Origin of the sequence: Planomonospora sp. ID82291 (assembly GCF_015711645.1) — a bacterium.
Lineage (GTDB): Bacteria > Actinomycetota > Actinomycetes > Streptosporangiales > Streptosporangiaceae > Planomonospora.
Window position 1 is genome coordinate 1,707,515 of record NZ_JABTEX010000002.1, and the last position, 56,891, is coordinate 1,764,405.

At 73.1% G+C, this 56,891-nt stretch carries 52 protein-coding genes and 1 pseudogene (2 of these 53 running past the window's edge); 31 read left to right on the top strand and 22 right to left on the bottom strand.

What is annotated here, in order from left to right:
- Nucleotides 1–1,043, top strand: partial view of a serine/threonine-protein kinase gene (locus tag HS045_RS18590; protein WP_307827583.1) — the 3' portion only. It extends 478 nt beyond the left edge of the window; 1,043 of the gene's 1,521 nt are visible here — the last part of the coding sequence; the start codon falls outside the window, past its left edge; the stop codon is at nt 1,041–1,043.
- A 129-nt stretch (nt 1,044–1,172) separates the two neighbouring features.
- Here the strand turns inward: HS045_RS18590 and HS045_RS18595 are convergent, their stop codons facing one another.
- Nucleotides 1,173–1,841 carry a response regulator transcription factor gene (locus HS045_RS18595; protein WP_196452571.1) on the bottom strand — a complete coding sequence of 223 codons (669 nt, stop codon included), beginning with the start codon at nt 1,839–1,841 and terminating at the stop codon, nt 1,173–1,175.
- 517 nt (nt 1,842–2,358) lie between these two features.
- Between HS045_RS18595 and HS045_RS18600 the strand changes: the two genes are divergently transcribed.
- From HS045_RS18600 to gdhA, 3 genes are all read left to right on the top strand, one after another.
- Nucleotides 2,359–2,922, top strand: a complete 564-nt coding sequence (locus tag HS045_RS18600) for a hypothetical protein (protein ID WP_196452572.1) — start codon at nt 2,359–2,361, stop codon at nt 2,920–2,922.
- A complete protein-coding gene (locus HS045_RS18605; protein WP_196452573.1) occupies nt 2,906–3,490 on the top strand; it encodes an OmpA family protein in 585 nt (194 codons plus the stop codon). The genes HS045_RS18600 and HS045_RS18605 overlap by 17 nt, the downstream gene beginning before the upstream one ends.
- 267 nt (nt 3,491–3,757) lie before the next feature.
- Nucleotides 3,758–5,101, top strand: a complete 1,344-nt coding sequence (gdhA, locus tag HS045_RS18610) for an NADP-specific glutamate dehydrogenase (protein ID WP_196452574.1) — start codon at nt 3,758–3,760, stop codon at nt 5,099–5,101.
- 68 nt (nt 5,102–5,169) lie between these two features.
- Here the strand turns inward: gdhA and HS045_RS18615 are convergent, their stop codons facing one another.
- Together HS045_RS18615 and HS045_RS18620 are read right to left on the bottom strand one after the other, a co-directional pair.
- Nucleotides 5,170–6,150 carry a phosphotransferase gene (locus tag HS045_RS18615; RefSeq protein ID WP_196452575.1) on the bottom strand — a complete coding sequence of 327 codons (981 nt, stop codon included), beginning with the start codon at nt 6,148–6,150 and terminating at the stop codon, nt 5,170–5,172.
- A 379-nt stretch (nt 6,151–6,529) separates the two neighbouring features.
- Complete coding sequence (locus HS045_RS18620; RefSeq protein WP_196452576.1) at nt 6,530–6,994, bottom strand: ATP-binding protein; 465 nt, start codon at nt 6,992–6,994, stop codon at nt 6,530–6,532.
- A 126-nt stretch (nt 6,995–7,120) separates the two neighbouring features.
- Here HS045_RS18620 and HS045_RS18625 point away from each other — a divergent pair, with 126 nt between their 5' ends.
- Together HS045_RS18625 and HS045_RS18630 are read left to right on the top strand one after the other, a co-directional pair.
- A complete protein-coding gene (locus HS045_RS18625) occupies nt 7,121–7,954 on the top strand; it encodes a helix-turn-helix transcriptional regulator (protein ID WP_196452577.1) in 834 nt (277 codons plus the stop codon).
- Nucleotides 7,939–8,142, top strand: a complete 204-nt coding sequence (locus HS045_RS18630) for a DUF397 domain-containing protein (RefSeq protein WP_196452578.1) — start codon at nt 7,939–7,941, stop codon at nt 8,140–8,142. Before HS045_RS18625 ends, HS045_RS18630 begins: the two co-directional genes overlap by 16 nt.
- Before the next feature lie 29 nt (nt 8,143–8,171).
- Here HS045_RS18630 and HS045_RS18635 read toward each other — a convergent pair whose 3' ends face one another.
- Both HS045_RS18635 and HS045_RS18640 read right to left on the bottom strand, forming a co-directional pair.
- On the bottom strand, nt 8,172–8,573 hold the full coding sequence (locus HS045_RS18635) for a hypothetical protein (protein ID WP_196452579.1): 402 nt from the start codon (nt 8,571–8,573) through the stop codon (nt 8,172–8,174).
- Nucleotides 8,570–8,992 carry a toll/interleukin-1 receptor domain-containing protein gene (locus HS045_RS18640; RefSeq protein WP_196452580.1) on the bottom strand — a complete coding sequence of 141 codons (423 nt, stop codon included), beginning with the start codon at nt 8,990–8,992 and terminating at the stop codon, nt 8,570–8,572. Before HS045_RS18640 ends, HS045_RS18635 begins: the two co-directional genes overlap by 4 nt.
- 232 nt (nt 8,993–9,224) lie before the next feature.
- Here HS045_RS18640 and HS045_RS18645 point away from each other — a divergent pair, with 232 nt between their 5' ends.
- Nucleotides 9,225–13,349, top strand: a complete 4,125-nt coding sequence (locus tag HS045_RS18645; protein ID WP_255531821.1) for a tetratricopeptide repeat protein — start codon at nt 9,225–9,227, stop codon at nt 13,347–13,349.
- A 96-nt stretch (nt 13,350–13,445) separates the two neighbouring features.
- On the opposite strand, the gene HS045_RS18650 is transcribed toward HS045_RS18645, so the two are convergent.
- Nucleotides 13,446–13,811 (bottom strand): DUF2267 domain-containing protein, encoded by a 366-nt coding sequence (locus HS045_RS18650; RefSeq protein WP_196452582.1) that lies wholly within the window; start codon nt 13,809–13,811, stop codon nt 13,446–13,448.
- A 99-nt stretch (nt 13,812–13,910) separates the two neighbouring features.
- Nucleotides 13,911–15,377: a UvrD-helicase domain-containing protein gene (locus HS045_RS18655; RefSeq protein ID WP_196452583.1), complete on the bottom strand. Its 1,467-nt coding sequence runs from the start codon at nt 15,375–15,377 to the stop codon at nt 13,911–13,913.
- A gap of 173 nt (nt 15,378–15,550) precedes the next feature.
- Between HS045_RS18655 and HS045_RS18660 the strand changes: the two genes are divergently transcribed.
- The 4 genes from HS045_RS18660 to trpS all read left to right on the top strand — a co-directional run bounded on the left by HS045_RS18660 (nt 15,551) and on the right by trpS (nt 20,725).
- Nucleotides 15,551–17,761, top strand: coding sequence for a DUF6421 family protein (locus HS045_RS18660; protein WP_307827584.1), 2,211 nt, complete (start codon nt 15,551–15,553; stop codon nt 17,759–17,761).
- Complete coding sequence (locus tag HS045_RS18665) at nt 17,758–18,396, top strand: SDR family NAD(P)-dependent oxidoreductase (protein WP_196452584.1); 639 nt, start codon at nt 17,758–17,760, stop codon at nt 18,394–18,396. The genes HS045_RS18660 and HS045_RS18665 overlap by 4 nt, the downstream gene beginning before the upstream one ends.
- A gap of 155 nt (nt 18,397–18,551) precedes the next feature.
- Nucleotides 18,552–19,604, top strand: coding sequence for a low specificity L-threonine aldolase (locus HS045_RS18670; RefSeq protein ID WP_196452871.1), 1,053 nt, complete (start codon nt 18,552–18,554; stop codon nt 19,602–19,604).
- Nucleotides 19,605–19,759: 155 nt separating this feature from the next.
- Nucleotides 19,760–20,725, top strand: a complete 966-nt coding sequence (gene trpS / locus HS045_RS18675) for a tryptophan--tRNA ligase (RefSeq protein ID WP_196452585.1) — start codon at nt 19,760–19,762, stop codon at nt 20,723–20,725.
- A 163-nt stretch (nt 20,726–20,888) separates the two neighbouring features.
- On the opposite strand, the gene HS045_RS18680 is transcribed toward trpS, so the two are convergent.
- Nucleotides 20,889–21,188, bottom strand: a complete 300-nt coding sequence (locus tag HS045_RS18680) for a DUF3467 domain-containing protein (protein ID WP_196452586.1) — start codon at nt 21,186–21,188, stop codon at nt 20,889–20,891.
- Between the two features lie 97 nt (nt 21,189–21,285).
- Nucleotides 21,286–21,936: a DUF305 domain-containing protein gene (locus tag HS045_RS18685; protein ID WP_196452587.1), complete on the bottom strand. Its 651-nt coding sequence runs from the start codon at nt 21,934–21,936 to the stop codon at nt 21,286–21,288.
- A 121-nt stretch (nt 21,937–22,057) separates the two neighbouring features.
- Between HS045_RS18685 and HS045_RS18690 the strand changes: the two genes are divergently transcribed.
- The 3 genes from HS045_RS18690 (at nt 22,058) to HS045_RS18700 (ending at nt 25,554) form a co-directional block, all read left to right on the top strand.
- Nucleotides 22,058–22,759: a DUF3105 domain-containing protein gene (locus tag HS045_RS18690; RefSeq protein ID WP_196452588.1), complete on the top strand. Its 702-nt coding sequence runs from the start codon at nt 22,058–22,060 to the stop codon at nt 22,757–22,759.
- 238 nt (nt 22,760–22,997) lie between these two features.
- The gene (locus tag HS045_RS18695) at nt 22,998–24,218 is read left to right on the top strand and encodes an IS110 family transposase (protein WP_196450359.1); all 1,221 of its coding nucleotides are present in this window, start codon (nt 22,998–23,000) and stop codon (nt 24,216–24,218) included.
- Nucleotides 24,219–24,528: 310 nt separating this feature from the next.
- The gene (locus HS045_RS18700; protein WP_196452589.1) at nt 24,529–25,554 is read left to right on the top strand and encodes a TerC/Alx family metal homeostasis membrane protein; all 1,026 of its coding nucleotides are present in this window, start codon (nt 24,529–24,531) and stop codon (nt 25,552–25,554) included.
- A gap of 154 nt (nt 25,555–25,708) precedes the next feature.
- Here the strand turns inward: HS045_RS18700 and ald are convergent, their stop codons facing one another.
- A complete protein-coding gene (gene ald / locus HS045_RS18705) occupies nt 25,709–26,824 on the bottom strand; it encodes an alanine dehydrogenase (RefSeq protein WP_196452590.1) in 1,116 nt (371 codons plus the stop codon).
- Between the two features lie 425 nt (nt 26,825–27,249).
- Between ald and HS045_RS18710 the strand changes: the two genes are divergently transcribed.
- A complete protein-coding gene (locus HS045_RS18710; RefSeq protein ID WP_196452591.1) occupies nt 27,250–28,116 on the top strand; it encodes a hypothetical protein in 867 nt (288 codons plus the stop codon).
- A gap of 6 nt (nt 28,117–28,122) precedes the next feature.
- Here the strand turns inward: HS045_RS18710 and HS045_RS18715 are convergent, their stop codons facing one another.
- The 3 genes and pseudogenes from HS045_RS18715 to HS045_RS18725 form a co-directional block, all read right to left on the bottom strand.
- Nucleotides 28,123–29,499 carry an NCS2 family permease gene (locus HS045_RS18715; RefSeq protein ID WP_196452592.1) on the bottom strand — a complete coding sequence of 459 codons (1,377 nt, stop codon included), beginning with the start codon at nt 29,497–29,499 and terminating at the stop codon, nt 28,123–28,125.
- A 72-nt stretch (nt 29,500–29,571) separates the two neighbouring features.
- Nucleotides 29,572–30,108 (bottom strand): annotated as a pseudogene (locus HS045_RS18720) (molybdopterin cofactor-binding domain-containing protein); the annotation flags it as partial.
- 414 nt (nt 30,109–30,522) lie between these two features.
- Nucleotides 30,523–30,852, bottom strand: coding sequence for a helix-turn-helix domain-containing protein (locus tag HS045_RS18725; protein WP_307827605.1), 330 nt, complete (start codon nt 30,850–30,852; stop codon nt 30,523–30,525).
- Between the two features lie 835 nt (nt 30,853–31,687).
- Here HS045_RS18725 and HS045_RS18730 point away from each other — a divergent pair.
- The 4 genes from HS045_RS18730 to HS045_RS18745 all read left to right on the top strand — a co-directional run bounded on the left by HS045_RS18730 (nt 31,688) and on the right by HS045_RS18745 (nt 36,399).
- Nucleotides 31,688–32,980, top strand: a complete 1,293-nt coding sequence (locus HS045_RS18730; RefSeq protein WP_196452594.1) for a helix-turn-helix transcriptional regulator — start codon at nt 31,688–31,690, stop codon at nt 32,978–32,980.
- Nucleotides 32,981–33,032: 52 nt separating this feature from the next.
- The gene (locus tag HS045_RS18735; RefSeq protein WP_196452595.1) at nt 33,033–33,650 is read left to right on the top strand and encodes a copper resistance CopC family protein; all 618 of its coding nucleotides are present in this window, start codon (nt 33,033–33,035) and stop codon (nt 33,648–33,650) included.
- Between the two features lie 73 nt (nt 33,651–33,723).
- The gene (locus HS045_RS18740; RefSeq protein ID WP_196452596.1) at nt 33,724–35,808 is read left to right on the top strand and encodes a cytochrome c oxidase assembly protein; all 2,085 of its coding nucleotides are present in this window, start codon (nt 33,724–33,726) and stop codon (nt 35,806–35,808) included.
- Between the two features lie 198 nt (nt 35,809–36,006).
- Nucleotides 36,007–36,399, top strand: coding sequence for an ATP-binding protein (locus HS045_RS18745; protein ID WP_196452597.1), 393 nt, complete (start codon nt 36,007–36,009; stop codon nt 36,397–36,399).
- A 15-nt stretch (nt 36,400–36,414) separates the two neighbouring features.
- Here the strand turns inward: HS045_RS18745 and map are convergent, their stop codons facing one another.
- Nucleotides 36,415–37,263 carry a type I methionyl aminopeptidase gene (map, locus tag HS045_RS18750; protein ID WP_196452598.1) on the bottom strand — a complete coding sequence of 283 codons (849 nt, stop codon included), beginning with the start codon at nt 37,261–37,263 and terminating at the stop codon, nt 36,415–36,417.
- A 45-nt stretch (nt 37,264–37,308) separates the two neighbouring features.
- Between map and HS045_RS18755 the strand changes: the two genes are divergently transcribed.
- Complete coding sequence (locus HS045_RS18755; protein ID WP_196452599.1) at nt 37,309–37,488, top strand: hypothetical protein; 180 nt, start codon at nt 37,309–37,311, stop codon at nt 37,486–37,488.
- A 19-nt stretch (nt 37,489–37,507) separates the two neighbouring features.
- Here HS045_RS18755 and HS045_RS18760 read toward each other — a convergent pair whose 3' ends face one another.
- Both HS045_RS18760 and HS045_RS18765 read right to left on the bottom strand, forming a co-directional pair.
- Nucleotides 37,508–38,173 carry a cyclase family protein gene (locus tag HS045_RS18760; RefSeq protein ID WP_196452600.1) on the bottom strand — a complete coding sequence of 222 codons (666 nt, stop codon included), beginning with the start codon at nt 38,171–38,173 and terminating at the stop codon, nt 37,508–37,510.
- A gap of 213 nt (nt 38,174–38,386) precedes the next feature.
- On the bottom strand, nt 38,387–38,977 hold the full coding sequence (locus tag HS045_RS18765) for a hypothetical protein (protein WP_196452601.1): 591 nt from the start codon (nt 38,975–38,977) through the stop codon (nt 38,387–38,389).
- A 175-nt stretch (nt 38,978–39,152) separates the two neighbouring features.
- Here HS045_RS18765 and npdG point away from each other — a divergent pair, with 175 nt between their 5' ends.
- Complete coding sequence (npdG, locus tag HS045_RS18770; RefSeq protein ID WP_196452602.1) at nt 39,153–39,818, top strand: NADPH-dependent F420 reductase; 666 nt, start codon at nt 39,153–39,155, stop codon at nt 39,816–39,818.
- Between the two features lie 56 nt (nt 39,819–39,874).
- On the opposite strand, the gene HS045_RS18775 is transcribed toward npdG, so the two are convergent.
- Complete coding sequence (locus tag HS045_RS18775; protein WP_196452603.1) at nt 39,875–41,308, bottom strand: PLP-dependent aminotransferase family protein; 1,434 nt, start codon at nt 41,306–41,308, stop codon at nt 39,875–39,877.
- 63 nt (nt 41,309–41,371) lie between these two features.
- Between HS045_RS18775 and HS045_RS18780 the strand changes: the two genes are divergently transcribed.
- Nucleotides 41,372–42,550: a PLP-dependent aspartate aminotransferase family protein gene (locus HS045_RS18780; RefSeq protein WP_196452604.1), complete on the top strand. Its 1,179-nt coding sequence runs from the start codon at nt 41,372–41,374 to the stop codon at nt 42,548–42,550.
- 115 nt (nt 42,551–42,665) lie between these two features.
- Here the strand turns inward: HS045_RS18780 and HS045_RS18785 are convergent, their stop codons facing one another.
- Nucleotides 42,666–43,829: a LacI family DNA-binding transcriptional regulator gene (locus HS045_RS18785; protein ID WP_196452605.1), complete on the bottom strand. Its 1,164-nt coding sequence runs from the start codon at nt 43,827–43,829 to the stop codon at nt 42,666–42,668.
- Between the two features lie 64 nt (nt 43,830–43,893).
- On the opposite strand from HS045_RS18785, the gene HS045_RS18790 reads away from it, so the two are divergent.
- The 6 genes from HS045_RS18790 to HS045_RS18810 all read left to right on the top strand — a co-directional run bounded on the left by HS045_RS18790 (nt 43,894) and on the right by HS045_RS18810 (nt 48,971).
- Nucleotides 43,894–44,664 carry an SDR family oxidoreductase gene (locus HS045_RS18790; protein WP_307827585.1) on the top strand — a complete coding sequence of 257 codons (771 nt, stop codon included), beginning with the start codon at nt 43,894–43,896 and terminating at the stop codon, nt 44,662–44,664.
- 372 nt (nt 44,665–45,036) lie between these two features.
- The gene (locus tag HS045_RS34710) at nt 45,037–45,156 is read left to right on the top strand and encodes a YukJ family protein (RefSeq protein ID WP_230884101.1); all 120 of its coding nucleotides are present in this window, start codon (nt 45,037–45,039) and stop codon (nt 45,154–45,156) included.
- 48 nt (nt 45,157–45,204) lie between these two features.
- Nucleotides 45,205–45,777, top strand: coding sequence for an IS607 family transposase (locus tag HS045_RS18795; protein WP_196452466.1), 573 nt, complete (start codon nt 45,205–45,207; stop codon nt 45,775–45,777).
- Complete coding sequence (locus HS045_RS18800; RefSeq protein ID WP_196451590.1) at nt 45,774–46,994, top strand: RNA-guided endonuclease TnpB family protein; 1,221 nt, start codon at nt 45,774–45,776, stop codon at nt 46,992–46,994. The genes HS045_RS18795 and HS045_RS18800 overlap by 4 nt, the downstream gene beginning before the upstream one ends.
- Nucleotides 46,995–47,088: 94 nt before the next feature.
- Entirely contained in the window at nt 47,089–48,015 is a 927-nt protein-coding gene (locus HS045_RS18805; protein ID WP_196452606.1) for a DUF2278 family protein, read from the top strand.
- 35 nt (nt 48,016–48,050) lie between these two features.
- On the top strand, nt 48,051–48,971 hold the full coding sequence (locus HS045_RS18810; RefSeq protein WP_196452607.1) for a threonine/serine dehydratase: 921 nt from the start codon (nt 48,051–48,053) through the stop codon (nt 48,969–48,971).
- Nucleotides 48,972–49,130: 159 nt separating this feature from the next.
- On the opposite strand, the gene panB is transcribed toward HS045_RS18810, so the two are convergent.
- Nucleotides 49,131–49,943, bottom strand: a complete 813-nt coding sequence (panB, locus tag HS045_RS18815; RefSeq protein ID WP_196452873.1) for a 3-methyl-2-oxobutanoate hydroxymethyltransferase — start codon at nt 49,941–49,943, stop codon at nt 49,131–49,133.
- A gap of 239 nt (nt 49,944–50,182) precedes the next feature.
- On the opposite strand from panB, the gene HS045_RS18820 reads away from it, so the two are divergent.
- The 3 genes from HS045_RS18820 to HS045_RS18830 all read left to right on the top strand — a co-directional run bounded on the left by HS045_RS18820 (nt 50,183) and on the right by HS045_RS18830 (nt 53,694).
- On the top strand, nt 50,183–51,385 hold the full coding sequence (locus HS045_RS18820; protein WP_230884102.1) for an MFS transporter: 1,203 nt from the start codon (nt 50,183–50,185) through the stop codon (nt 51,383–51,385).
- A gap of 121 nt (nt 51,386–51,506) precedes the next feature.
- Nucleotides 51,507–53,069, top strand: coding sequence for an MFS transporter (locus HS045_RS18825; protein ID WP_196452609.1), 1,563 nt, complete (start codon nt 51,507–51,509; stop codon nt 53,067–53,069).
- 7 nt (nt 53,070–53,076) lie between these two features.
- Nucleotides 53,077–53,694: a TetR/AcrR family transcriptional regulator gene (locus HS045_RS18830; protein ID WP_196452610.1), complete on the top strand. Its 618-nt coding sequence runs from the start codon at nt 53,077–53,079 to the stop codon at nt 53,692–53,694.
- Between the two features lie 34 nt (nt 53,695–53,728).
- Here the strand turns inward: HS045_RS18830 and HS045_RS18835 are convergent, their stop codons facing one another.
- The 3 genes from HS045_RS18835 to HS045_RS18845 all read right to left on the bottom strand — a co-directional run.
- The gene (locus tag HS045_RS18835) at nt 53,729–54,382 is read right to left on the bottom strand and encodes a Uma2 family endonuclease (protein ID WP_230884103.1); all 654 of its coding nucleotides are present in this window, start codon (nt 54,380–54,382) and stop codon (nt 53,729–53,731) included.
- Nucleotides 54,383–54,578: 196 nt separating this feature from the next.
- Nucleotides 54,579–56,363, bottom strand: a complete 1,785-nt coding sequence (locus HS045_RS18840) for an NAD+ synthase (protein WP_196452612.1) — start codon at nt 56,361–56,363, stop codon at nt 54,579–54,581.
- Between the two features lie 278 nt (nt 56,364–56,641).
- A protein-coding gene (locus tag HS045_RS18845) for a hypothetical protein (RefSeq protein ID WP_068894317.1) crosses the window boundary here: on the bottom strand, nt 56,642–56,891 show its 3' portion. 26 nt of this gene lie beyond the right edge of the window; 250 of the gene's 276 nt are visible here — the last part of the coding sequence; the start codon falls outside the window, past its right edge; its stop codon occupies nt 56,642–56,644.

Below are 56,891 nucleotides of genomic sequence, written 5' to 3' on the forward strand. Positions count from 1 at the left end.
TCGGCATCACCAAGCACCGCACCTCCATCTCCGGGCTGACCCAGACCGACCAGTTCATCGGCACCCCCCGCTACATGTCGCCCGAGCAGATCAACAAGGAGACCATCGACGGGCGGTGCGACCAGTACGGCCTGGCCTGCGTGGTCTACGAGGCGCTGGCGGGGCGGCTGCCGTTCCAGCGCGACAACGAGATCGCGCTGCTCTGGGCGCACCTGGCCGAGCCGCCGACGCCGCTGTCCACGCTCCGGCCCGAGCTGCCGCCGGAGGTCGACGGGGTGATGGCGCGGGCGCTGGCCAAGGCCCCGGAGCAGCGCTACGACAGCTGCACCGCGTTCGTCACCGCGCTGCGCGACGCGATCAGCGGCCAGTCCTACCAGCTGCAGCAGACCCGGCCGGCCGCCAGGCGGCAGGGGAGACCGCGCGCCCGCTCCGGCGGACGGCGCATCCTCCTGGGGGCCGGGGCGGCGATCGCCGTGATCATCGCGCTGGTCGCGGCGCTCGCCGTGCTCCTGCGGGGCGAGGACGCGTGGGCCGCCTACCGGGGCTCGGCCGCGGTGCCGGTCGCGTTCGAGCACCCGGCCGACTGGACGACGATCCAGCACGCGGACGTGTTCGCGGTCTCCGCCCCCCGGGCCGAGGAGTTCCGGACCCTGTTCAGCACCCCGGTCACCGCCGACTGGGCGGCCGTCAACGAGATCATCAAGACCGAGCCGGAAGAGGCCACCGGCGTCTACGCGCAGACGCTGGACACGCTCGACCCGCGCGGCGGCGCCCAGCAGCTCCAGGAGACGCTGCAGTCCTCGCTGCCCGGCACGGTGAGCGTCTTCTCCGAGGTGGTGCAGGTCCGGGTCGGCGGGCGGCCCGCCGTACGGCTGGAGGGATCGATCGCCGACCCGCAGCAGGGCGGCCGGCTCGACTTCGTCGGGTACGCCGTGGAACGGCCGGACGAGCCCGCCCTGATGATCTACTTCTGCGCGGCGGGCCGCTGCGATGACACGCTGGCGGGCCGGCTCGTGCGGAGCGTGACCTTCCCCGAGTCGTGAGGACGGCCGGAGCCGTGCGGCCGGGAGGCGGCGGGGGACCGCGCGGCGGGGGCGGGGGACCGCGCCGGCCGGGAGGCGGAGAGCGGTCCGGGCCGCCGGCCGCATACCCGACATCACGGGACAGAACGGCTAGCCGACCGCCGCGCCCGGCCGCACCACCCCGGACTCGTAGGCGAACACCACCGCCTGGGCGCGGTCGCGCAGGTGCAGCTTCATGAGCACCCGCGCCACGTGCGTCTTGACCGTGGCCTCGCCGACGAAGAGCTCCCGGGCGATCTCGGCGTTGGTCAGGCCGCGGGCCAGGAACCGCAGCACCTCCAGCTCCCGCGGGGTCAGCTCGCCGAGCCGGGGCGGGGGCGCGGGCTCGTGGCGGCCGGCGAAGGAGGCGATGACCCGCGTGGTCACCGCCGGGTCCAGCAGGGCGTCGCCGCCCACCACGACGCGGACGGCCTCCACGAGCTGCTCGGGCGGGGAGACCTTGAGCAGGAAGCCGCTGGTCCCCGCCCGCAGCGCGGCGTAGAGGTTCTCGTCGGTGTCGAAGGTGGTGAGCATGACGACCCGGGGCGGGTCGGGCTGGTCGAGCAGCCGCCGGGTGGCGGTGAGGCCGTCCATGCGGGGCATGGAGATGTCCATCAGGACGACGTCCGGCCGGGTGCGGCGGGCCACCGCGACGGCCTCCAGGCCGTCGGCGGCCTCTCCGACGACCTCCATGCCCGGCTCGCTCTCCACCACGAGCTTCAGGCCCGCGCGGACCATCGCCTGGTCGTCGGCGATCACGATGCGGATGACGTCGCTCATGCGGATACCTCCTCAGGAGAGCGGGAGCGGTGCGCGGACCCGGAGTCCTCCCAGGAGCCGGCCCGGCGCCCTCCGGCTTCCGGCGCCGGAGGGAGGCGTCGGGGAGAAGGGAGGAGGAGTGCCATGCCGGGAGACTAAACCTTCACGTCGCTATTGCATATAGGACAAAACACCCACCCAACTGGCTTGCAAGTGGGCTACAAGTGCCTCCCGGAACCTCAGACGCCCGCGCCCGCCCTACCGCGATCGGTGTAGTACCGGGTCTCCGGAACGCGCGCGGAAATCAATCCGGGGGTGTACGACTTCGCCCGCGTCGTCGCCTACCGTCATACGGACCGACCGCCGGCCCCGGTCCGCCGGACCCCGCAGCGGGCGGCCGAGGCGGGCCCGCGGGGACGACGACCGCTCCCGCGCGGTCGTTCCCGCCGGAGGCCCGCGCGCCGGGGAGACGCGAACCGGTGACGCCCCTCCGCGCTCCGGGCCGTCCGCGGCGGGCTGAGACGACGGGATGAGGACCATGAGAGCGAAGAGCGCGGTCACCGCGGCGGCACTGGCCCTGACGGTCGCGGGGTGCGGGTTCGGACCGGACCCCGCGGACGTCCCGAAGGAGCGGGTGGAACTCGCCTCCTCCGCCGGGAACGCCCCCGCGGAGGAGGCGACCGCGCCGCCGGACAAGGTCCTGGCCGCGCGGGAGAGCAGCCTCGACCAGCACCGCTTCCGGGTGGAGGTCGTGCAGTTCGCCCGCCGCGACCGGTTCGTGAACCTCACCTTCACGGCCACCGTGACGGAAGGCGACTCGGCGCTGGGCTGGCAGGTGAACAACGCCTTCTCGGCGGTGCCCAAGCAGAACGCCGACGTCGACGGCGTGTTCCTGATCGACGTGAAGAACGCCAAGAAGCACCTCGTCGCCCAGGACAGCGCGGGCGGCTGCGTCTGCAGCAGGATCACCGGGTCCCTGTTCCTCAAGAAGGGCGACGGCGCGGTGTTCTCGGCCACCTTCGCCGCCCCGCCGGCCGACGTGACCTCCATGGATGTGCACATCCCCAACGTCGGGACGCTGGCCGATGTACCGCTCGGCTAGCGCGCTGGCCGTGGCCGCGGTCCTGCTCACCCCCGCGCCGGGCCCGCCCACGCCGCTCCCCGTGCAGGCGGGCCCCCCGGTCACCGCGCCCGTCCTCGACCTGGACGCCCCGTCGTCGGACGTCCGGGGCGAGACGCTGGACATCAGCCAGCGCATCGCCACCTCCGACGGGTCCGTCACGGACGAGACCAGCGGCACGGAACGCAAGATCGTCGTCGCGGCCGACGTGCTGTTCGCCTTCGACCGGGCGACCCTGACCGCCAAGGCCGAGAAGCGCCTGGCGCAGGTCGCCGAGCGGCTCGCCGCCGAGGCGGCCGGCGAGCGGGTGCGCATCGACGGCCACACCGACGCCAAGGGCGACGACGCCTACAACCTCGCCCTCTCGCTCCGGCGGGCGCAGGCCGTGCGGCGGGTCCTGGAGCGGCTGCTGCGCGGCCGGGGCGTCACCTTCGCCGTCGAGGGCCACGGCGCCGCCGACCCCGTCGCGCCCAACGTCGCCCCCGACGGCGGGGACAACCCGGAGGGCCGCGCCAGGAACCGCCGGGTGGAGATCGGCTTTCCGAAGTGAGGTCCGCGGCGGGAGGCCCGCCACGCCCCCGCGCGGCTCCCCGCTGCCGCTGAAGATAGAGGTTTCCTTACCCGTTCCGGGTGCTTGACCTGGTGCTCCGTGCTGGACGATGGTCCCGGCCATTCCTTCCGTCCGCCGCCCGGGGTCCGGAACCCCGCCCCGGCGGACGGGTCGCGCATGGCTTCCAGGGCCGGTAAACGGCGTGTTACGGGCTTCTCATAAGGTCTAGACCAAAGCTGTGAGATCCGACGATCGGGAAGACAAGTCATGTTGCACGAGAAACTGGCGTCCATCTACGACAGCGTCCTGCGCCGGAACCCCGGCGAGACCGAGTTCCACCAGGCCGTCCGGGAAGTGCTGGAGAGCATCGGGCCGGTCCTCGGGAAGCATCCCGAGTACGCCGAGTCGAAGATCATCGAACGGATCTGCGAGCCCGAGCGGCAGATCATCTTCCGGGTGCCGTGGGAGGACGACCAGGGCGAGGTGCACATCAACCGGGGCTTCCGGGTCGAGTTCAACAGCGCGCTGGGCCCGTACAAGGGCGGCCTGCGCTTCCACCCCTCGGTCTACCTCGGCATCGTGAAGTTCCTCGGCTTCGAGCAGATCTTCAAGAACAGCCTCACCGGCCTGCCCATCGGCGGCGGCAAGGGCGGCTCGGACTTCGACCCCAAGGGCCGCTCCCAGCGCGAGATCATGCGCTTCTGCCAGAGCTTCATGACCGAGCTCTACCGCCACATCGGCGAGTACACCGACGTGCCCGCCGGCGACATCGGCGTCGGCGGGCGCGAGGTCGGCTACCTGTTCGGCCAGTACAAGCGCATCACCAACCGCTACGAGTCCGGCGTGATCACCGGCAAGGGGCTCAGCTACGGCGGCGCCCAGGTCCGCACCGAGGCCACCGGGTACGGCTGCGCGTTCTTCGTCGAGGAGATGCTCAAGGCCCGCGGCACGTCCTTCGACGGCAAGCGCGTGGTGGTCTCCGGCTCCGGCAACGTCGCGATCTACACCACCGAGAAGGTCCGGCAGCTCGGCGGAACGGTCATCGCCTGCTCCGACTCCTCCGGCTACGTCGTCGACGAGAAGGGCATCGACCTCGACCTGCTCAAGCAGGTCAAGGAGGTCGAGCGGCTGCGCGTGGACGTCTACGCCAAGCGCCGCGGCGGCGACGCCGTCTTCGTGGCGGGGCGGAGCATCTGGGAGGTGCCGTGCGACGTGGCGATGCCGTCCGCCACCCAGAACGAGCTCACCGGCCGCGACGCCGAGACACTGGTGCGGGGCGGCTGCATCGCGGTCGGCGAGGGCGCCAACATGCCCACCATGCCGGAGGGCATCCGGGTCTTCCGGGAGGCCGGCGTGTCCTTCGGGCCGGGCAAGGCCGCCAACGCGGGCGGCGTGGCCACCAGCGCGCTGGAGATGCAGCAGAACGCCAGCCGCGACTCGTGGACCTTCGAGTTCTCCGAGCGCCGCCTCCAGGAGATCATGCGCGACATCCACGGCCGCTGCCTGCAGACCGCCGACGAGTACGGCATGCCGGGCGACTACGTGGCCGGGGCCAACATCGACGGCTTCAAGCGGGTCGCCGACGCCATGCTCTCGCTCGGCCTGATCTGACCCCCTGCGGTCCGGCGGGTGACGGCGCGCCGGACCGGTCCGGTGGGCGACGAGTACGGGCGCCCGGGTCAGCGGGCGACGGCGCGGCGGAGGCCGGCGAGGGAGGCGGCCAGCAGCCGGGCGCGGCCGGTGGACGCGGCGTAGTCGGCGAGCACCGCGCACAGGCACACCGCCAGCACGCGCGCCGCCAGCTCGCGCCCGGGACCGACCGGACGGCCGTAGGCCGTGAGCAGGGCCGTACGGGCGGCCCCGTCGAAACCGGCGTAGGCCAGGGAGAGGTCGACCGCCGGATCGGCCCGGCACAGGTCGCCCCAGTCGATGACGCCGGTCGCCCGCCCGTCCTCGCCCACCAGCAGGTGCCGCAGGTGCAGGTCGCCGTGGGAGACGACGGCGGGGCCGGGCGGCGGGCCCGCCCGCTCGCCCTCGGCGAGGAGCCGGTCCACGGCCGGGTCCGGGCTCCACACGCCGCGCCGTACCAGCCGGTCCAGCCGCTCCCGGGACATGGACGCCCGGACCGCCGGATCGGCCCGGCGCATCGGGTCGACGGGCAGGCCGCCGCCCACCTCGGCGGCCAGCTCCGGATCGTGCAGGGCGCGCAGGAACGCGCCGAGGCCGGCGGCGGCCCGCACCCGCCCGTCCGCGGAGAGGTCGACCTCGGCCAGCTCCCGGCCGGGGATCAGCTCCGCGCCCCAGAACGGCCACGGGTAGGCGCCGGACGGCCGCCCGACCCGGACCGGCACCGGCAGGGCCAGCGGCAGCCGCGCCGCCAGGGCGGGCAGCGTCGCGATCTCCCGCTGGACGCCGGGCAGCGCGACGGCCCGGCGGGGGAACCGGAACGCCCAGCGCTCGCCGACGAGGTGGACGGTGTTGTCCCAGCCGGTGGCCAGCAGCCGGACCGGCGCCCCGCGCAGGTCGGGGAACTGCCGTCCCACCAGCGCCGCCGCGTCGGCCTCCTGGACGTCCTGCTCGGCCGCCCACTCCGGCGCCGCCGTCCTCCCCGCCGGGCCGTCACTCGTCTCGGGCGCGTTCGCCGGATCACCGTCGGTCACGGCCGCCACGTTACCGCCGCCGGCCCGGCTCGTCGCCTCCGTTCATCGCATTCTCCTATCGCGGTACGGGTGCACGGGGCACCGCGATAGGGGCGAAGGCGGTGACGGCCCTTCCGCTTCCGGAGGCGCGTTCCTTTCCCGGGGCGCGGGACCGGCGTTTCCCGGTTCCCGGTTTCCGGTTCCCGGTTTCCGGTTTCCGGGAGGTCCTCTCCGCGGATCGCCCCGTCGTGGAGGCCTCCGTCCGCCGGTCCGCCGGCGGGCAGGTCGAAAAGGCCTTTCTCGGCGGCGGTGAGAAAGGCCCGCCAGGCGTCGAAGCCGAAGAGGACGCCCTGCTGCTCGGGATCGCGGATCCGGACGCCGCCGGGGACGAAGGACACGATCACCCGCACGGCCGCACCGGAGGGCCGGGGCGGGCGCCGAGGACGCACCACACGGTACGGCCCGCACCCGCGTGGTGGCGGACGCCCCAGCGCCCTCCGGACAGCTCGCGCACGATCACCAGGCCCCGGCCCCGCTCCCGGTCGTCCGGTACGGCCTCGCGCACACGGGGCTCTGAACCCTCGCCGCCCGGATCGGTGACCTCGACGCAGAGCAGGCCGCCCGTCCGGGTGAGGGTCAGCAGGGCCAGGCCGTCCGGCCGGCCGCGACCGGCGTGCAGGGCCGCGTTGGCGACCAGTTCGGAGGCCGCCAGCCGTACGTCCTCGTAGTGCGGGTGGTCCGCGCCGAGCCATTCCCTTATCCGGGACCTGGCCCGTGAGGCGGATTCGAGGTCGAGTTTCAGATAGGTCTCCCCGAGGAATTCCGATTCGAGGTCCCGGGGCGCCGCCGCTGGATTCACATTCACCTGCCGTCGTTTTCCGGATCGCTCCGCCGAGCGTCGCATCCGGTGGCTACAGTCGGTGCCGGAACGACCGCGCCACCTGTTCATCGGTTCTTGTGAAATCCCCGTTGAAAATCCCGGGAGGCTCCCGTGCCGAGACCCCGCCCGCTCGACCCGAGCACGTCGCCGACCGCCCTGTTCGGCTACGAGCTGCGCAGGCACCGGCAGGAGGCGGGGCTCTCGCAGGCGAAGCTGGCCGGCCGGGCGGGGTACGCCCTGGGCACGATCTCCATGGCGGAGACCGGACGGCGGCCCCCGACGGAGGACTTCGCCCGGCGCTGCGACGAGGTGCTGGGCGCGGACGGCGCGCTGATCCGGATCAAGGAGATGATCGACAACCTGGCCTCCCGGCTCCCGGCCTGGTTCCGGCCGTGGGTGGAGATCGAACAGGCCGCCGAGAGCCTCCGCACATGGGAACCGCTCATCGTTCCGGGTCTGCTCCAGACCGCCGACTACGCCCGGGCGCTCTTCACCGGAGAACCGCGTTCCTCGGCGGAAGGTGTGGAGAAGGACGTGGCCGCCCGGCTGGAGCGCCAGCGCATCCTGGAGCGTGAGGAGCCGCCCATGCTCTGGGCGGTCATCGACGAGGGGGTGATCCACCGCCGTATCGGCGACGAGACGGTCATGGCGGCGCAGCTCGACCACCTGCTGGAGACGGCCCGCCTGCCGCACGTCACCGTCCAAGTGCTGCCCTCCGACGCGGGCAGCACCGTCGGGCTGAGGGGTGCCTTCGTCGTTGCGCAGGTCCGGGGCCTCGCCAATACTGTCTACCTGGAGACGGCCGGTCAGGGGCAGGTCACCGACCGGCCGGACGACGTGGCCGACATCGTGATCACATACGAGGCGATCCGGACCGAGGCGCTTCCGCAGCGGGCGTCGCTGAAGCTGATCGAGGAGATGAGGGACCGGTGGACCAGGAGCTGAACGAGGCCGTCTGGGTGAAGTCGCCGTTCTCCGGCGGCAACGGCGGCAACTGCGTGGAGATCGCCAAGCTCTCCGGCGGCCGGGTCGGCGTCCGCGACAGCAAGGACCCGTCCGGCCCGTCGCTGGTGTTCACCCCGGGGGAGTGGGCCGCCTTCACCCGCTGGCTCCGCACCGACGACACGGTCTGACCCGGGCAGGGCGACCTCTCGCGGGGGACTCACCCGCCGCTCTGGTCAAGCCGGCCGATGACGGTGTCGACGTCCCAGCTCCACGCCCCCAGGTGTGCACCGCTCGCATACCCGGTCCGTCGCCTCAAGCGCCCGGTCCAGGTCACCGCTTCGGCCAGGGCCGCGTCCAGGCCCGCCGTACCGGCCGACCGCAGCCAGGCCTCCGGATCGGGGATGCCGCGCCGGTCCAGCAGGTCCTCCAGGCGGTCGCGGACGTCGTGGAAGCGGGCCTCGCCTCCGCGCAGCAGCGCGTCCAGGTACTCCAGAGTCCGGGGATGGCCGCCGACGTCCGTCCAGGCCCGCTGCCGGTCGGCGAGCCGGCGGGCCCAGCCGGCGTCCTGCGGGGCGTGGGAGACGAACGCGTCGCCCGCCGGCCGCCCCGCGCCGCTCACGACGCCCGCCGTACGGCCTCGGCGATCTCGTCCACCCGCTCGTCGAAGACCTCGTCGGTCGCGTCCCGCAGGTCGCTGTGGAACCGGATCTTCATGAACTCCGGGATTTCTCCGTCGTCGATGTCCGAAATGAGGACGGGGATGAGGAGCCGTCCATCGCTCATGCTCCGCTGGAGCAGGGCGTGGTACTCGTTCAGCACCGGCCCGCTGGCCATCGAGGCCGGGCTCATCACGAGCAGGCCGTGCGCGGAGCCGCGGATGGCCTGGTCGATCTCGTGGAAGATGATCGACCCCGGCCGGACGACCACCTTGTCGTAGGCCACCCGCAGGCCGCGCGCCTCCAGTCGTCCGGCGAGGTTCGCGACCAGCTCGGCATCCGTGTGGGAGTAGGAGACGAAGACGTCGTAGTCCGTGCTCACCGGGAGGTCACCTCCGGAGGGGGTCGGTCCCGGCGGAGGGAGGGGCGGCGTCCCCGGGTCTTGCGGACGACGGCCGGCCGGGCGCAGCGGACGCCCGTAACGGCGACGAGAAGGCCGGCGACGGCGACGGCCGGCTCCGCGAGGTCCATGAAGGTCAGATTACGTCGCCGACCGTTTCCATGGCTTTCCGTACCGGGAAATGGTGAACTTCCCGGTACGGACGGGAGGGCGGATGACCGCAGTGATCAATGACATTTACGATGTATTCGTAGTTCATGCCCGAAATGATTTGGAATGGGCTAAACGGCTGCAGGCGCGGCTGGAGACGGACGGATTCCGGGCGGCACTGGAGGATTACCTGCCCGGCGACATCATGGTGCACAGGATCGAGGAGCTGATCCGCGCCTCCAAGCACTGCCTCTTCGTCCACAGCCGCGCGATCGAGAACGACCCGGCGAGCGCCGACAAGTACGCGGCGCTGCTCACCCGGCGCCGGTTCGTCCCGGTCCTGCTCGACGACGTCGAGCTGGGCCCCTTCGCGGCGTCGCGGCACCCGCTGGACTTCCGGGGCGAGGACCAGGACACGCCGTACGGCGAGCTGCTCCGCCTCCTGAACGGGGGCGGCCCCGGCGCCGAACCGCTCGCCCCCTACCGGACGCACCGGCTCGAAGGCCCCCGGGAGGCGCTGCTCCGCATCGGCAGGGACGCCGTCGTCTTCGAACCGGACGGCCCGTCCCGGCGGCCGGGACCGCACGGCGGGGGCACCGATGCCGGGACGCGCCACCGGCCGCACCCGATCACCCCCACGCTGGAGGAGCGGCTCTGGCGGCTCGACCGCGCCCGGGAACGGCGCGGGGGGACGCTCACCAAGGACGGCGCCGCGACCGGGCGGCGGGGCGCGGCGCTGGAGGCCCGGCTCCATGACGTCGGGACGGCTCTGGGGGAGATCTTCCTCGACGGCGCCGCCGGGCAGGCGCTGACCCGGGCGCTGGCGGAGGCCGAGGCGGAGAACCGCACGCTCCGCCTCGGCCTCCAGGTGGACGACGACCTCGCCGGGCTGCCGTGGGAGACGCTGGTCCCGCCCGGGCGGGAGCCGCTGGCGCTCCACCCGCACGTGGAGCTGTTCCGGCACCTCCCGGCGTCAGGACGGCCGACCGCGATGGACATCCGCGCCCCGCTGCGGATCCTGGCCGTGGTCGCGGCGCCCGGAGCCCCGCCCGGCGCGGAGACGGCGCAGGCGAGCCCGCTGCTCGACCTGGAGGCGGAGCTGCGGGTCATCCTCGACTCGGTGGAGGAGGCCCGGCGGCACGCGGCGGCCCACGTGCGGATCCTCAACGAGGGCACGCTCCAGGCGGTCGAGGACGCCCTGAAGCAGGAGCGCTTCCACGTCCTGCACATCTCCTGCCACGCCGGGCCGGACGCGCTCCTGCTGGAGGACGAGCGGGGCGGGCCCGACCGGGTGACGGCCGCCCGGCTGGCCGCGGCGATCCCCCGGGACCGCGGTGTGCCGCTGGTCGTGCTCTCCGGCTGCTCCACCGCCCTGGACGGGCCGGACGCGGAGGGCGGGGCCCGCGCCGGGCTGGCACGGGGGCTCTCCGCGGCCGGGGTCCCGGCGGTGCTGGCGATGACCGCGCCGGTCACCGACCGGTACGCGACCCTGCTCAGCGGCGCCCTCTACCGGGAGCTGGCCGTACGGTCCCGGCCCGAGGCGCCGACCGCGCTCGCGGAGGCCCGCCGGAAGGTGGAGGAGCGGCGCCGCCGGGCGGACGGCCGGGAGGCGGAGCTGGTGGAGTGGGCCACCCCGGCGCTCTTCCTGCGCGGGCCGTCGATCCCGCTCTACGACGTCACCGCCGGAGTGGACCCGCACGTCAGGCCCGCGAAGGCCGCCTCCCTCGCCCCCGGCGTGGCGGTCAGGGCCGTCGGCGACTTCGTCGGCCGCCGCGCCGAGCTGCGCGTCCTGCGCGCCGGACTCCGGAAGCGGCCCGGCGTGGTGCTGCACGGCATCGGCGGGGTCGGCAAGAGCAGCCTGGCCGCCGAGCTGCTCGGCCGCCTCGGCCCCGAAGCCGGTCTCGTGGTCTCGATCGTCGGCCGGACCGGCCCCGATCAGATCCTGGCCGCCGTGGCCGACCGGATCCTGGCCGTCACGCTCCGGGCGGGCGCGGAGGCCGATGACCTCCGCCAGGTGGCCTTGGGGCTGCGGGAGCCGCGATATCCCTGGTCCCTGCGGCTGGAGGCCCTGGCCGGGGTGCTCGCCGACGCGTCCGCGGCCTTGGCCCGGAAACTCGGGCTCTCCCGGGTGACCTTGTTACTGGACAACTTCGAGGACAACCTCGACCGTGCGGCGGACCTGCCCTTCGTTGACCAGGAGCTGCCGGGCTTCCTCGCCGCCTGGCTCCGGGCAGGACGGCTCCTCGTCACCAGTCGTCACCCCTTCACCCTGCCCGGCGGCGCGGACGACCTGCTCCACGTCCACCACCTCGGCCCCCTCTCCCTGGCCGAGGCCCGGAAGCTGATGTGGCGCCTGCCCGGACTGAACGGGCTCCCGGTGGCGGACCGGCAGCGGGCCTGGACGGACGTCGGCGGCCATCCCCGGACTCTGGAGTACCTGGACGCGCTGCTCCGCGGCGGCCGGGCCCGCTTCCACGACGTCCGCGACCGCCTGGAGGACCTGCTGGACCGGCGCGGCATCCCCGATCCGGAGGCCTGGCTGCGGTCGGCCGGTACGGCGGGCCTGGACGCGGCCCTGGCCGAAGCGGTGACCCTGGCGGTCGACGACACGCTCCTGCTGGAGCTGCTCGGCCTGCTGGACGACTCCGCCCGGCAGGTGCTGGTCGGGGCGTCGGTGTACCGGGTCCCGGTGGACCGGACCGGCCTCGTCTGGCAGTCCGGCACCCCGCTCCCGCCGGACCCGCGGCAGGGGGAGCGGGTGGCCCGGCTGACCGCGCTGGTGGAGCGGGCCGACCGGGCCGACCTCGCCGCGGAGCCGGAGGGCGGGGGACCGCGGCCGGAGGGCGGAGGCCTGCGGCCGGAGGAGTGGCTGCGGATGCTCGCAGACGTGCTGGCTCTGGCGGCTCCGCCGGTGGCCGACCCCCCGGAGCTGGACGGCGCGATCGACGCGTTGACCCGGCTGGGACTGCTGGCCCCCGGCCGGGACGGGGAGGGGGACCGGGTGTTCTCGGTGCACCGGTGGACGGCCGTGGCGCTGGCCCGCCCGCAGATCACCGCCCCGGACCGGCTCGCCGCCGCGCACGCCGCCGCGGCGCGCTGGTGGCTCCGGCCGCGCACCAGGCCGCGAAGCCCGCAGCAGGAGGTGGCGGAGCTGATCGAGGCGCGCTTCCACTACCAGGCCGCCGGCGACCTGGAGCAGGCGCTGGGGGCGACGGACCGGGTGTGCCGGCTGCTGCACACCCGGGGGGCGTGGGGCTGGGAGGAGCAGCTGCACCGGGAGGCGCTGGAGTGGACGGCGGTCGGCGGCCCGGACCGGGCCGCGGTCCTCCAGCGGATCGGCACCGTCGCCCACAAGCGCGGGGAGTACGACCGGGCGCGGGAGTACTACCGGCGGGCGCTGGAGACGTACCGGGAACTGGACGACCGCTCCGGAACGGCCGGCGTCTACCAGCAGTTCGGCGCCCTCGCCCAGGACCGGGAGGAGTACGCCGAGGCGCTGCGGTGGTTCATGGAGTCCCGGGCGCTGCACGAAGAGTGCGGCGATCTGGCCGGGGTGGCCCAGGTCAGCCACAACATCGGCGTCATCGCCTACCGGCAGGGGGACTACGACGAGGCTCTGCGCTGGTGCGAGAGGGCGCTGGACCTCAAGAAGGAGATCGGCGACCGTCCGGGCACGGCCACCGGCTACGTGCAGCTCGGCGGCATCGCCCACGAGCAGGGCAGGGACGACGACGCCCGGCGGTGGTACGAGCGGGCGCTGGGGATTCTGGAGGATCTCGGCGACCGCTCCGTCACGGCCAAGGTCCGCCACAATCTCGGCGTCATCGCGCACCGGCGGGGCGAGCACGACGAGGCTCTGCGGTGGTATCGGGAATCGCTGCGCACCAACGAGGAGATCGGCGACCGGGCCGGCGAGGCGGAGGACTGCCGCGGCATCAGCGTGCTGTTCAGCGAGGCCGGCAGGGTGGCCGACGCCGTCCCCTACAGCGTCCGGAGCCTGCTCCTCTACGGCGGGCTCCGGTCTCCCGAGGCCGGGGCGAGCCTGCGCTGGCTCGGCGCGCAGAGGGCCTTCCTGGGCGCGGAGGGGTTCCGCGAGGTCCTGGCCGGATGCGTCGGCGCCGAGATCCTCCAGCAGATCATCGAGGCCCTCGACGGCGAGCCGGGGGAGCCGGCGTACGGGGATCGGTGAGCCGGTGCCGGCGTCCGGCAGGCTCCGCCCGGGGGGCCGCCGAGTCCGGGGGCCGGGGTCCGCAGGCCGGGGATCCGCGGACGCCGGCCCGCGCCGTCAGAGCACCTCCGCGAACTCCCTCGGCAGTCCGGAGAGCACGTCGTCGAGCTCGCCGGGCGCGGTGGCCAGGCGCAGCGCGGAGAAGACCGCGTGCACGTCCTCCCTGACCTCGGAGACGTCCGCGCCCGAGCGGTCGCTGACCCGCCGGACGAATTCGTCGAGCCCGAAGTCGTCGGGGGTCTCGCGGTCCGAGAGCAGCAGATCCTGCATCGGTTCGGGAAGCTGGGACGCCAGGTCGTCGGCCTCCTCGGGGGTCAGGCGCTCGGCCAGCGTCTCCAGCGTGGCCTGGGTCAGGATCTCCGCCTGGTCCTGGGTCAGCCCCGACTCGTTGCAGACCACCCTGATGAATTCGCCCTCGTTCATGGTGTTTTCTCCCCTCCTGTTCGGTTCGGAGGCGTGCCCGGTCCCCGCGGGGCCAAACGATCCTTGACCAAGCCCTGAACCGGTCCCGCGATCCGGACCTCAGGGGGCGGCGGGCAGGAAGGGGCTCGGCTCGCCGGTGCAGGAGACGTACAGGCGGTCGCGGGCCCGGGTGCAGGCGACGAAGAGCAGGCTGCGCTCGCGCTGCAGGTCCAGCGCGCGGGTGAGCGGGTCCTCGTCCTCGGCGGTCAGCACGGACGGGTGCGGGAGCAGCCCGGCCGAGGCGCCGATGACCGCGACGCAGCGGAACTCCAGGCCCTTGGCCTTGTGCATCAGGCCGACCTGCACGATGTCGCGCTCGTCGCCGCCGCCCAGGAACGCCGTGGGCACGCCCGCGGCGGTCAGCGTCTCGCGCGCCGCCCGGGCCATGCCGAAGAACCGGGTGATCACCGCGATCGCGGAGGGCTCCACGCCGGCGTCCAGCCAGGCGCGGACCTGACCGGTGAGCGCGGCGAGTTCGGCGGCGGCGTCGGCGGCCCGCAGCACCGTCGGCCGTTCCCCCCGGACGGGGGAGCGGTAGCCGTCCAGGTCGTCGTCGATCCCGTCGAGGCCCGCCGCGGGCGCGCCGCCCAGGATCGGCACGGCCCAGTCGAGGATCTCCTGCGTGGTCCGGTAGCCGATCCGCACCCGGTGGCTGCGCCCCCGCACCTCGACGCCCAGCGACGACAGCGAGACCCGGTGGTCGTGGATCCGCTGGTGCGGGTCGCCGGTCAGGAACAGGTCGTCGGGACCGGGCGCCACCGCCGCGCGCAGCAGCCGCCACTGCGCCGGGTGCAGGTCCTGCGCCTCGTCGACCACCACGTGCCGGTACGGCGCCGCCGCCTGCTCCCGCAGCAGCCGGGCCGCCTCGCCGGCCAGCTGCAGATAGGTCCAGCGACCCGCCGCCCGCAGCCGGCCGGCCTCCTCGGCGATCGCCCGCCAGACGGCCGCCCGCCGCCCGCGGGGCAGCCGGGTCCCCCGGCCGGGGCGCGCGCAGGCGAGGTAGCCCTCCTCGTCGCGGATGTCCTGCGCCAGGACGACCTGCTCCCACTCGCGCAGCAGGAAGCCGCCGCCGTACGGGAGGTCCGAGCGCCGCGCCGCCGCGTCCCAGGCCCGTTCGAGGTCGTGCCGGGCGACCGTCTGGGGGTAGAGGCCGAGCGCGCCGCGGACGGTCCGGATGGCCAGCCGGTCGATCCCGGAGACCTCGACGCGCCGGTAGGCCCGCTCGTCGCCGATGAGCACGGCGAGCTGGCGGTCGAGCGCCTCGGCGAGGTTGCGGGCGTAGGTGGTCAGCAGCACCGTCCCGCCGGTCTCGCCGGCGGCGAGGCGGTGCGCGAGGTGGGCGGCCCGGTGCAGGGCGATGGTCGTCTTGCCGGTTCCGGGACCGCCCGAGACCTGGGCCGGTCCCGAGTAGGACGGGCGGTAGGCGATCCGGTGCTGGTCGGGGTGGAGGAAGGTGCGCCAGACCACGAACGGGTGGGAGCGTGCGCCGCGCAGGTCGTCCGGCCCGGCCGTCGTGGAGGTGCTCACGCGCGGGTGCACCCCTCCGTGTCGCCGGCCTGTGTCACCGGCCCGTGTCGCCGGGCGGGTCCCACCGGGTCCGCATCCCCGTAGATCCTCTGCAGAGGATAGGGGACATGTCGATATTCGGGCAAGATGTGTATATTTTCCTCGAATATGACCGGGCGACAGGAGGATTTTCCGTGAGGGCATTCCCGCGGGTGCTGTTCGACGAGGCACACAGCGAGTCGTGGACCATCCGGCGGGAGGTGGCCGAGGCGATGAACCCGGGCCATCCGGACGACAACGGCTACGCCCGCGCCGCCGACCTGCTCCGCCGCCTGGGCCACACCGTCACCGCGCACACCGGGAGCGCCACCGGGAGCGCGGACGGGGGCGCCGCCGGAAGCGCGGACGGGGGCACGCCCGGGAACCCCGCGGGGAACACGGGCGGGAACACGGGCGGGGACGCCGGGGCGATCACCCCGGCCGTCCTCGCCGACACCGACGTGCTCGTGATCGCCCACCCCTCGGCCGACCGCTGGGAGCGCACCACCGGCCTGGGCAGCCCGGTCTTCCGCGCCGAGGAGATCGACGCGATCGCGACCCACGTCGCCTCGGGCGGCGGCCTCGTCGTGCTGGCCGAGTGCGAGCAGGACAAGTACGGCAGCAACCTCGCCGACCTCCTCGACGTCTTCGGCGTCCGGGTCGAGCACACCACCGTGCAGGACCCCCGCAACGCCCACAACGGCGTGGCCTCCTGGGTGATGGGCGTGCCCGGCGCGACCGGCGGGGAGGACCTGCTGGCCGGGGCCCGCCGCGCCTGCTTCTACCGCGCCGGCGTGCTGACCCCGAGCCCCGAGCTCGCCCCCGCCGACGTCACCGTGCTCTTCTCGACCTCCCCGACCGCCGACCCCGCCGGCCGCCCGCTCGCGCTGGCCGTACGGCACGGCAGGGGGCGCGTCGTCGTGGTCGCCGACTCCGACCTGTTCGGTGACGACTCGATCGGCGAGTACGACCACGCCGCGCTCTGGGGCAACCTCGTCACCTGGGCCGCCCGCGCCCCCGAGCGCGCCGAGCGGGCCGAGCGCGCCGAGCGGGCCGAGCGGGCCGACGGCGGGGCCCGGACCGCCTTCGCCGCCCTCAAGGCCGCCGTCGAGCGGCTCCAGCCGCTGCAGGCGAAGGACGGCTCGATCGAGGGGGACCGCGACCTGGCCGTCGCCCTGATCTCCGAGATCGTCGACCGCGTCGCCGAGCTGGCGCCGCGCTTCCCGCACGACGCGGCCTACCTCGACGCGGTCGTCGCGGACTTCCGCAAATGGGTCGCGCAGGGCCTCGGCGTCCCCGACTTCCTCGACTCGCTCGACGCCTTCCACCCCGACGCCCAGCGGATCGACGGCCTGGAGCACCTCGTCGTCTTCCCGATGTACACGCAGAACGGCAGCGCCCGCCGGCACGTCGAGGCCGTCTGGATCCGCACCGTCTGGCCGGGATGGCTCGCCGAGCTGGAGTCCTCCCGCTACGACAACCCGATGTTCGTGCCGGTCGCCTTCGAGGACTTCACCTCTGGCTACGACACCGACTCCGCGGTGCTCTTCCCGGAGTCCGTCGCGGTCCGCGCGACCCCGGCCCGCTTCACCTGGGGCGCGATCTTCTGCGACCGCGAGGCCGCCCGCTTCCGCCGGGTGGGCCGGGCCGCCGCCGACACGCTCAAGCTGGCCCTGCCGCCGGACGCGGCCCGGCTGCTGGAGTCGCAGGAACTGGCCCAGGACACCTTCGTGCTCTGGGACCTGATCCACGACCGCACGCACAGCCACGGCGACCTGCCGTTCGACCCGTTCATGATCAAGCAGCGCATGCCGTACTGGCTCTACTCCCTGGAGGAGCTGCGCTGCGACCTGACCGCGTTCGGCGAGGCGGTGCGGCTGGAGGCCGAGGGCGTGCCGCACGCCCGCTACGTCCAGTACGCCATCCTGTTCGACCGGCTGTTCCGCTTCCCGATCACCGGTGACCGGGTCCGCAACTACGACGGCCTCGGCGGTCAGCTGCTCTTCGCCTACCTGCACCGCACCGACGTCGTGCGGTGGACCGACAACCGGCTCAGCGTCGACTGGTCCCGGCTCGCCGGCGGCGTCGCCGACCTGCGCGGCGAGGTGGAGAAGCTCTACCGCGACGGCATCGACCGCGCCAAGCTCGCCCACTGGCTGGCCGCGCACGAACTGGTGGCGGCCTACGTCGAGCCGCACCCGGCCTCGGTCTGGGCCAAGGGCGTCGAAGCGCTGCCCACCGAGGGCTTCCCCAAGGCCGTGGTGGACGCGGTGCTGCCCGACGAGTTCCCGCTGAGCATGTTCTACGAGGCCCTGCGCCGTAAGCTCGGCGAGGTCGTCGACTCCACGAAGGGGATCCGAGCATGATCATCGTCATCGCGGGCGCGGCGGGCCCCGCGGGCCAGGCCGCCGTCCGCCGCTTCACCGCCCAGGGCCACACCGTCATCGGCGTCGACAAGTCCGGCGCCGACGGCACGCTCCCCGTCGACCTCCTCGACTTCGACGCGGTCACGAAGCTGGCCGCGGACGTCCGGGCCGAGCACGGCCGCGTCGACGGCCTTCTCCACCTGGTCGGCGGCTGGCGCGGGTCGACGACCTTCGCCGAGACGCGGCTGGAGGACTGGGCGCTCCTGCACGACCTGCTGGTGCGCACCCTCCAGCACGTCACCCTGGCCTTCGAGCCGCTGCTCAAGGAGAGCGGGCGGGGCCGGTTCGCGATCGTCTCCGCCAAGGCCGCCGAGAAGCCCACCCAGGGCAACGCGGCGTACGGCGCCGCCAAGGCCGCCGCCGAGGCGTGGACGCTCGCCTTCGCCGACGCACTGGAGGGGACCGGCGCGACCGCGAACGTCCTGGTCGTCAAGGCGCTCGTGCACGAGGGCATGCGCGCGGCGAGCCCGGAGAAGACGTTCCCCGGGTTCACCGACGTCGACGACCTCGCCGCGGCGATCGCGGGTCTGTGGGACACCGAGGCCAACGGCACCCGAATGGACCTGACGACGTGACGGACGCAGCGACCGGAAGCCCGTACACCGCGGACGCCGTGAGCGCCGTGGACGCGGTGGGCGCGGTGGGCGCGGTGGGCGCCGCGGGCAGGGCGCACGCGGCGTCCGCCGCCGGAACCGCGCCGGCCGGCGGGCGGACCGCGCCGACCGCCGCCGTGCGCCGGCACGACCCGGCGGTGAAGGGCTTCGCCAGCGACAACTACGCCGGCGTCCACCCGGAGATCCTCGCCGCGATCGCGCTCGCCAACGGCGGGCACCAGACCGCCTACGGCGACGACGTCTACACCGAGGCGCTGCAGGAGGTCTTCCGCGCCCACTTCGGCCCGGCCGCCCAGGCCTGGCCGGTGTTCAACGGCACCGGCGCCAACGTGGTCGCGCTGCGCGCGATGACCGCGCACTGGGAGGCCGTGGTCTGCGCCGAGTCGGCGCACATCCACACCGACGAGGGCGGCGCGCCGGAGCGTACGGCCGGGCTCAAGCTGCTGCCCGTGGCCGCCCCGGACGGCAAGCTCACCCCCGAGCTGGTCGACCGGCAGGCCTGGGGCTTCGGCGACGAGCACCGCGCCCAGCCGAAGGTCGTCTCGATCACGCAGACGACCGAGCTGGGCACGCTCTACACGCCGGAGGAGATCAGGGCGGTCTGCGAGCACGCCCACGGGCTCGGCATGCTCGTCCACCTCGACGGCGCCCGGATCACCAACGCCGCCGCCGCGCTGGACGTGCCGCTGCGCGCGTTCACCGCGGACGCCGGGGTGGACGTGCTCTCCTTCGGCGGGACCAAGGCCGGGATGATGTTCGGCGAGGCCGTCGTGGTGCTGAACCCGGACGCCGTGCGCGGCCTGCGCTACCTGCGCAAGAGCGCGATGCAGCTGGCCTCCAAGATGCGGTTCGTCTCGGTGCAGTTCGAGGCGCTGCTCGCCGGGGACCTGTGGCTGCGCAACGCCCGCACCGCCAACGCGATGGCCCGGCGGCTCGCCGACGCCGTCCGGGACCTGCCCGGGGTGGAGATCCCCCGCCCGGTCGAGGCCAACGCGGTCTTCGCGATCCTGCCGCGGGACGCCACCGAGCGGCTGCAGAAGCGCTTCCGCTTCTACACCTGGAACGAGGCCGTCGGCGAGGTCCGCTGGATGACCGCGTTCGACACCACCGAGGCCGACGTCGACGCCTTCGCCGCCGCCGTCGCCGAGGAGGTAGGGTTTCCGGCATGAGCCACCGCAGCCTGGGTCTGTGGCGGGCCGCCCTCCGGCGGACCCGCTAGCCAGCCCCGACTGCGCACGCGAAAACGGCCGCCGTTCACCGGCGGCCGTTTCCTTCTCCCCGCGGCCGGTGGTCCGGCGGCCCCTCACCGAGAAGGGGACCCACCATGACCAAGCGCGTCTTCTCCGCGTTCAAGCCGACCGGCCGGCTGACGCTCGGCAACTACCTCGGCGCGATCCTGCCCGCCGTACGCCTGCAGGACGAGGCCGACTGCGTCTACGCCGTCGCCGACCTGCACGCCCTGACGATCAGACACGACCCCGGGCGGCTGCGGGCCCGCACCCGGGAGGCGGCGACCCTGCTGCTCGCCTGCGGCCTGGACCGCTCCGGGGTCTACGTCCAGTCGCGGGTGCCGGCCCACACGGAGCTGGCCTACCTGCTGGAGAGCACCGCCCACTACGGCGAGATGCACCGGATGATCCAGTTCAAGGAGAAGTCGGCGGGCCGGGAGGAGGTGCGCCTGTCCCTGCTGACCTACCCCGCGCTGATGGCCGCCGACATCCTGCTGCACCGGGCGGACCTCGTCCCGGTGGGGGAGGACCAGCGCCAGCACGTCGAGCTCACCCGGGACCTGGCCCTGCGCTTCAACCACCTGTACGGCGAGACCTTCACCGTCCCCGAGGCCGTGCACCCGCGCCTGGCCGCCCGCGTCATGGACCTGGCCGAGCCGACCGCCAAGATGGGCAAGTCCGAGGGCTCCGACGCGGGGACGGTCCACCTGCTGGACGAGCCGGCCGACGTCCGGCGCAAGATCATGCGGGCGGTCACCGACTCGGGGACGGAGGTCCGCCACGACCCGGCGGCCAAGCCGGGGGTGTCGAACCTGCTCACCCTGCTCGCCGCCTGCACCGGGCGTCCGGTCGAGTCGTTCTCGTACGCGTCGTACGGCGCGCTCAAGAAGGACGCGGCCGAGGCGGTCACCGAGACGCTGGCCCCGGTCCGGCGGCGGTTCGACGCGCTCTCGGCCGATCCGGCGGAACTCGACCGGCTCCTGGAGCGGCACGCCGCCCGGGCTGCCGAGCGCGCCGGAGAGGTCATGACGGCCGCCCGCCGGGCGATCGGCCTGACCTGAGGCCGCGTCCCCGCGCCCGGCCTGACCTGAGGCGGCGCCCCCGCGCCCGGCCCGGGCCGTCCCCGGCGCCGGGCGATCGGTCCGGCCTGAGGCCGCGCCCCCGCGCCCGGCCCCGGGTCGTCCCCCGGGCGCGGGTCGTTGCGGGTGCGGGCGGGCCGCGCGGTCAGTGCTTGTGGCCCGTCTCCTGCTCGTACTGGGTGAGCTGCTGCTCCAGGGCCTTCATCAGCTCGAACACCTGGCTCGGGGGGATGCGGATCCGGCTGACGATCCGGGTCGGCACGCTGACGAAGTGCTGGCCCGACGAAGGGTCGTTGGCCAGCTGGGGCGGTCGGGTGATCACCGCGAAGTCCAGGACGAAGCCATCCTGGGTGTGCCACACCGAGGCGAAGTTGGCGTACTGCCCCATCTCGACCTCGGCGGAGATGCTCACCTCCAGGCGGTTCTCCGGCTCGTCGTTCACCACTTAAGTCTCCTCCGGCCAGATCGGTTCCGCCATGCCGCCCCGGCCGGGGACCGGCCGCGCGGGGAACGCGCTGACGCTGTTCACCTGTGTGTCTGACTCATTGCCGTATGGACGGCAGCGGCTGGGCACCCCGCTGCTTCAGCATGTCCGTCATCAGTTTGATCTCTCCGGCCTGCGTGTTCACGATGTGCCGCGCCATCGTGACCACCTCGTCACGATCGGAGAGCTTCAGCAGGGCCTCCGCCATCTGCACGCCGCCCTCGTGGTGGCGGATCATGAGCTGGAGGAACAGGACCTCCTGCTCCCGGCCGGTCGTCTTGCGGAGCCGGTCGAGCTCCGCCGCGCTCGCCATGCCGGGCATGGCGGCCGGGGCTCCGGGCGTGCCGCCGTGGCCGTGGCCGGCCATCCAGGCCATCGACGGCCGCTCGGTCGCCTGGCCGAGCTCCCACTGCTGCAGCCAGCCCATGAACATGCCGCGCTGGGCGGTCTGCGTGACGATGATGTCGTAGGCGAGCAGGCGGAGCGCGTCGTCGGAGCCGCCGTCCCTGGCGATGAACGACATCTCCACCGCCTGGGCGTGGTGGGAGGCCATGTCGCGGGCGAACCCGGCCTCGGCGGAGGCGTCGGTCGGCTCGCCCGTCCGGCCCAGGACGATCACCGCCACCGCGAGCGCGGCCAGGCAGGCCAGGGCCGCGGCGACCACCAGGCGCCGCCGGGAGTGCGGAGTGCTGTCGACGGGGTTTTCCATTGTCCGCCAAGCCTACTCACCCCGGCTGACTCCGCGTTGTCACGTCCTTCGCATTCCTTATTCTCCACATACGCCACTAGGGCATAAGGTGACCCGGAGCCGGTTGGCGGGTGGAGGATCGATGTCGAAGGACAAGGCGCAGGCGCGGCGGGACACCCTCGCCAGGATGCGCGCGGAGCAGAAGGCCAAGGAGCGCAGGACCGCTCTGATGATGTGGGGCGGCGGAGGACTCGTCATCGTCCTGCTCGTCGGAGTGGTCGGCTTCTACCTGGTCGACCGGGCGGCCAAGACCTCGCTGGACGCGGTCACCAGCGCCAAGTACCCCGGCAGCCTCCACGTCCCGACCAAGGTGGCCTACAAGGAGAACCCGCCGATGGGCGGGGAGCACCACACGGCCTGGCAGAACTGCGGCATCTACGACGCGCCGATCAACAACGAGAACGCCGTGCACTCGATGGAGCACGGCGCCGTGTGGATCACCTACCGGCCGGACCTGCCCAAGGACCAGGTGGACATCCTCAAGGAGCTGGCCTCCAAGGACTACATGCTGCTGAGCCCGTACCCCGGGCTGCCCGCCGAGGTCGTGGTCAGCTCCTGGAACCGGCAGCTCAAGCTGGACGGCGCGGACGACCCGCGGCTGCCCAAGTTCATCGCCAAGTTCAAGCAGGGGCCTGAGACGCCCGAGCTGGGCGCCTCCTGCGACAGCCCGGTGACCACCACCACGGCCGAGCAGCCGATCCCGACGGCCGCCCCGAGCTCCTCGGCGACGCCGCAGGGGGAGCCGGCCGCGACCCCGTCGCCGAGCGCCACGCCCACCTCCTAATGGGAACTACCGGGTCCGCCTCACTGGCAGACTCGATGCCTGGTAGCCGCTGGTGAGTGAGCACTCTCGCCTCCTGGACCGTGAGTCCTAGGGTCAGATCGTGCCCTCGCCGGTGGTCAGGGGTCTTGATCGCTGATGGGATGTCGTGCCCCCCGCGGGTTGGGGTGAGCACTGGTCCATTAGGTCGCCGACCGGCTCCTGCGGGCTGCTGAAACCGGTGTCGATCACGGAGGTTCGAATGCTGTTCGTCGGAGATGACTGGGCTGAGGATCACCACGATGTGGAGGTCCAGGACGAGCAGGGCCGGGTGTTGAAGCGGGTCCGGTTGCCCGAGGGGATGGCCGGGATGTCCCGCTTCCACGAGCTGGTGGGCCGGTTCGTGCCGGAGGACGGCGAGCCGGCGCAGGTGCTGGTGTGCATCGAGGTCGATCGGGGCCCGTGGGTGCGGGCGCTGCGGGCGGCGGGATACCGGGTGTTCGGGGTGGACCCCAAGCAGGCCGCCCGGCACCGGGAGATCCTCGGCTCGTCGGGGGCCAAGAGCGACAAGGGCGACGCGCACGCGCTGGCCGACATGATCCGTACCCGCCGTAACCAGCTGCGGGAGGTCGCCGGCGACTCCGAGGTCGCCGAGGCGGTCAAGGTCGTCACCCGCGCCCATCAGACGCTGTTGTGGGAACGCACCCGCCACATGCTCCGGCTGCGGGTGGCGTTGCGGGACTACTTCCCCGCCGCTCTGGAGGCCTACAAGCCCCTCGGCCTGACCTCGGATGCTGCGCTGAAACTCCTGGTCAAGGCCCCCACTCCGGCGACAGCGGCGAAGCTCACCGCCGTCCAGATCGCTGCCGCGCTGAAGGGGCGGCGGGATATCCCGGCCAAGGCCGAGACGATCAAGCAGGTGCTGCGGTCCGAGCAACTGGGCCAGGCCGATCTGGTCACCGCTGCCTACGCCTCGACCGTGCGGGCACTGGCCGCGGTCATCGCCACCCTCAACACGGAGATCAAGACCCTGGAAGACGAGGTCGAGGCGCATTTTGGCCGGCACCCGGACGCTGAGGTCATCCTCAGTCAGCCCGGCATCGGCGTCGTTCTCGGCGCCCGGGTGCTCGCCGAGTTCGGAGACGCTCCCGGGCGTTATGCCAGCGCGAAGGCACGCAAGAACTATGCCGGTACCTCGCCGGTCACCCGGCAGTCCGGTAAGACGCGGACCGTTCACGCCCGGTTCGTCCACAACGATCGGCTCGTCGACGCCCTGCACCTGCAAGCCTCCTGCGCCCTCCTGCACGACGTGGACGCCCGCGCCTACTACGACCAGATCAGAGCCCGCGACGTCAGCCACAACGCCGCCCTGCGCCAGGTCGGCAACCGCCTCGTCGGCATCCTCCACGGCTGCCTCAAGAACCACACCCTCTACGACCGGGCGACCGCCTGGTCACACCGCAACCACGACCTCGCCGCTTGACATCCAAGCTCCAGGGATGTCTGACCCCGGGCGGTCCCGGGGGCCCGCTGACCCCGGGGGCCCGCTGACCCCGGGCGGTCCCGGGGGCCCGGCCCTCTGCCCGGGCGGCCCAGCTCCCGACCGGGACCGCCGCCGGACGACCGGCCCCCGCGTTGACAACCCTCCGGCGTGCTTTAGCCTGGTGGGCGAGGGGAGTACTTCCCAAGCGCCGGTCCGGTCAGTACGGATGCCCCAGAGCATCCTCGGACGGCCGCCCGCCCCAGGCGGGTGAAGGAGACCTCGAACGATTCCGCACGTTCGAGGAGACTCCATGCCCGCTGAGGCAGGCCTGCTCGCAGCCGATCTTCAGACGATCGGCTCGCCGGGGATGTGGACGATCAGTGTCGTCGTCCTGCTGTTGCTGCTCGCTCTCGACTCCCTGCTGACCCGGCGCCCGCACGAGGTGCGGATGCGCGAGGCGGTGGGCTGGTCGCTCTTCTACCTGGCGCTGCCCCTCGTCTTCGGCGTCTACCTCTGGCTCAGCCACGGCTCCACCGTGTCGGTGGAGTTCTTCACCGGCTACGTGGTGGAGAAGTCGCTGTCGGTGGACAACCTGTTCGTCTTCATGCTGCTGCTGGCCGCCTTCGCGGTCCCGACCGCCCTGGCCCAGCGGGTCCTGCTCTACGGCATCATCGGGGCGCTGGTGCTGCGCGTGATCTTCATCGCGCTCGGGGCGGCCGTCCTGCAGAGCGGCACCTGGGCGTTCCTGCTCTTCGGCGGGGTGCTGATCGTCACCGCGGTGAAGATCCTCAGGGACGCGCTGGGCGGGCACGAGCAGGAGGTCGACATCTCCTCCATGCGCACGGTCCGGCTGCTGCGGCGCTTCATGCCGGTCACCAACGACTACCGGGGCTTCCGCATGGTGGTCCGCGAGGGAGGCCGCCGCGCCCTCACCCCGCTCGCGCTGGCGGTCGTGGCCGTCTTCGCCACCGACATCGTCTTCGCCGTCGACTCGGTGCCCGCGGTGTACGGCGTGACGGAGGACCCGTACATCGTCTTCGCCACGAACGCCTTCGCCCTGCTGGGGTTGCGGGCGCTCTACTTCGTCCTGCAGGGCGTCCTGACGAAGCTGCGGCACCTCAACCACGGGCTGAGCGTCATCCTGGCCTTCATCGGGGTCAAGCTCGTCCTGCACTGGGCGCACGGCATCTGGACGTGGCTCCCGGAGATCCCCACCCCGGTCTCGCTGGCGGTCATCATCGGCGTCCTGGCCACGGTCACGGCCACGAGCGTGTACGCCAACCGCCGCGACGAGCGCCGCGACCCGGACGCGCTGTCCGCACCCGCCGGACGCTGACCCCGCCCGCGGGCCGTACGGAGGCCCGCTCCGGGTCCGGGGTCCGGTTCCCGGCCCCGCCCCGCGGGAACCGCCGCCTCGGCGGACCCGCCGGAGCCGCCGGAGCCGCCGGAGCCGCCGGACCCGCCGGAGCCGCCGGACCCGCAGGAGCCCGTCAGGAGAGGACCCGCTCCAGGGGGGCCGCCTCCAGCCCGTGCGCCTCGGCCACGGGCCGGTTGGTCAGATGGCCTTCGTGCGTGTTCAGGCCCAGGGCCAGCGACGGGTCGCGGCGCAGCGCCTCCCGCCAGCCCAGCTCCGCGATGGACAGGGCGTAGGGCAGGGTCACGTTGGTCAGCGCGTAGGTCGAGGTGTGCGGGACCGCGCCCGGCATGTTGGCCACGCAGTAGAACACCGAGTCGTGCACGCGGTAGGTGGGGTCGGCGTGGGTGGTCGGCCGGGAGTCCTCGAAGCAGCCGCCCTGGTCGATGGAGATGTCCACCAGGACCGAGCCGGGCCGCATCCGGCTGACGAGGTCGTTGCCGACCAGGGTGGGGGCCTTCGCGCCGGGCACCAGCACGGCGCCGATGACCAGGTCGGCCTCCAGGACGGCGCGCTCGATCTCGTACATGTTCGAGGCGACCGTACGGCAGTGCCCCCGGTAGACGGCGTCGGCCTGGCGGAGCCGGTCGATGCTCCGGTCCAGCAGCACCACCTCGGCGTGCATGCCCAGCGCGATGACGGCGGCGTTCATGCCGGACACGCCCGCGCCGATCACCACCACCCTGGCCGCGTGCACGCCCGCGACCCCGCCCATGAGCACGCCGCGCCCGCCGCCCTGCCGCATCAGGTGGTACGCCCCGACCTGGGGGGCGAGCCGTCCGGCCACCTCCGACATCGGGGCCAGCAGGGGCAGGCGGCCGTCGGGGGTCTGCACGGTCTCGTAGGCGATGCCCGTGACCCCGGCGTCCAGCATGGCGCGGGTGCAGCCCTCGGAGGCGGCCAGGTGCAGGTAGGTGAACAGGACCTGGCCCTTGCGCATCCGGTGGTACTCCTCGGGGACGGGCTCCTTCACCTTCAGGACGAGCTCGCCCTCGGCCCACACCTCGTCGGCCGAGTCCAGGATGGTCGCGCCGGCGCTCTCGAAGGAGGAGTCGGGGATGGACGACCCGTCTCCGGCGTTCCTCTCCACGAAGACCCGGTGCCCCTGCCGGACGAGCTCGTGGACTCCGGCCGGGGTGAGCGCCACCCGGTACTCGTGGTTCTTGACCTCTCGGGGAACTGCGATCCTCACGACTCCTCCAGGGGGTTCGCCGCCTGCCGTCCTCCTTCACTCTGCGTTCCCGAGGAAGGGGCCACCATGCCCAGGGTGGAAGGAATCGGCCGCCGTTGACGACGATCTGTCAACGGCCGCGGTCCGCCGCGCTCCCCGACATGGCCTTTACCGGCGGATTACGCACTCTCTGCGGAGATCGGTAGGCTCACGCCAGCACACGGGGAGAACGCGGAGACATGACGATGGGGAAGCACTCGGGACCCGGCGGACCGCCGGAGCCGCAGGGACCTCCACCGGCTCCGCCCGGCCCGCCGGGTCCTGGAACCGTGCCGGTCACCGGTCCGCCGGGTCCCGAGGGGCTTCCCGGCGGAGTCCGGACCCCCGGCCCGGACTCGGATGCCGCCCCGCCGCGGCCGGGCACGGCTCCCGGGCGGGCGGCCGGAGTGACGGCCCACGGCGGTGCCGGGTCCGGAGCGGTTCCCGGCCGGGTCCCCGGAGCGCCGGGCGAGCCGAGGGCCAGCCGGGCCACCACCGTCGTCCTCGTCGTCGCGCTGGTCCTCGTGGTGCTGACCACCGGCGTGCTCGCCACCATCGCGGTGCTCATGACCCGCAACCCCGGCGTGCCGCTGGGCGCCCCGCCGCCCCAGCGGCTGCCGGCGCCCATCCACTTCGCCCCGGTCACCGCCGACCAGCCGGGGGCGTGCACGACCCCCGAAGGCGTCCCCGACGAGGCCGGGCAGGTCTGCTACGAGGTCGCCGCGGGGGTCGACGTCACCGCGGTCCGGGGGATCGACGCGGTCCGGGGAAGCGACGGCTCCTACGCGGTCCGGATCACCTTCGCGCCCGCGTTCCAGGACCGGATCAACAGCCTGACCGAGGAGGCGGTCGAGCAGCAGATCGCCATCGTCGTCGGCGGGCGGGTCCTGGCGGCCCCCCGGGTCCGCGAGGTGATCACCGAGGACAGCATGCAGATCGCCGGCTCCTTCACCCGGGAGCAGGCGGAGGCGATGGTGGCCCGGCTGCGCGGCGCCCCGGCGGGCACGTCCCCGCCGCCCACCACCCCGCCGACGGCCGCCCCGACCGGCGCGCCGGCCACCACCCCGCCCCCGATCGCACCGACCGGCACCAATCCGACCGGCACCAATCCGACCGGCACCAATCCGACCGGCACCAATCCGACCGGCACCAATCCGACCGGCACCAATCCGACCGGCACCAATCCGACCGGGACGAACCCGACCGGCACCAATCCGACCGGGACGAACCCGACCGGGACGAACCCGACCGGATTCGGACCGACCGGCCCCTGACCGCCGTCAGCCGACGAACTGCTCGACGGCGCCGATGCCGAAGTACACCGTGAAGACCAGCGCGACCACCCAGAGCAGCCACGGGATGTCCCTGCCCCGGCCGAGCGCCGCCTGGATCACCGTGTAGGTGACCACGCCCGCGCCGACGCCGTTGGTGATGCCGTAGGTGAACGGCATGATCGCAATCGTCAGGAAGGCCGGGATCGCCAGGGACAGGTCGTCCCACGGCACGTTCTTGGCCTGGGTCATCATCAGCGCCCCCACCAGCACGAGCGCGGGCGCCGCCGCGGCGGCCGGGACGACCGTCGCGAGCGGGGTGAACAGCAGCGCCAGCGTGAACAGGCCACCGGTGGCCAGGGCGGCCAGACCGGTCCTGGCGCCCTCGCCGACCCCGGCCGCCGACTCGACGAAGACCGTGCCCGCCGAGGCCCCGGCCAGCCCGCCGATCGCGCCGGACACGCCGTCCACCGTCAGGATGGCCCCCAGCCGGGGGACGCGCCCCCGCTCGTCCACCAGCCCGGCCTCGTCGCTGACGCCGATGATGGTCCCCATCGCGTCGAAGAAACCGGACAGCACGAGCGTGAACAGCACGACCGTGGCGGTCACCGCCCCGGCCCGGGCGAATCCGCCGAACAGGTCCACCCGGCCGAGGAGCCCGAAGTCCGGGGCCGCCACCACCGCCTCCGGCAACCGGGGCACCACGACGCCCCAGCTCGCCGGGTCGACCTCCGCCGCGGCGTTCACCGCGACCGCGGCCAGCGCGGTGACCACGATGGCGATCAGGATGGCCGCCGGGACCCGGCGCACGTAGAGCACGATCATCAGCAGCAGCCCCAGGCAGAAGAGCGCCACCGGCCAGCCCGACAGGTGCCCGGCCGTGCCCAGCTGCACGGGCGCGCCCGTGCCCCGGGCCACGAACCCGGCGTCGACCAGGCCGATCAGCGCGATGAACATGCCGATGCCCACGCTGATGGCGTGCTTGAGCGCGAGCGGGATGGCGTTCATGATGAGCTGCCGGAGCCCCGAGACGGCCAGCAGCACGATCACCAGGCCCTCCAGCACGACCAGCCCCATGGCCTGCGCCCAGGTCATGTGCGGCGCGGCCTGGTAGGCGACCACCGCGTTCAGCCCCAGGCCCGTCGCCAGGCCGAACGGCGCGTTGCCCACCACGGCCATCAGCAGGGTGCTCACCGCCGCGGTCAGGATGGTGGCCGTGGTGAGCTGCGGGAGCGACAGCCGCGCCCCGGTCACGTCGGCGGCGCCGCCCAGGATGATCGGGTTGAGCAGGACGATGTAGGCCATCGCCATGAACGTGGTGACGCCGCCCCGGACCTCCCTGCCGACGGTCGTCCCGCGCGCCGACAGCTCGAAGAAGCGATCCACGCCGTCCCCCTCTCACCTGCGGGGGACGCCCGCTTCCTACCCGCTCAGCGCGATGTCATGGGGGCGGATCGGCACCCGGCCCACGTCCTGCACGGCCGCCAGCTCGACCACCTTGACCAGGCCGAGCTCGGTGTCGACGTCGACGACCGCCCGGTGCACGCACAGTGCGAGCTGCGTGTGGGAGTCGCCCTGCCCGGTGACCGGGTCCATCGGGAACGTCGGCCGGTGGCGGTACTCGCGCGTCTCCTCCACCGGGCCGTGCTGCTCCAGCGCCTCGGCGAGCGGGACCCCGCCGGCGCACAGCCCCTCCAGCCGCTCCCGTACGGCCCGGCAGGCCGCCCTGACCGCGCCCCCGGTCACGTAGGACTGCCGGGAGGCCGACGACGACCTCGCGGAGCCGACCGAGGTGTCGGCCCCGGCGACCGTCACCCGGCCGACGCCCAGACCGCCCAGCTCGGTGCGGGCGACCTGCTCCTGGACCATGACCAGCCCCTGGCCGACCTCCGCCGCCGCGGTGTGCACCAGCGCGTGCGGCTCGCCGCCGAGCAGCTCCACCCGGACCCGGGCGGTGGAGTGGTCGTCGAAGCCCTCGGAGAAGCAGATGTTCTTGTGGACCTTCGGGCAGTCCGGGTCGAAGGCGGCCCGGCGCGGGTCGGCGAGGATAGCGGACCGTTCCTTCGCCGCCAGTTCCTCCAGCACATGGTCCTCCGCCGTCCGGGAGACATCGAGGGAGCGGGTCGCGTACAGCTCCGCCTGGTCGAGCTCTCCGAGGTGACGGCAGGAACGGGCGAGGCCGAGCAGGTGGTACGGCTCGATAATGGTCATCTTCGCGGTGCGTGAGAGGGCGAGGCCGGCCTCGTAGTTGTCCTTCGCCGTCAAGGGATCGCCGAGATCGAGATGGAGGTCCCCCAGCTTCCGAGTATGCCCGCCTCATAGCGGAGGTGACCGATGATCCGGCTCTGCTCCAGGGCTCTGCCGAGGGCCGACAGCGCCTGATCGCTCCGGTCGGCCCGATGGAGTGCCTCACCGAACAAGGTCCTGGAAGACGAGGAGGTCGAGGTCGTCCGGCTCGAGGGCGATGAGGTATCCCGTTCCGTGCGTCTTGATCGGTGCCGAGCGGGGGTCGTCGGGGGAGAGCAGTTTGCGCAGCGTGTGGACGTAGGTCTTGAGGTTCTGCTCGGCCGACGGGGGTGGGGCCGCCTCCCACGGGGACTCCATCAGGTGGTCGGTGGAGACGGACGCGTTGCTCTTGAGCAGGAGCGTCACCAAGAGCTGCCGATGCTTGCGGCGCTGGAGGGGGGGGCGAGCCCTCCAGCGGTGCGGCGCACCGACAGGACGCCGAGCATGGAAAATCTCACCTGACGAGTCCCCATCCCAATGGTGTGCGGGTCGTCCCGTACGTTCCTATGAGCTTTAAGCGATCGATGATATTTGATTGTCCGCTTAAGTCGCCAGATTATCTAATTGTGTCGGTTTGTAATGTGCCGGTGGTGTATCGGAAACCCGTTGAGTGGTCGTCCGGCTTGCGGCCGGCCGTAAGGCGCGGCCTTGTCGCAGCACGTGTGGAAACAGTGAGCGTCCGTGTCGGCCACGCAATTCACCTGGCGTTCCGGATCCCGTGTCGCAGACAGGCGGGGAGGAGGCCCGGCGAAAGCGGTGCCGGAGATTCCCATAAGGATGCGCGCGGTTCGCGGAGGATACCTCGGCGATGGATTGTCCACGCGATGCGGCCGGAAGACGCCGGTCGCCGGAGGAACCGCCGACGGAATGGCGTCTCGCTCTTGTGCTGAACGGCGAAGTGTGATTTTCTCGCGCCAAGCCGCTGTTGTCGCGGGGTAGTGACGGTCGGTGCGGCGATGGGGATGGATCTTCGGTGTGGGTGGACGCTCGGCGCATCCCGGACCAGGGGAGCGTGCAAGATATATGCCGAGCGTCCTGGAGACACGTTGACGGGTTGCGTCGTGTGTCGTGGCGGCGGCTCTACTCGGCGTTGTTGAGAGGGCCGAGCTGGATCCGGATCTCTCCCTGACGGGAGGGGGACGAATCGGCGCCTGCGGCCGTAGCATTAACCGAAACGGCGAATACGGCCGTGACGAAGGCGGCGAGGGCAGAGATGGCGAGACGTCGACGCACGGGGGGACTCCTGTCGTAGGTTCTGCTGCTCGACCAACATCTTTCAAGGAGCAACGTGACTGGTCAAGACTTGGTCGGACAGCGTATCAAGACCATGCGCCGTCAACGCGGCCTCTCCCAGGCGCAGCTCGCGCACCCGGAGTTGTCCGACAGCTATGTCTCCCTCATCGAGAGCGGCAAGCGCACGCCGACTCCGGCCGTGCTGGAGTTGCTGGCGCAGAAACTCGACTGCTCGCTGACCTACCTGATCAACGGCGTGACGACCGAGCAGATGCGGGAGATCGAGCTCGGGCTGGGCTATGCCAAGATCGCCATGGAGAACGGCGAGGTCGTCGAGGCGCGTACCCGCTACGCCGAGCTGCTCGCCGACGAAGGGCTCGCCGGGCTGCCGCAGCTGCGCCAAGAGGCCGAGTACGGCCTGGCACTCGCCTCTCGGGCCTGCGGCGACCTCGATGCGGCGATCGCCCTGCTGATCGGATTGCGTGAGCGCGAGGCATCAGAGATCTCCCCCGACCGGCACATCGACATCGTGACCCAGTTGTCCATCTGCTACCGCGAGCAGGGCAGGCTCGCCCAGGCGGTGCAGGTCGTGGAGGAGATCCTGGGCGGAGCGGTGCGTCCCGTCTGGACCGACGGATTGATCAGGCTGGGGGTGCAGGCGCTCGCCGCCTACATCGAACGAGGCGACCTGCTGCGCGCTCGCCACTTCTCCGCCGAGCTCGTCGCCGCGGCCGAGCGGCTCGACACCCCTCTGGCACGTACTCTCACGCACTGGCAAGCGGCGATCCTTGCATCCGAAATCGGGAGTGAGGACGAGGCCACCGCGCATTTCGAAAAGGCCGTGGCCATTCAGTCCGAGTACGGCGACCCACGTCGCTACGCGCGGCTTCGGGGTGACTATGCGGTGATCATGTCGAAACTCCGTCCGCAGGAGGCGGAGAGCTGGCGTGATCTGCTGGTGAAAGTGGCGAAGGAACTCGAGGAAAGTTCCGCCAGTTCGATGGACAAGATGCGCTGCGCGATGGGCCTGGCCCGCGCCGAGCTCCTGCTGGGTTCTCCGCAGAAGGCCGAACTGCACATCCGGTCGGTCCTGTCCATGCTCGACGGCATGCCGGAGGACCTGCAGGCGGACGCCCACCTGGTGGCCGGTCAGATCTTCGCTGAGCTCGGCAGGACGGAGGAGACCACCCGAGAGCTCGCGGCGGCGGCCGGACTGCTGGAGCCGCTGCCCGTCACGCGCTACACCTCCCACTCCTGGCTCACCGCCGCGCGGATCCTGGAGCGGATCGACGAGACCGACCGGAGCGTGGACGCCTACCAGCGGGCGCTGGCCTGCGCGGGCCTGTAACCGGGCACGGAGGTGGGGACCGCGCGTCGGCGTCGGTAGCCTTGGGGATGCCATGAAGACTTCCCCTTTCGCGGCCGCCCTCGCACTCCTCGCGGTCCTCGTCCTCGGTACGGCCCTCGCCTCGCCGGCCCTCGCCCACGACGCGCTCAAGAGCAGCGACCCTGCCGAGAACGCGAAGGTGGAGAGCCTGGAGGAGGTGAAGCTGACGTTCACCGCCCGGGTGCGCTTCCCCACCGTCGTCGTGCGCGACGGGGACGACACGCCCCGCCAGGACGGCAAGGCCGTCGTGGACGGCACGGTGGTGACGCAGAAGGTCGAGGCCGGGCTCCCCCCGGGCAGGTACGTCATCGCCTACCGGGTGGTCTCCTCCGACGGCCACCCGATCGAGGGGGAGATCCCGTTCACCCTGACCGGGTCCCCGGACGCCTCCCCGGCGGAGAGCGACTCCCCGGCCGCGAGCGCGCCCCCCGCCGCGACCGGCTCCGCGCAGAGCGCGGCCCCGGCTCCGGCCGGGAGCGCCGCCCCGACCGCGCCCGCGGCGGCCGCCACCCCGGCCGCCGGCGCGGCGGACTCCGGGGGAGTGCCCGGCTGGGCCTGGCTCGTCTTCGGCGGGATGACCGGCATCGGCATCGGCCTGTTCCTCAGCATGCGCAACAGGAAGCGGCCGTGAGCGGGCGGGCCCTGGCCCCGGCTGCCCCGGCGGCCCCGACGGTGCCGCTCCCGCGGCCGGCGGAGGAGACCGCATGAGCACCGCGGAGCGGGCCGGGACCGGTCGGAACGGCGATCCCGTACGGCGGGCCGGGAACGACGGCGCCGGTGCGCCCGCACCGGCCGGGAACGCCCGGACGGCGAGGCTCGCGCTGGCCGGGGCGGGCGCGGCCGTCGCCGCCCTGGTGACCGCCATGGTCGCGGGCGGCGCCGCGGCCCCCCGGATCATCCCGGGCCTGCCCGACCAGGGCATGCTCACCCGCTGGGGGCTGCCGCTGGCCAAGCTGGCGATGGACGTGACGGGCGTGCTCACCGTGGGCGCGCTGCTGGCCGCCGCGATCCTCCTGCCCAGCGACAAGGGCCTGCTCGGCAGGCCCGCCCTCGGCTACGTCAGGGCCGCCTCGTGGCTCGGCCTCGTCTGGGCCGCCGCCGCGGCGGCGACGATGGTCTTCAGCCTGTCCGACGCGCTCGGCATGCCCGTCGCCGACGTGCTCGGCGGCGACGAGCTGACCAGCTACGCCAGCCAGGTCTCCCAGGGCATCGCGCTCACCCTGGTCGTGCTCTTCGCGGTGGCCATCGCCCTGTTCGCCCGCGGGGCGATCACCGTCGGCTCGGCCGGCGGCCTGCTCGCGCTCGCCCTGGCCACCCTGCTCCCGCCCGCGCTGACCGGTCACTCCGCCTCCTCGCCCAACCACGACCTGGCCACCACCGGCGTCGCCGTGCACCTGGTGGTCCTCGCACTCTGGGTGGGCGGGCTCGGCGTGCTCTGCGCCCACGCGGTGCGCCGGCAGCCGCACCTGGAGGTCGCCGCCGCCCGCTTCTCCGCGCTGGCGCTGTGGTGCTTCCTCGGCACCGGGCTGTCGGGCCTGTTCAGCGTGCTGGCCCGGCTCACCTCGGTCTCGGAGCTGTTCACCTCCGCCTACGGAGCGCTGCTGCTGGCCAAGACGGCGGCGTTCGCGCTGCTGGGCGCGGCCGGCTGGTGGCACCGCAGGCGCACCCTGCCGGGTCTGGCCTCGGGCGGGAGCCGTACGTTCGTCCGGTTCGCCACCGGGGAGATCGTGGTGATGTTCGCGGCGGTCGGGCTGGCCGTGGCGCTGTCCCGCACCGCGCCGCCCCCGGCGATCCTCCCGGTCGACCGGGCCTTCGAGCTCCTCGGCTACACCATGCCGCCGGAGATCTCCCCGGCGAACCTGGCCTCGCTGTGGTGGTTCGACCTGTTCTCCGGCACGCTGGCCGCCCTGCTCGGCGGACTCTACCTCGCCGGGGTCGTACGGCTCGCCCGGCGCGGCGACGCCTGGCCGTGGGGCCGCACCGCCGCGTGGTTCACCGGGGTGCTGATCCTGGTGCTCGCCACCCAGAGCGGAGTGGCCCGCTACGCCAAGGTGCTGTTCAGCGTGCACATGGCCGAGCACATGACGCTCTCCATGCTGATCCCGATCTTCCTGGTCCTCGGCGCCCCGGTCACCCTGGCGCTGCGGGCGCTCAAGCCCGCCGTGCGCCGCGGCGACCGGGGGCCCCGCGAGTGGCTGACCACGATCCTGCACAGCAGGTTCGTCCGCTTCGTCGGCCATCCCGCGATCGCGACCGCGATCTTCATCGTCTCCACCTACGCGCTGTACTTCACCCCGCTGTTCGCCGAGGCGATGGAGGAGCACCTCGGCCACATCGCGATGACGGTGCACTTCCTGGTCAGCGGCTGCCTGTTCTTCTGGGTGATCATCGGCGTGGATCCGGCGCCGCACAAGCTGCCGCACGTCGCCCGGCTGATCGTGCTGTTCGTCACGATGCCCTTCCACGCGTTCTTCGGCATCGCGCTGATGAGCATGGGCACCGTCCTGGCGCAGGGCTGGTACGACCAGCTCGGCCGGACCTGGGGCGTCTCCGCGCTCGCCGACCAGCGGACCGGCGGCGCCATCGCCTGGGGCTTCGGCGAGATCCCGACGCTGATCGTGCTGCTCGCGCTGGCCGTCCAGTGGTGGCGTGACGACGACCGCAGGGCCCGCCGCGCCGACCGCCGGGCGGACGCCGCCGCGGCCCGCACGGGCGGCAGCGGAGACGCCGAGCTCGACGCCTACAACGATTTTCTGGCAAAACTCGACAGGCGTGATCGCGGCGAGTGACCCCGCGGTTACGGCCCCCTATCCCCTCACCGCTGCCTTACGCACCGCCGGGTAGCCTTTCGAGCAGGGAGAATGGGTATTGATCCCGGCGGGTGCAGCGTCCGACTGTCGCGCACCACGCTCATTCACGTTCCCGGTCGGGGGGCCGGCGGGTGCCGCGCGCGCAGGAGGGGGTGGCGTATGTCCGAGGAACTTCGCATGCGCGAGGGACGGAGCCTCGCGCAGGCGTTGGAGGAGCGCCTCGCCGACTGGTCGGCGCGCACGGGGATCACCGTGGAGATCTGGGCGCTCCCGTCCCGCGGGGCCTCCCCCCTGGTCGTCCGGGCCGTCCTGGCCGCGCTGGCCGAGGCCCTGTCGAACGTCGAGCGGCACAGTCTGGCCAGGACCGTCTCGGTCGCGGTGACCCTGGGTGACAGCGGGCTGCGGATGACGGTGAGCGACCACGGGATCGGGTTCGGCGGCGCGGCCCTCGGGCGGGGCATCACCGCCATGCGGGCCCACCTGACGGAGGTCGGCGGCGCGCTCACCGTCAACGGGGTGCCCGGCGGCGGCACCACGGTCACCGCGACGGTGCCGCGCGGGCGGGTCTGAGCGGCTCCGGGACGGCTACGGCAGTGTCAGGATCTCGCGGCCGGTGTCGGTGACGAGGACGGTGTGCTCGAACTGGGCGGTCCGCTTGCGGTCCCGGGTCACGGCGGTCCAGCCGTCGGGCCAGATGTCGTAGTCGATGGTGCCGAGCGTCAGCATGGGCTCGATGGTGAACGTCATGCCGGGCTCCAGGGTGACCGCCAGCGACGGGTCGTCGTAGTGCGGGACGATCAGGCCGGAGTGGAAGGTCGTGCCGATGCCGTGGCCGGTGAAGTCGCGCACGACGCCGTAGCCGAACCGCTTGGCGTAGGCCTCGATGACCCGGCCGACCACGTTGAGCTGGCGGCCCGGCGCGACGGCCTTGATGGCCCGCTCGGTGGCCTCCAGCGTGCGCTCGACCAGCAGGCGCGACTCCTCGTCCACGTCGCCGACCAGGAAGGTGGCGTCGGTGTCGCCGTGCACGCCGCCGATGAAGGCCGTGATGTCGACGTTGACGATGTCGCCGTCGCGCAGCACCGTGTCGTCCGGGATGCCGTGGCAGATGACCTCGTTGATCGAGGTGCACAGCGACTTGGGGTAGCCCCGGTAGCCGAGGGTGCTGGGGTAGGCGCCGTGGTCGAGCAGGAACTCGTGGCCGATCCGGTCGAGCTCGTCGGTGGTCACCCCCGGCGCCACGTGCCGCCCGACCTCCTGGAGCGCCTGGGCGGCGATCCGGCCGGCGACCCGCATCCGCTCGATGACCTCCGGCGTCTTGACGTCGGATTCGCCGGTCTTCGGGGTTTTCTTCCCGACGTACTCCGGCCGCTGGATGTGGGCGGGAACCTTGCGCAGGGGCGAGACCCGCCCGGGCTGGAGCACTGTCGTCATGGTTGCACAGTCTAATTGCCGTTCGCACCGGGCAGGATGGCCGCTATGAGCGATCAGTGGTGGTTCTGCCTGAAGCACATGGCGGTCGAGCCCGAGCAGGGCTGCCCGAACAAGGACCGCATGGGCCCGTACGAGACCCGCCAGGCCGCGGCCGGCGCCCTGGCGACCGCGGCCGACCGCAACGAGAGGTGGAAGGACGAGGACGAGGCCTGGGAGGACGACTGACCGGCCGGGCGGCGGGCGGTCAGGGCCGGTCCCCGACCACCGCGTACGCCCGTACGGGGAAGGTGCCCATGCCCGCGACCATCGGCGGGGCGGCGTGGAAGCGGAACCCCGTGTCGGGCAGCGCGGCCAGGCCGGTCAGGTGCTCCACGACGGGGATCCCCGCGCCCAGCAGCAGCGTGTGCGCGGGGCGTTCCCCGCGCGGCGGGGTGTCGTCGATGTTCAGGGAGTCGATGCCGACGAGCGCCGGGCCCCGGTCCGCGAGCCACTTCGCCGCCTCCGGTTCGAGGTAGGGGTGGTCGCGGAGGTAGGCCTCGGTGCCGAAGTGGCGGTCCCAGCCGGTCTGCAGGAGAACGGCCCTGCCCCGTACGTCGAGGTCCTTCAGCAGGCCGACGCCGACCGAGCGCAGCCCCTCGGCCCGCACGACCAGGCCGGGCAGGTCGGCGAGCGCCTCCAGCGGCACCCCCGACAGGTCCGGGCCGTCGGGGTAGCGGTGGTGCGGGGTGTCGAGGTAGGTGCCGGTGTTGGCGACCAGCTCGATGCTGCCGATGTGGAACTCGGTGCCCGGCGCGTAGACCTCGCGGGAGGCCTCCCGGCTCAGGTGCACGCCGAGCCGGGGCCCGGGGACGCCCGGGTAGGTGACCATGCCCTCGGTGATCCGGTGGCTCAGCTCGACGAGTCGCCTCACGGGGCGCTCACCGCCTTCCTGGGAAACGGGACACCCCGGGTGTACCGGGCACGTCGGTGCATGCGAACACGGACGACACATGATTCACAGGTGGGGCGTCGAACGGCAAATCCGCAGGCCGGACCGGGCGCGGGGACCGGCGGCCGGGCCGCGGGGCCGGGCGGGGCCGGTCCGGGACGTGCGGGCCGCTGAGCCGGGCGGGGCCGGGCGGTGTCAGTCCGGGACGTGCGGGCCGCTGAGCCGCTCCAGCAGCCGGGCGAGGCGGGAGCGGAGTCCGGCCCGCGGCCCGGCGGGGCGGGGCTCCTCGCCCGCGGCCATGCTCACCAGGTGCTGGGCCCCGTCGAAGGAGAGCGGGGCGCGGGCGGGGACCGCCAGCGCGTCGTGGGCCAGGCCTTCGAGCTCGGGGTCGCCGCCGTCCAGCGCGAGGATGGTCGCCCCGGTGCGGCGGGCGTCGCTGACCCGTTCCAGCAGCGGGTCGGGCGCCCGCTCCTCCGCGACCACGAACAGCGTCTCGCCCCGCCGGGCCTTCTCGATCCGCTCCAGGCCGATCCGCAGGTGGGCGGGGGCGTCCGGGGGAGGGGACCAGCGGACCAGCGTCGGGGCGAGCTGGGGCAGGCCGGAGAGCCGGGCCTCGTCGCCGAGGTGCGCGGTCAGGTGCCAGGGCTCGTCGGCCGGGGTGCCGACCACCAGCAGGCCGCCGGGGGAGCGCGTCGTGCGCAGGGCGCGACCCAGCTCGCGGGTGCGCTCCACCCACCCGGTCGACTCCAGGACCTCGCGCAGCAGTGCCACCGATCCACCGTCCATGGACCCCATCGTGCCCCAGGCGCCCCGGAGCCGTCCGCGGAACACGGGCCTGGCATGATCTGGCGTGAAGGCGGACCGGACCCCGCGGCGGGCCGGTCACCCCAGGAGAGGCCCGGCCGCGCGCACCGCGCCGGTGAGCCGGTCCGCGGCGGCCGAGAACGACGAGGAGCGACGAATGAGCACTGACCTTCCGGACGTGAGCGGGCTGTCCATCGGGATCCTGGGCGGCACCGGTGACCAGGGCAAGGGACTGGCCAGGCGGTTCGCCCTCGCCGGGCACACCGTGCTGATCGGGTCGCGCAGCGAGGAGCGGGCCCGGGAGGCGGCCGAGGCCGTCGGCGCGCGGGCGCGCGGGGCGGACAACGCGACCGTGGCGGCCGAGGCCGACATCGTGATCGTGGCGGTGCCGTGGGACGGCCACAAGGCCACCCTGGAGTCGCTCCGCGCCGAGCTGGACGGGAAGATCGTCGTCGACTGCGTGAACCCGCTGGGCTTCGACAAGCAGGGCGCCCACGCCCTGGCCGTGGAGGAGGGCAGCGCCGCCCAGCAGGCCGCCGCGGTCCTGCCCGGCAGCCGGGTGGTCGCCGCCTTCCACCACGTCTCGGCCGTCCTGCTGCTGGACCCCGAGGTCGACGAGATCGAGCTGGACGTGCTCGTCCTGGGCGACGACCGCGAGGCCACCGACACCGTCCAGGCGCTGGCCGGGCGGATCGCCGGCGTCCGCGGGGTGTACGGCGGGCGCCTGCGCAACGCCCACCAGGTCGAGGCGCTGACCGCCAACCTGATCTCGATCAACCGCCGCTACAAGGCCCACGCCGGCCTCCGCCTCACCGACGTCTGACCGGACCCGCCGGACCCGGTCGCGGGCGTCGTCCGCCGGGCGGCGCGCGGCCGGGCTCACAGGACCAGGGGCCGCAGCGCCGCGGAGCGGCCGGTCCCGTCGTAGTCGTGCCAGGCGGCGGCGAGCCGGTCGACGGCGTCGGTCAGCTCCCGCTCGGGGAGGACGAACGGCAGCCGCAGGCAGTCGCCGTGGCCCCCGGAGGGGTCGAAGGACCGTCCCGAGGGGACCGCCACCCGGTGGCGGAGGGCGACCTGGGCGAAGGCGTCGGCGTCGCCGTGCGGGAGCCGTACCCAGACGGTCTGGCCGCCGAGCGCCGGCGCGACGGTCCAGGAGGGCAGGGCGCGGGCCAGCTCGGCGAGGAGGTGGTCGTGGCGGCGGCGCAGTACGGCGGCGCGGTCGCGGCGCAGCTCGTCGAGGCGGGTGAGCAGGTGGGCGGCGGCGAGCTGGGAGAGCACGTCGCCGCCGAGGTCGCCGATGGCCCGCAGCCGCGCGAGGCGGACGACCAGCGGTGCGGCGGCGCGGATCCAGCCGACCCGCAGCCCGCCCCAGACGATCTTGCTGAGTGAGCCGATCGTGATGAGCCGCTCGCCGGGGTGGAAGGCGCAGAGCGGGGGCGGCGTCTCCCCCGAGAAGCAGAGCTCGGCCGGGACCTCGTCGTCGACGACCGGCACGTCGTGCTCGGCGGCGAGCGCGGCCAGGCGGCGCCGGACGAGCGGGGGCATGACCGAACCGGTCGGATTGTGCCCGGTCGGGATGAGGTAGCCCAGTGCGGGCCGGTCGGCCAGCGCCGCGCCGAACTCCGCCGCGTCGGCCGCCGTGCGGAACCGGGCCGAGGCCTCGCGGAAGGCCTCCAGCGCGCCGGGGTAGGTGGGGGCCTCGGTCAGCACGGTGTCGCCGGGGGACAGGAACAGGCCCGCCAGCAGGGTCAGCGCCTGCTGGGCGCCGTTGGTGACGATGATCTCCTCCGGGGAGGTGGGCACCCCGCGCGCCCGGTAGCGGGCGGCGAGCGCCTCGCGCAGCACCGGGTGCCCGGCCGGGTGGTAGCCGATGTCGTGCCTGACCGCCGCCAGCTCGGCCAGGGCGCGGCCGTACGCCTCGGTGAGGGCGGGCGGCGGCGCGTCCGGGGCGACGCAGGACAGCGGGGCGACGTCGTCCGGAGCGTCCAGCAGGTGCGCGAGCAGGGGGTTGGCGACCGCGCCGGCGGGGGCGCGCACGGCGGACGGCGCGGCGGGGGCCACCCGGGTGCCGCTGCCCTGCCGGCGGGTGACCCGGCCCTCCTCCTGGAGCCGTTCGTAGGCGGCCACGACGGTGCCCCGCCCGACCGCGAGCCTGCGGGCCAGGGCCCGCTCGGGCGGGAGCGGGCCGCCGGCCGGCAGCTCGCCGTCGTCGATCAGCGTCCGGATCTTCGCGGCCAGCAGCAGGTAGAGCGGCCCCCGGCCGGACGACCACCGTCCGAGCCGGATGGCGAAATCGTCTAAATTGGATCGCATAATGAGCCAATTACGCCCCGATTGGCTCTGAAGGACAACCCCGTGAACGGACATCGTTGACCTATGAGTGAGCTTCGCCCGGAGACCCGCACCGTCCACCTCCCCCAACCGCCGCTGGAGGGCAGCCGCCCGATCGCGGTGCCGCTCTACCAGACCTCCGGCTTCGTCTTCGACGACCCGGCGGTCTTCGCCGACGGGATGAACCGCCCCGACGGGCCGTTCGTCTACGGCCGCCTGTCGAACCCGACGGTCCGCTCCCTGGAGGAGGCCGTCACCGGTCTGGAGGGCGGCGTCGGCGCCGTGGCCACCGGCTCGGGCATGGGCGCGATCAACTCCGTGCTGTTCGGCCTGCTGAAGCCCGGCGACCACGTCATCGCGCAGAAGGCCCTCTACGGCGGCACCGCCGCGGCGCTCAACGACCTGACCGCGCGGTTCGGCGTCGAGGTCTCCTACGTCTCCGAGGACGACCCCGCCGCGCTGCGCGCCGCTGTGCGGCCGTCCACGAAGCTGGTCTACCTGGAGACGATCGCCAACCCGGTGACCCAGGTGGCCGATCTGCCGGGGATGTGCGCCGCGGCGCGCGAGGCCGGGCTGGTCTCGGTGGTGGACAACACCTTCGCCTCGCCGATCCTGTGCCGCCCGATCGAGCACGGCGCCGACATCGTGGTGCACTCCACGACCAAGTACCTGAGCGGCCACACCGACGTGCTCGGCGGCATCGCGGTCTTCGCCGGCGAGGAGCTCTACCGCACGGTGTGGAAGTTCGCCACCGGCCTGGGCGCGACCGCCGACCCGTTCGCCGCCTGGCTGACCCTGCGCGGCATCCAGACCCTGCCGCTGCGCATGGAGCGCCACTGCGCCAACACCCGGGAGCTGGCGCTGCGCCTGGACGCCCACCCGGCGGTCGCGGCCGTGCACTGGCCCGGCCTGGCCTCGCACCCCTCGCACGCGCTGGCCGCCAAGCTGCTGCCGGACTTCGGCGGGGTCTTCTCCTTCGACCTCGTCGGCGGGCGCGCCGCCGGGGAGCGGTTCATGAGCTCGGTACGGCTGGCGCTGCTGGCCCCCTCGCTCGGCGGCGTGGAGACGCTGATCCTGCACCCGGCGACCACCTCCCACAAGTCGCTGACGGCCGAGGAGCTGGCCCGGCACGGGATCGGCGAGGGGACCGTCCGGGTGGCGGTCGGCATCGAGCACGTCGAGGACCTGTGGGCCGACTTCGAGCAGGCGCTCTCCCGGTCCTGAACCGCGCCCGCCGCCGACCGGTGGGCTCACGTGGCGCGCCGTATCCGACGCACCGATCGGTCACCTCCTCGGCCGGGCCCGTACCGGAAGAGGCCGAGGAGGTCCGTCCTCGGGGTCAGCTCGTGCCGCGTGGGATCAGCTGCAATCGCAGCGTCACTTCGCGGGCGGTCCCGGGCTGGTCGAGTCGTTGGATGAGAAGTTCCATCGCGGCATGGCCGGACTCCTCCAGGGGCTGGCGCACGGTGGTGAGATCGAGGGCCTCGGCCAGCTCGCTGTCGTCGAATCCGGCCACCGCCAGATCGCCGGGTACGGCCAGGCCGAGGTCGTGCGCGGCCCTCAGCGCTCCCGCCGCGAGCGTGTCGTCGGCGGCGAAGACGGCGGAAGGGCGGTCCGGTGTCGACAGCAGTCGCTTCGCGGCGGCGCAGGCCGACGCGAGCCCGTGTCCGGTCAGCCGCACATCGCCGTCGGTGAGAACGTGGCCGGCTTCGGCCAGGGCCGTCCGGTAGCCGGTGAGCCGCTGCTGTGACGGCGAGACGTACGCGTCGGATTCCTGCACCTCGCCGAGGAAACCGAATCGGCGGTGCCCGCGGCTGATCAGATGCTCGGCCACGAGCCGGCCGCCGGCGGCGTCGTCGGTGTGCACGGAGTCGAAGCGCGGATGGCGGACGTCCACCAGGACTGTCGGCAGCCGCAGGCCGGTCAGGCGATCGGCCACCGCCTCGTCCAGGGAGAGACTGACGATGATGAGTCCGTCCAGCCGACCGGTGACGGGCAGGCTGGCCAGCAGGGGTGAGGAGCTTTGCGCGGCCGACTCCTGGTCGAACAAGACGACTTCCAGGGACCGGCGGCCGACGGCTCGCAGGATGCCGTTCAAGCGCCGGGCAATCGACGGATACGAGGTGAACGGCGCGATGACGCCGATGCGCCCTACGCCGCGCCGTGCCTTGGCGACCGCGTCCTGCTTGGGGACGAAGCCGAGCGCGTCCGCGGCCTCGAGGACCTTGCTCCTGGTCGCCGGGCTGACCCGGGCCGGGGAGTTGAGGGCCAGTGACACGGTGGAGATGCTGACTCCCGCCGCGGTGGCGACGTCGTAGATGGTCGTCCGTGCCACCACACAACCACCCCTTGCTGGAAGCGCGGTCTTGTCGTCAGCAGGAATCGTATCAAGCGTCCCGGTTATCGAAGTGCTTCGATAGAAGTGCTTGACAGATGTGTCGGTGATCTCGTCCCATGGGATGGGGAGCGGATGGGCACTCGTCGGCGGGCCGAAGGGGGGCATCGGCCCGCGCGATGGCGCGTGCGTTTTCCGGCGAGCGAGAGAACGTCAACGCAAGGAGGAGAGCGTGAGCCGTTCGTACGTGGTGACGGGAGGCGGCCGCGGAATCGGCAAGGCGGTGGCCGAGCGCCTCCTGGCCGACGGCGGCACCGTGGTCGCCGTCGAACGCGACCCGGCGGCGCTGGCGTGGCTGGACGTCCATCCCGCCCGCGCACGTCTGATCGGTGTGGCCGGTGACGCCGCCGACGAGACCGTGGCGGAACGGGCCGCCGATCTCGCCCAGGCCGCAGGCGCCCTCGTCGGCTGGGTCAACAACGCCGCCGTGTTCCGGGACGCCTCCGTCCACTCCTCCACCACCCGGGAGGTGCTGGATCTCATCGCGGCGAATCTCGATTCCGCCGTCGTCGGGTGCGCCACGGCGATCCGCCGTTTCATCGCCGCGGGAACGCGAGGGGCGATCGTCAACCTCTCCTCGCACCAGGCACGCCGGGCGGTCCCCGGCTGCCTGGCGTACGTGACGGCCAAGGCGGCCATCGAGGGAATGACCCGCGCGCTCGCGGTCGAGTACGGCCCGCATGGCATCCGCATCAACACCGTGGCACCGGGCTCGGTGGACACCGAACGCCACGCGGAGTTCCTCGGCTCCCGGGAGCCTGCGGACGCCGCCCGCATCGAACGGGAGATGGCGCTGCTGCACCCGCTGGGCCGGGTGGCGCGGTCCCGGGAAGTCGCGGCGGCGATCGCCTACCTGCTCTCCGGCGACGCCGGCTTCATCACCGGCGCGACCGTGCCCGTCGACGGCGGGCGGTCGGTGCTCGCCCATGACCCCGAGGCATAGGCCCGAGGCATGGGAGGGTACGCCGACGGGTCAACCAGGCATTGCGGAACCGGACCGATCGCCCACCGCGTATGCGGTCGCCGGGACGTCGGCAGGCGACGGCGTCGACCGGCTGTTCCTCGTCACCGGCGGCGGTCCGCGGTTGCGACGGGCGTTGAGGGACACCGGCATCCCTGTCATGACCGACCCGGACGGTCGCCGGCTGCGCGCCGGTCTCCCGCCGTGCCAGGCGCGCGTCACCTACCGCCGCCGGATCCTGCTGGTCGCGACCTCGGACTGGCTCTCGTGACGCACAGGACAGGCCTTAGCATCGGGAAGGGCGGTCCCCTGCGGGCCGCCCTTCTCCGGAAGCGTCCTGCGGAGGGTGGCGCGATGCCGCTGAAGAGCTACGGGGTCCTGGCGGGCCGGGCCGTCGAGCGGCGGCGGGAGGGTTCCACCGGCACCCCCCACTACCAGCTCCACCTGACCGACGACGCGGGGGTTGTTAGCTGATAGCGAAATCATCAGTGTTCATCAGCTTTAATCTGAGATCATCAAGGCGTGAAGCTTTCGGAATGGGCGCGGCGGAACGGCGTGCACTACCAGACCGCCTGGCAGTGGGCGCGAGACGGAAAGATGCCCGTCCCGGTCGTCAAAACCGCCACCGGCCGATACCTCGTACTCGAACAGCACACCACCACCGCCGAAGGACGGACGGTGGCGTACTGCCGGGTCTCCAGCGCCGACCAGAAGACCGACCTGGAGCGACAGGCCGGACGAGTCGTCGCCGCAGCCACCGGCATGGGACTGGCCATCGCCGACGTGGTGAGCGAGGTCGGCTCCGGCCTGAACAGCAGACGGCCGAAACTGGCCCGGCTGCTGCGCGACCCGCAGGTCACCACGATCGTGGTCGAGCACCGTGACCGGCTGACCCGGTTCGGGATCGAGCACCTGACCGCCGCGCTGGAAGCGACCGGGCGGCGCATCGTCGTCATCGACGACACCGAAGTCGACGACGACCTCGTGCGGGACATGACCGAGATCCTCACCTCGTTCTGCGCCCGCCTGTACGGCCGCCGCTCGGCTTCCCGCCGGGCCAAGGCCGCACTCCGAGCCGCAGGCGAGACCGCGTGAGCGACCGTCAGGGCTTCCGGATCGAGCTGGATCCCACCCCCGCCCAGCGTGCCCGCCTGGGGCGGCACGCCGGGCTGTCGCGGGTGGTGGAGAACTTCTGCCTGGAAAAGGTCCGCGCCGCTCTCGACCAGCGGGAAGCGGAGAAGACCTACGGCGTGGACGAAAAAGACCTGACCCCGGTGCCGTGGTCGGCTCCCGCGCTGGAGCGGGCCTGGCGTGCCGAACACTGGCGGCGCTTCCCCTGGTTCACCGCTGACGGCCTGTCCTCGCGGATACCAAAGGAGGCGTGCCGGGTCCGGGCCGCCGCCTTCAAGAACTTCTTCGACTCCCGCGCAGGCAGGCGCAAAGGCCGCAAGGTCGGATTCCCCGCGTGGCGCAAGCGCAAGCACGGATCGAGGTTCCGCTACGACGCCGACCGCGCCCGCCCGGCCGGGCAACGGGCGGTGAAGCTGCCGGGTATCGGCACCGTGCGTACCCGCGAGGCCATGACGTGGCTGACCGACCGGCTCGACGACGAGCGGGCGCGCGTCATCGGGGCCACGATCCGTGAGATCGCGGGCCGGTGGTGGATCTCCTTCCAGGTGGAGATCGACCGCACCGACGTCAACGCCCGCCGTACCGTTGCCGCCGACGCGCCCGCGTGCGGCATCGACGTCGGTGTCAAAACCTTCGCCACCATCGTGGACGACGACGGTACCGTCACCGAGATCCACGCTCCCAAGCCACTCAAGAACGCGCTGCGCAAGCTCCGCAGGGCGAACAAGGCGCTGGCCCGCACGCAGAAAGGCTCGAAGAACCGGGCCAAGGCCGCCCGCCGCGTCGGGCGGATCCACCTGGACGTCGCTCACCAGCGGGCGGACTTCCTGCACAAGACCACGACGATGCTCGCGAGATCCAAGCAGGCCATCGCCGTGGAAACCCTGAACGTCGCCGGGATGGTCACCAACCGGCGGCTGTCGCGGGCGATCTCCGATCTCGGATTCGGGGAGTTCTTCCGCCAGCTCGCCTACAAGACGGACTGGTACGGCTCGACCGTGTGGGCGGCCGGTCGCTGGTTCCCCTCGTCGAAACTGTGCGGCGGGTGCGGGGCGGTCAACGCCGGGCTGACCTTGGCTGACCGGGTGTGGACGTGCGAGTGCGGCACCGTTCACGATCGGGACGTCAACGCGGCACGCAATCTGCTCGTCGCGATGGCGCTGGAGCAACAGGCCGCGTAAGCCTGTGTCGCCGGGCAGTTCCCCGGAGACGCTAAACGCCTGTGGAGGCGACGTAAGACCAGGTTCCGGCCTGGCAGACGCCAGCGAATCAGGAATGAGAATCACTGAGATTCTCCGAACGGTCTCCTACCGGGTCGCGGTCAACGTCCTGTCCCAGCAGGCCCCCTCCGAGCTGCTCTACCACGCCGACGAGGACTTCCGGCACCCGCTGACCGCGCTGCTGCCGCGGACCGCCGGGGGCTGGACCCCGCTGGCGTCCGCCCCCGGCGGGGCCGCCCTGGACTTCGTCCGGGGCAACCTGTTCGACCCGGCTGCGATGCGCGCCCTCCCGCCCGAGGTGCCGGGAGTGGACAACGACCTGGCCGACAAGTTCGACCACTACGTCGAGCGGGCCGTCGCCGACCCCGCCGCGGTCGTCTACGCCTTCGGCGAGCGGTGGGGCCCCGAGCCCCGGACCCGGGACAAGGTCTTCGGGTTCCTGCCCGGCAACGGCGTGCACGACATCCACATGAACCAGGGCAACTCGCGGCGCTTCCGCGGTGACGACGGCGTCTGGCAGGACGGCGGGCTGCTGCTGTCCTTCCCGGCCGAGTCCCGCTGGGTGGCGATCTTCCTGGCCTTCCAGTCCCAGTCCTGGCACACCGACGACGCCACCGGGCACGCCCTGACGGAGGTCCCGGTCCGGCCCGGCCCCGGCGAGACGCCCGTCCGCATCATGGCCGCGCTGGTCAACCCCGCCGGACCCGGGCCGGGCGGCGAGACCGTCACCCTGCTGAACGCCTCGCCCGCCCCGGTGGACCTGACCGGCTGGCGGCTCGCCGACCGGTGGGGGAACGCGTTCCCGTTCCCGGCGGGCGTGCTGGCCCCGGGCGCGGTCCTGGCCGTGCCGGTCGGGGAGCCGTTCGCGCCGGCCGACGGCGGCGGCACGATCACCCTGCTGGACGCGGCCGGACTCAAGGTCCACGGCGTCTCCTACACTGCGGCACAGGGCCGGCGCGAGGGCTGGACGCTGACCTTCTGAGGTGTGATCCGGGATATGGACGAGAGGTGCCGCGGGTGAGCGTGTCGACACAGGACGTGGAACGGGCGGCGGCGCGCATCGCGGGGCATGCCCGCCGTACCCCGGTGCTGGAGGCGGAGCCGGGGCTGCTGCTGAAGCTGGAGACCCTGCAGCACTCCGGGTCGTTCAAGGCCCGGGGCGGTTTCAACCGCACCCTGGCGGCGCGGGAGGCGGGAGACCTGCCCGGGGCCGGGCTGATCGCGGCCAGCGGCGGCAACCACGGCCTGGCGGTGGCGTACGTCGCGCGGGCCCTGGGACTGCGGGCCGAGATCTTCGTGCCGACGGTGTCGAGCCCGGTGAAGGTCGCCGGGCTGCGGGCGCTGGGGGCGGAGGTGACCCAGACCGGCGCGATCTACGCCGAGGCCCACGAGGCGTCCGTCAAGCGGGCCGCGGAGACCGGCGCGCTGGAGATCCACGCCTACGACCAGCCCGACGTGGTCGCCGGGCAGGGCACGGTCGGGCTGGAGGTGCTGGAGCAGAGCGGGGGAGTCGACACGGTGCTCGTCGCCGTCGGCGGCGGCGGGCTGGTCGCCGGGGTGACGGCCGCGCTCGGCGGCCGGGCCCGGGTCGTGGCGGTGGAGCCGGAGCGGATCCCCACCCTGAACCGGGCCCTGGCCGCCGGAGGGCCGGTCCGGGTGGAGGTGAGCGGGGTGGGCGCCGACGCGCTCGGCGCCAGCGTGATCGGGCGGATCGCCTACGACGTCACCAGCGCCGCCGGGGTGGAGAGCGTCCTGGTGCCCGACGAGGCCATCGTGGCGGCCCGCCACGAGCTGTGGCGGTCCTGGCGGATCGCCGCCGAGGACGCCGGGGCCGCGGCCCTGGCGGCCCTGCGCTGCGGCGCCTACCGGCCGGCCCCCGGAGAGCGGGTGGCCGTCATCGTCTGCGGCGCCAACACCGACCCCGCCACACTCGCCTGACGGCGGTCGCCGGGCCGGCATCGGGCAGACCTCGGCGGGCAGGCTCGGCTCCGGGTGGCCGCCGGCGGGTGAGCGCTTCCACGGCCCGGACCCGATGCCCGACGCGGACCGGCGCCGCCCGCCGTACCGGCCTGGTGGTACGGCGGGCGGCCGGTGGGATCAGCGGTAGCTGTGCTCCGCGGTGGGGAAGGCCCCGCTGGTCACCTCGTCGGCGAAGGCGCGGACCGCGCGGTCCATCTCCCCGGCGAGGTCGGAGTACTTCTTGACGAACCTGGCCGGGTGGGCGGTGAGGCCCATCAGGTCCTGCCAGACGAGCACCTGGGCGTCGGTGGCAGGACCGGCGCCGATGCCGATCGTGGGGATCGGCAGGGAGGCCGTGACCCGCTCGGCCAGGTCGGCGGGGACGCACTCCAGGACGACGGAGAAGGCCCCGGCCGCGGCCAGGTCCTTGGCGTCGGCCATCAGCTCGTCGCCGGACTGGCCGCGCCCCTGCACCCGGTAGCCGCCGAAGGCGTTGACCGACTGGGGGGTCAGGCCGAGGTGGGCCATGACCGGGATGCCGGCCGCGACCAGGGCCTCGACCTGGGGGAGGACCCGGCGCCCGCCCTCCAGCTTGACCGCGTGGGCGCCCGCCTCCTTCATGAACCGCACGGCCGTCTCCAGCGCCTGCCGGGGGGAGGCCTGGTAGGAGCCGAACGGCAGGTCGGCGACGACCAGCGCCCGGGACGAGCCGCGCACCACGGCCGCGGTGAGCGGCATCAGGTCGTCGACGGAGACGGGCAGCGTCGAGTCGTGGCCGTAGACGACCATGGCGGCCGAGTCGCCGACGAGCAGCACCGGGATGCCGGCCTCGTCGAAGACCCGGGCGGTCATCGCGTCGTACGCGGTGACCATCGGCCACTTCTCGCCGCGCTCCTTGGCGGCGGCGATGTCGCGCACGGTGATCCTGCGCCCGGACCGCCCGCCGTACAGGGCGGCGGTCTGCGGGACGGCGGCGGAAGAGGGCCCAGGGGAGGGCGCGGCAGAAGATGCGGAAGAGGACACGGAAAGCCTCCTGAGAGTCTCGAGGCGCCCCTGTGGCGTCCCCGGACGATTCCGATGATGACATGCGTCCGACGGGTTCAACACCCCCTGACCCGCCGGTAATCCGGTGGCGGGCTCTCCGGTCGGGTACGGCACAATGCAGGCGGAGGTAAGCAATAAAAATGGCCATGGAACCTTACCGTCGTCTACTGTCCCTGCCCGGGGTGCGGACGCTGCTGCTCGTGGGCCTGCTCGCGCGCATCCCGTCCACCGCGGTGAACATCACCCTCGTCCTGCACGTGGCCGAGGAACTCGGTCTCGGCTACACCTGGGCGGGCGTGGTGACCGCGGCCTGTACGGCGGGCATGGCGGTGGGCTCGCCGCTGGCCGGAAGGTTCGTCGACTCCTACGGCCTGCGCCCCGTCCTGCTGACGACCACCGCCGCCCAGGCGCTCTTCTGGGCCACGGCGTGGGCGATGCCGTTCCCCGTGCTGGTCGTCGCCTCCGCGCTGGCCGGCCTGCTGGCGCTGCCGGTGTTCAGCGTGGTCCGGCAGTGCCTGGCGGCCATGGTCCCCGAGGGGCAGCGCAGGATCGGCTTCTCCGCGGACTCGATCCTGGTGGAGCTGTCCTACATGGCCGGGCCCGCGCTCGGCGTGGCCGGGATGACCGCGCTCGGCGGCACGTGGACGATGTGCGCCATCGCGGTCGGTCTGGTCGGCTCCGGGACGGCGCTGATCCTGCTGAACCCGCCGGTCCGCTCCGCCGAGGAGCTGGCCGCCCCGGCGGAGAAGGTCTCCCGGCGCCGGTGGCTGACGCCGGGACTGGTCACCCTGCTCGGCACCGCCTCGGCGGCCACCTTCGTGCTGACCGCCACCGAGCTGTCGCTGGTCGCGACGATGAACCGGGCGGGCGACACGGCCTGGACGGGGCTGGCGATCGGGATCTGGTGCCTCTACTCGCTGCTGGGCGGCCTCGTCTACGGCGGGCTGCCCCGGGGTTTCTCCCCGCTGGTCCTGATCGGCGCCATGGGCCTGCTCACCGTCCCGGTCGGACTGGTGGGGGACGACTGGCGCTGGGTGCTCATCGCGCTGGTCCCGGCCGGGGTGCTGTGCGCGCCCGGCATCTCCTCCACCGTCGAGGCGGTCAGCCGCAGGGTGCCCGCGGGGGCCCGGGGCGAGGCGATGGGCCTGCACGGCACCGCGCTCCTGCTGGGCGGGGCGGTCTCCGCGCCGGTCGCCGGTGCGGTCATCGACGGGCCCGGCCCGGGCTGGGCCTTCGCGGCCGCCGGTCTGGTGAGCGTGGCGATGGTGCTGGTCGCCCTGCCGTTCCGCCGCGAGGCGCGCACCGGGGAGGGGGCGTCCGGAGCGGTCGCCGCGAAGACGACCGCCTGACCCCGGCAGGGCCGACGGAGACGTGAACGGGAGGTAAATACGAAACGGTGCTGTTGCGTATCGAAATAGATAGCGATACGCTCTCGTTGCGAAACTAGAGCGTATCGAAACAGGGGTTCCCGTGGACCAGAAGCTCGGTCATCCGAGACGGTGGCAGATCCTGGGAGTGCTGGTCTTCAGCCTCCTCGCGGTCGTGCTCGACAACACCATCCTCAACGTCGCATTGAAGACGATCGCCGACCCGGCCGAAGGGCTGGGCGCCACCCAGAGCGAGCTCGAGTGGGCGATCAACTCCTACACCCTCGTCTTCGCCGGGCTGCTGTTCACCTTCGGGGTGATCGGCGACCGGACCGGGCGCAAGCGCATGCTGATGATCGGCATGGTGCTGTTCGGCCTGGCCTCGCTGGCCAGCGCCTACGCCCAGGACCCGATGCAGCTGATCGTGGCCCGGGCCTTCATGGGCATCGGCGGCGCCGCGATCATGCCCGCCACGCTGGCGATCATCTCCAACGTCTTCCCGCCGTCCGAGCGCGGCAAGGCGATCGGCGTCTGGGCCGGCGGCGTCGGCCTGGCCGTGGCGATCGGCCCCATCACCGGCGGCCTGCTCATCGAGCACTTCTGGTGGGGCTCGGTCTTCCTGGTCAACCTGCCGATCGTGCTGGTCAGCATGGTGCTCATCGGGCTGGTGGTGCCCGAGTCGCGCGACCCCAGGCCGTCGAAGCTCGACCCGGTCGGCGTGCTGCTGTCCATCGTGGGCCTCGTCGCCCTCACCTACGGCATCATCCGCGGCGGCGAGCTCGCCACGGTCGCCAGCGCCGAGGTCCTCGTCCCGACGGTCCTGGGCCTGGCCGTCCTGGCCGCCTTCGTCTGGTACGAGCGCCGCATCGACCACCCGGCCTTCGACGTCACCTACTTCCGCGACCCGCGCTTCTCCACCGCGATCGCCATGGTCGGCATCGTGTTCTTCGCGATGATGGGCGCGATGTTCTTCCTGGTCTTCTACCTGCAGATCGTGCTGGGCTTCAGCGCGCTGCAGGCCGGAGCCCTGATGATCCCGTTCGCCGCGGCGCAGCTCATCTTCGCCCCGCTCAGCCAGCGGGTGGCCGGGCGCTTCGGGGCCAAGCCGACCGCGACCGTCAGCATGGTCGTCGTGGCCGCCGCCCTGGCCGCCTACGCGCTGATGGACGCCGACACCCCGATCCTCTTCATGGAGGCCGTCTTCTTCGTCCAGGGCGCGGCGATGGCCAACATCATGCCCCCGGCGACCACCGCCATCATGGAGGCGCTGCCCCGCGAGAAGGCCGGCGTCGGCTCGGCCATGAGCAACACCGTCCGCCAGGTCGCCGGCGCGCTCGGCGTCGCGCTGCTCGGCTCGCTGCTGTCGGCCGCCTACCGCGACGGGATCACCCCGGCCCTGGCCGGCCTGCCGGAGGACCTCCGGCACATCGCCGCCGAGTCCCTGACCGGCACCCACGGCGTCGCCCAGCGGCTCGGCGAGCGCGGCGCCGCGCTGATGGAGCCCGCCTTCCGGGCCTTCCTGGACGGCATGCACCTGACGGCCCTGGTCTCGGCCGGGATCGCCCTGGCCGGAGCGCTGGTGGTGCTGAAGTGGCTGCCCGGCGGCGGGAACGCCCCCGTCACCGCACCGGCCAGGGAGCGCGACAAGGAAGCAGCGGTAGTGTAGGCGCGCTATGACGACCACGGACGAGACCCGGCCCGCCCGCCCCGCGGGCCGCCCCCGCAGCGCCAAGGCGGAGAGGGCGATCATCGAGGCGACCCTCGACCTGATCGGCGAGCGCGCCAGCCTCTCCGAGCTCTCCATCGAGGCCGTCGCCGCCCGCGCGGGCGTCGGCAAGACCACGATCTACCGGCGCTGGTCCAGCAAGGAGGACCTGGTCGTCGATGCGCTGGCCACGCTCAAGGCGCCGCTGCCCCCGCTGGAGGGCCGCAGCGTCCGCGCGGACCTGGCCGCCTACCTGGAGGTCGTCGGGCGCGAGGCCTGCGACGTGCGCGGCCGGTGCGTGATGAACATCGCGATGAACGAGACCGACCGCCACCCCCAGCTGGTGGAGCGGATCCGCCAGGCGGTGATCAGGCCGCGCCAGGAGGCGCTGCGGGCGCTGCTGCTCCGGGGGATCGAGACGGGCGAGCTCCGGCCCGACCTCGACCTCCCGGTCGCGATGGCCGCGGTGGTCGGCAGCATGATCTGGTACGTCAAGTCGACCGGGTCCGGCGAGGGCGGGGAGCCCGCCGAGGACGTCGTCGAGCGCATGGTCGACCACCTCATGGCGGGTCTGGCCCCCCGCTGAGCCCCGCCGCGGGGAGGCCCCGGAAGGCCCGCCGTCAGCGGCGGCGCGGACCGACCAGGACGGCCGGGTCGAAGGCGATCTCGTACGGCTCGGCCAGGGAGAGCGTCTGCCCGGCCCGCGCCGCCGCGACCTTGACGTACTCGCCCTCCTTGGCGGTGAACACCTCCACCAGCGGCATCGCGCCCTCCTCGCCGTGCAGCTCCACCCGCATGAACACCGGGACGCCGGCGGCGGCGTAGGAGGACGGCTTGACCAGGTAGTCGCGCTTCCGGTTGCCGGGGCTGACGATCTCGACGGCCATGAGCAGGTCGCCGGAGTCGAGCCGGACCTCACCGGCGATCATGGGATCCGCCGGTCCGACCACGATGTCGGGGATGAACCCCTCCTCGCGGACCTGGACGTTCGCCGCCTCCACCACCTCGACGTCGTCCGGGGCGGCGTCGAGGAGGATGCGCACCAGACGCTGGGCGCAGAGTGCGTGATCGTAGGCGGGGGCAGGACTCACTACGAAACTCCCGTCGATGAGCTCGATGCGCTCCCGGGTCTCGGGGAGCGCCAGCCAGTCCTCGACGGTGTAGGGCCCGGAGTGCTGGGGGAGCAGGATCAGCGAGCGGCGGTGCTCCCGCGGCTCCGCCTCCGGCCACCCCTCGTCGGGCAGTGCGCTCATGTGCCGTCCCTCGCTTTCCATGCCGCCAGTCTGGCACCGCCCCTGGCGCGGTGCCAGGAGCGGAGCGGTCACGTCGAGATCGTCAGCGGGAGATTACCGGCGTCACCCTGGGTTTGCCCGGCGAATACGGAAAGCGATGAAAGGGAGGGCCGTGCCCGGGTGCGGGTTCCGCCGCCACCCGGGCCGGGCCGCGCTCCGGGAGGACCGGAGACGGGCGTCAGGGGGCGGTCTCGCGCCAGCGGTTGGTGATGGGCAGGCGGCGGTCGCGGCCGAAGTTCTTCGGGGTGATCTTCGGGCCCGGGGGATACTGGCGGCGCTTGTACTCGGCCAGGTCGACCAGGCGGATGACCCGGGCGACCAGGTCGGGGTCGTGCCCGGCGGCGACCAGGGAGGCCGAGCCCATGTCCTTTTCGACGTAGTCGTCCAGGAGCCGGTCCAGCACGTCGTACTCCGGCAGGGAGTCGGTGTCGCGCTGGCCGGGGCGCAGCTCGGCGCTGGGCTCCTTGGTGATGGAGTTCTCCGGGATCGGCGGGACCGCGAAGCCGTGCAGGAACGCGCTCTCGACGCCCGCCTGGGCGTTGCGCCAGCGGGCCAGCTCCCACACCAGGGTCTTGAGCACGTCCTTGATCGGGGCGAAGCCGCCCGCGGAGTCGCCGTAGAGCGTCGAGTAGCCGGTGGCCAGCTCGCTCTTGTTGCCGGTGGTCAGGACCAGGTGGCCGTGCTCGTTGGACAGGCCCATCAGGATCATGCCGCGCACCCGGGCCTGGAGGTTCTCCGCCGACAGGCCGGTCAGCGCGAGCTCCTTCTCGAAGGCGTCCACCATGGCGCCGATCGGCACGATCCGGGAGTTGATCCCCTGCCGGGCGACGAGCTCCTGGGCGTCGTCCAGGGAGTGGTCGGAGGAGTAGCGCGAGGGCATCAGCACCCCGTGGACCCGGTCGGGGCCGATGGCGTCGGAGGCGATGGTGGCCGTCAGCGCCGAGTCGATGCCGCCGGACAGGCCGAGGATGACCGACCGGAAGCCGTTCTTGGCGACGTAGTCGCGCACGGCCAGCACCAGCGCCGAGTAGACCTCGGCGGTGTCGTCGAGGTGCCCGGCGACCGACGCCGGCTCCGGCTCGTACGGCTCCAGCGGGCGGGCCGACAGCTCCAGCCGCTCCACCGTGATGACGGTCCCGTCCCCGGCGTCCACCTCGAAGGAGCCGAGCCCGCCGTACGCGGCCTCGGGCAGGTCCAGGTCGGCGACCAGCAGCTCCTCGGTGAACTGCGCGGCCCGCGCGACCAGCTCGCCCGAGGCGGTCACGACGATCGAGTCGCCGTCGAAGACCAGCTCGTCCTGCCCGCCGACCTGGTTGGCGTAGGCGAGCGCGCAGCCGGCCTCCCGGGCCCGCCGGGAGACGAGCTCCAGGCGCACGTCGTCCTTCTCCCGCTCGTACGGCGAGGCGTTCGGCACGACCAGCAGCCCGGCCCCGGCCTCGGCGGCCACCGCGACCGGCCCGCCGTCCTGCCAGAGGTCCTCGCAGACCGCGATCGCCACGTCGACGCCGTGCAGCCGGAAGATCGGCAACCGGTCGCCGCGCACGAAGTAGCGGTACTCGTCGAAGACGCCGTAGTTCGGCAGGTGGTGCTTGGCCGTCCTGGCGACCACCCCGCCCCGGTACAGCAGCGCCGCCGCGTCCAGCGGGGCGCCCTTGGGCTGCCCCACGCGCGGGGCGCGGTCGGCGCGGTCGACGTAGCCGACGACCACGGGGATCTCGCCGAGCCCCTCCTCGGCCAGGCGCCGGGCCGCGGCCTCGACCGCCGCGACGGACGCCTCCACGAACGAGTTCCGCAGCACCAGGTCCTCGACGGGGTAGCCGGTGAGGAACATCTCGGTGAAGACCGCCAGGTGCGCGCCGCGGTCGGCGGCGCGGCGGGTCCACTCGACGAGTTTGTCGGCGTTGGCGGTCAGGTCGCCGACCGCGGGGTTGGTCTGGGCGAGTGCGATTCGGAGTTGGGCCACGCCCCCACCTTATTCCCGGCCGTTCCCGGGCGGCGTCACCGGGCGGCGGGGGTCCCGCGCCACCGGGCGGCGTCACCGGGCGGCGGAGGGACGGTCCCGCGGCGGAGGGGCGGTCCCGCGGCGGAGGGGCGGTCCCGCGGCGGAGGCCCCGCCGTGGGACCCCCGCCGGCGAGGAATCCCCGCCGGCGGGGGCCGCCACCGCTCCGGGCCGCGGGCGTGGGCGGCCCGGAGGGTCCCGGCGGTCGGCGCCGGGACCTGTCGGCGGAGCCGGTCAGGGCTCAGTTGGCGGCGCTGGTGGTGGAGTTGCTGCTGGCGCCGCCGGGACCGGCCTGGCTGTAGGACTGCTTGAAGAAGACGCCGCTGCCGTGGCCGCCGTGGCCTCCGCCGGTGCCCGACAGGACGCTGCTGTTGAAGGCGCCGAACTTGCCGGCGCTGCTGGAGTTCTGCTCGAAGCTCGTGCCGCCGCCCGCCAGGGCGGCGGTCTGGAAGGCCAGGCCCAGGGCCGAGGCGGCTCCCGCGATCACCAGG

Bases quoted from the DNA above. Each gene is read 5' to 3' on its own strand.
- HS045_RS18595 (WP_196452571.1), bottom strand. From the start codon at position 1,841: ATGAGCGACGTCATCCGCATCGTGATCGCCGACGACCAGGCGATGGTC.
- HS045_RS18600 (WP_196452572.1), top strand. From the start codon at position 2,359: ATGAGAGCGAAGAGCGCGGTCACCGCGGCGGCACTGGCCCTGACGGTC.
- HS045_RS18605 (WP_196452573.1), top strand. From the start codon at position 2,906: ATGTACCGCTCGGCTAGCGCGCTGGCCGTGGCCGCGGTCCTGCTCACC.
- gdhA (WP_196452574.1), top strand. From the start codon at position 3,758: ATGTTGCACGAGAAACTGGCGTCCATCTACGACAGCGTCCTGCGCCGG.
- HS045_RS18645 (WP_255531821.1), top strand. From the start codon at position 9,225: ATGACCGCAGTGATCAATGACATTTACGATGTATTCGTAGTTCATGCC.
- HS045_RS18650 (WP_196452582.1), bottom strand. From the start codon at position 13,811: ATGAACGAGGGCGAATTCATCAGGGTGGTCTGCAACGAGTCGGGGCTG.
- HS045_RS18665 (WP_196452584.1), top strand. From the start codon at position 17,758: ATGATCATCGTCATCGCGGGCGCGGCGGGCCCCGCGGGCCAGGCCGCC.
- trpS (WP_196452585.1), top strand. From the start codon at position 19,760: ATGACCAAGCGCGTCTTCTCCGCGTTCAAGCCGACCGGCCGGCTGACG.
- HS045_RS18685 (WP_196452587.1), bottom strand. From the start codon at position 21,936: ATGGAAAACCCCGTCGACAGCACTCCGCACTCCCGGCGGCGCCTGGTG.
- HS045_RS18690 (WP_196452588.1), top strand. From the start codon at position 22,058: ATGTCGAAGGACAAGGCGCAGGCGCGGCGGGACACCCTCGCCAGGATG.
- HS045_RS18695 (WP_196450359.1), top strand. From the start codon at position 22,998: ATGCTGTTCGTCGGAGATGACTGGGCTGAGGATCACCACGATGTGGAG.
- HS045_RS18700 (WP_196452589.1), top strand. From the start codon at position 24,529: ATGCCCGCTGAGGCAGGCCTGCTCGCAGCCGATCTTCAGACGATCGGC.
- HS045_RS18735 (WP_196452595.1), top strand. From the start codon at position 33,033: ATGAAGACTTCCCCTTTCGCGGCCGCCCTCGCACTCCTCGCGGTCCTC.
- HS045_RS18740 (WP_196452596.1), top strand. From the start codon at position 33,724: ATGAGCACCGCGGAGCGGGCCGGGACCGGTCGGAACGGCGATCCCGTA.
- HS045_RS18745 (WP_196452597.1), top strand. From the start codon at position 36,007: ATGCGCGAGGGACGGAGCCTCGCGCAGGCGTTGGAGGAGCGCCTCGCC.
- map (WP_196452598.1), bottom strand. From the start codon at position 37,263: ATGACGACAGTGCTCCAGCCCGGGCGGGTCTCGCCCCTGCGCAAGGTT.
- HS045_RS18755 (WP_196452599.1), top strand. From the start codon at position 37,309: ATGAGCGATCAGTGGTGGTTCTGCCTGAAGCACATGGCGGTCGAGCCC.
- HS045_RS18765 (WP_196452601.1), bottom strand. From the start codon at position 38,977: ATGGACGGTGGATCGGTGGCACTGCTGCGCGAGGTCCTGGAGTCGACC.
- npdG (WP_196452602.1), top strand. From the start codon at position 39,153: ATGAGCACTGACCTTCCGGACGTGAGCGGGCTGTCCATCGGGATCCTG.
- HS045_RS18775 (WP_196452603.1), bottom strand. From the start codon at position 41,308: ATGCGATCCAATTTAGACGATTTCGCCATCCGGCTCGGACGGTGGTCG.
- HS045_RS18780 (WP_196452604.1), top strand. From the start codon at position 41,372: ATGAGTGAGCTTCGCCCGGAGACCCGCACCGTCCACCTCCCCCAACCG.
- HS045_RS18785 (WP_196452605.1), bottom strand. From the start codon at position 43,829: ATGCCCCCCTTCGGCCCGCCGACGAGTGCCCATCCGCTCCCCATCCCA.
- HS045_RS34710 (WP_230884101.1), top strand. From the start codon at position 45,037: ATGCCGCTGAAGAGCTACGGGGTCCTGGCGGGCCGGGCCGTCGAGCGG.
- HS045_RS18805 (WP_196452606.1), top strand. From the start codon at position 47,089: ATGAGAATCACTGAGATTCTCCGAACGGTCTCCTACCGGGTCGCGGTC.
- HS045_RS18820 (WP_230884102.1), top strand. From the start codon at position 50,183: ATGGAACCTTACCGTCGTCTACTGTCCCTGCCCGGGGTGCGGACGCTG.
- HS045_RS18830 (WP_196452610.1), top strand. From the start codon at position 53,077: ATGACGACCACGGACGAGACCCGGCCCGCCCGCCCCGCGGGCCGCCCC.
- HS045_RS18835 (WP_230884103.1), bottom strand. From the start codon at position 54,382: ATGGAAAGCGAGGGACGGCACATGAGCGCACTGCCCGACGAGGGGTGG.